The organism is Burkholderia metallica, from assembly GCF_902832845.1.
GTDB lineage: Bacteria > Pseudomonadota > Gammaproteobacteria > Burkholderiales > Burkholderiaceae > Burkholderia > Burkholderia metallica.
The window spans coordinates 230,687-285,785 of record NZ_CADFDB010000009.1 but is presented as its reverse complement, the minus strand read 5'-3'; the positions used below and the strand labels follow the sequence as shown (position 1 = coordinate 285,785).

Genomic DNA, 55,099 nt, shown 5'->3' with positions numbered 1-55,099 from the left:
TCAGACGCGCTGCGATCGCGCTCGCGGCGTTGGGCGCAGGGTCGCTCGCCAGCGCGGCCGAGCCGACGATTCCGCTGCGAGTCAGTCTCACCATTCCCGAAATCTGCGCGATCGGCGTAGGCGTGACGCGGGCTGCGGATGCCGACATGCCGAGCGTCAGTTGCGCGCACGGTACGCCGTTCGTGGTCAGCCACGCGCCGCCGCCCGATGCGCGGTCGGCGCCGCGCAGCATCGGCGCGGGCGCGCTGCCCACGTGGACCGTCACGTTCTGAGCAGCGCGCGGCACGTGCGCCCGCGTCCGTAGCCCGCCGCCCGTCGCCCGCCGCCGGACCGAACGCTAGAAACTGATCGTCGCGGTGATCGTGTCGCTGTAGTTGCCGGGCGCGGGCGTCGCCTGCACCGGCACCGCGCCGTACACGGTCACGACCTGCGACGTGCCCGTGCCTACCCCCGTGACCGTTGCGCTGCCGCCCGTGCCGTCGCCCCACGTGACCGCGTGCGTGGCGTCCGTATAGAGCCCGTAGCCGATCGTGCCGCCCCCGCCGCTGCGCTGCATCTGTCGCGCGGTCACGCTGCCGGTGCTGCCGCCGTTCAGCGCAATTTTCCACGCGTCGCCGTTCGTGCACTGCGCGGTGATCGAGCCGGTCGCCGCGAGTGCGCCCGACAGCACGCTCGCGGTGCCGAAGCTGACGTTGGTCGCACTGATGTTGCAGTTGTTGACCACATTGGCGGTCGCGCTGAACGGGAAGGCGCCGTTCGACGTTGTCAGCGACGCGCAGGTCGGCGCACCGAGCAGGTAGAACCCCGCGTTGAGCGACGTCATGTTGCCGCCGAAGTTTTGCGAGTAGGTCGTCGTGTTGTTGCCGTTCGTCGGCACGGTCGGCTGGTTCGACGTGATCTGTCCGTAGATCGTGACCGTGGCGCTCGCGCTCGTGCCGAGCGCGGGTTTCGTGAGCGTCACCGACGCGGGCGTCGTGCCGGAGGAAATGGAGCCCCACGCGACCGAATGCGCGGCATCGAGATAGAGGTCATACCGCATCTCGTTGGGGCCGTTCGCGAGGCTGCGCGGGCTCGTGCCGCCGAGATTCAGGCACACGAGCACGTTCGGCGTCAGCGTGACGGCCGACCACGTGCACGTGATGCTGACGGTGCCGGTGGTGGCGACCGACGCGCGCGAGATCGGGCTGACCGAGCCGAAGCTCACGGTCGACGCGGTGGCCGAGCACGTGTCGGCCTGCGCGTGTCGCGGCACGCCGCACCACGCGACGAGCGCAACGACGAGCAGCAGGACGATCCTCATGGCGCCGCCCGGCAGGTGAGCGGGCCGACCGTCGGCAGCGTGCCGTTGCCGGGCGCGGTGAAAGCGAATTCCGCGGCGCAGCGCTGCGTGCCGTAGTCGATCACGAGATGGTTGTCGTCCTTCAGCCCGTCGATGAACGTGAGGCCGTCGTAGCCGACGATCGTGTTTGCGCCGCTTTCGGCGTGATGCACGTGCGCGCCGGCCGGCAGCGGCTTCCCCGCGGCGTCGCGCAGGATCACCGACGCCGCGCGATAGCGCGATACGCCGAAATGCGCGACGACGCCCGACTGCGCCTGCGGCACGACCGTCATCGACGTGCGGGCGATCCGCGCATCGGCGGGCAGCTTCATCGCGTCGATCGCGATCTGGTTGTTCTGGTACGCATTCAGGTCGGGCACGAGCAGGTGGCCTGCGCGATCGGTCGTGCCGATCACGCGGTTCTCGTGCAGCACCGGAATGCCCGCGACGCCGTCGGTCGACACGAGCGCGAAGCCGTCGTCGATGCGGCGCGACACCTGCAGGCTGCGGTCCATGAACACAAGCGCGCCGCTGACGTCGAGTGACGCGCCGCTCTGGCGGTCGATGTTCTGCGCGGCCGCGATGACTTCGCCCGCATGCCCGAGATAGCGCAGTTGCGCCTGCCGGTAGGGCGCAGCGCCCGTGCCGCCGGTCTGTACGCCCCAGCCCCAGCCGCCGTCGTAGTCGGGCGGGCGGCTCGCATCGACGGTGTAGTTCGACTGGCCGCGCTGGCGGCCCACGGTCGCATTGATCGACGTGTTGCGGCCGAGCCCGATGTTCAGCGACACGAACGCGCCGTTCGCCCCCTGCTGCGCGAAATCGCGGTACGCGCTCACGCTCAGCGACGCGAGATCGCCGAAGCTCAGCGTGTACGACACCGTGCCGATCCGCGCGCTCGGGCCTTGCGGCAGCCGGAAGCCGATATAGCTGAGCGACAGCGTCTGGCGATGCATGAACGGCAGCGCGAGCGTCGCCTGGTCGGTCGCCGACGGCACCGGCGCGCCGTCGCGCGACGCCAGGTCGCCGTAGCGGCCGAACGCGCGGATCGTCTGCGCGTTGATCGAGAAGCGCGGTTCGATCAACTGGTAGCCGACGCTCGCCTGCGTGCCCGGATAGCGGCCGACGCTGCCCGCCACCGCGCCGCTCACGACGCCCGCATAGCCCAGCCGCACCAGCGCGCCGACGCCCGCGTTGAATACGCCGCCGGTCGCCTCCGCATGCCCCTCGACGGTCAGCGCCTGCGTGACGCCGCGCCGCATCGAGCCGCTGACGGCCGGCCGCGCGTCGTAGTCGAACGACTGCAGCGCGTAGTTGCGGCGCAGGAAGCCGGCCTCGAACGAATAGCTCGACAGCCCGGCGGACAGCATGCGCGTGTCGACGTAGAGCGGCACGGACGTCGCGACGGTGCGCCCGAGCGCGTCGCGCGTGATGACGGTCGCCTGGCCGGCGCCGGTGATGCCCGGCACGTCGTGAATGATGAACGGTCCGCTCGGCACGTTGCCGGTGTACTGGCGCACGTTGTTGATGTACAGGTCGACCGCCGACGGCACCGCGGCGGAGCCCGAGAGCGACGGAATCGGAAACGTCACGAGGTCGGGCCGCAGCGCGAAGTTGCTGCGCCACTGGACGCCGCCGAAGCGCACCGAGCGCGTCCAGGCGAGCGATCCGGAGATCGCGTCGCCGATCTGCGTGGTGCTCGGCCGCGCCGGGTCCGAGCGACTCCACGACGTATCGAAGCGCGTATAGCGGCGCTGGCCGTTGTAGAAATACGCGGTGCCGGTGGTGTTGAACACGCCGTACGGATCGAAGTAGCGCACGTCGGTGTAGAGCGAGACCTGCCGGTCGCCGATCGTCTGCGCGTACGCCTCGTAGTTGATCGCGACGCCGCGCGACGCGCTGGCCGCCTGCGTGGCCGGCAACGCGCGGCTGTCGACCGCGTACGGGCGGCGCAGCGGGTCGGCCATCTGCAGGTCGACGCTCTGGCGCGCCGCGTCGTAGCGGTAGCGCAGGCCGGCAATCGTGTCGAGGTCGACGCTCGCCGCGTCGGCGATCCCGAGCCGGTCGGTTGCGACGCCGATCGTGCGCAGGTCGGCGCCGCTTGCCGACAGGTGGCCGTCGCGCTCGCGGAAGTGCGCGAGCAGCGCAGTGCTTTCGCCGTTGATGCTCACTTCGAGGATCACGTCGTGCACGCTGTCGGTCATCACGAGCGCCGCCGGTTCGTCCGCGCGAGCCGCGCCGTGCACGAGCAGGCGGCCGGCCACGACGGCCGCGAGCACGATGCGCCGGGCGTGCCGCGACGTTCTCCGTCCGTCGGTCGGAACCGTGCCGGCGCGTGGCGAAGGGGGCGAGGCCGGGCGGCGCACCGGCGGTCTAGCCCGGCGGCTCCACCACGACGACCGCGCTGGCCGGCTGCGAATTGACGGCCGCCCGCACCGTGACCTTGCCGCCGAGCGCGACGCCGGCCGGCAGCGGCACGCTCCACTGGCCCGTGCGGCCCGCGAGCGCGTAGCCGAGCAGCCCGCGCGTGAGCGGATACGCATGGCCGTCGCCGGTCACGAGCTCGACCGAGGCCAGTTGCGCGCGGCGCGCGCCGCCGTTGCGCACCCGCAGCATCCAGCCGCCGTTGCTGCGCAGCAGCGTCCAGTCGAGTTGCGGCGCGCCCTGGGCGGCGGGTTCGACGAACACCGGAATCGAATAGCGCAACCGGATCGACACGCCGTTGGTCGGCGCCTCGCCGGGCGGCGACAGCTCGTCGATCAGCAGCCGGTAGCTCTGCTCGATGCCGGCGGGCGTGCGCGCCGCGCGCACGACGCGGATCAGTTGCTCCGATTGCGTGCCGACCTCGATCAGCGGCGGGCTCGCGACGAGATCCTGCGTGGGCGTCAGCGTGTCCTGCCCGTCGGCCTGGTCCCAGCGGAACACGCGTACCTGGCCGTACACCGGGCGCTCGCCCGGATTGCGCAGCGTGATGCCGGTGGCCGTGTCGTCGGCGCCGAGTTCGATCGTGACGGGGGAAATCTGCAGCGACGCGGCGTGCGCGGCGCCGGCCGCGCACAGCAGCGCGGCGAGCGTTCGACGGAATGCGGTCATGCGTGGCGGCGCCGGTCAGAAGTAGACGGTGGCGGTGACGGTCGTCTGATAGGTGTCCGGCTTCGGCGTCGCCTGCGCGGGCACCTGGCCGTAGACGGTCAACGCCTGCGCGGCGCCCGTGCCGGTGCCGGCCACGGTGTTCGTGCCTTGCGTGTTGCCCCAGATCGTCGTGCGCCCGGCGTCCTGATAGAGCTGGAAACCGACGGTCGTCGTCGTGTTGCCGGTCGACGTGCCGGCCATCAGGCGGCTCGCGACGCTCGAGCCCGTGACCGTGCCCGCGTCGAGGCCGACGTTGTACGGCGTCGTGTTGGTACACGTGACGCTGACGGTCGTCTGCTGGTTGATCGCGGTGGCCAGCACGCCGTTGGTGCCGAACGCCAGCGGGTTCGCGGCGATCGTGCAGTTCGGCTGCAGCGTCAGCGTGACGTTGAAGGTGGCGGTCGCGGTGCCGTTCGAATAGGTGGCCGCGTCGGCTGCAGGTGTCGACAGGCCGATCGACAGCGCGAGTGACAATGTCGTGGAAGCGATGGCGACTTTCACACGGATCCCTCATCGAGCGGTTTTTCATTGGATTTATGCCGCGCTTCGCGTGCCACGGCATGCCAGATGCTGATATGAATTAAAGGGTCTTTCAATTGCTAAATCCGCGCTGTTTCATTTTGTTACATTTGAATTGACCGTTGCGTGAATAAACCCGGAAAACATTGCGATTTTCGATTTTTTCCCGAACCGCCCAGTCGAAAGATTTTTCTGCGTCCCGGCAATCTTTTCACGGTTACTGTACGGTGCGGCACGATTTTTCCGATTGGCATAATGGATAAACCGGATCGTATCTAATGAAGGCATCGATTTCGATCATTCCAGATTGAATTGGATATGATTCGCGGCGGCACGCGCCGATATTCCGAATCATTTCCCACGCGAGGATTCACGGAATCGGAATCGACGGCTGAAAGCGAAAACGGCCGCATTGCGCGGCCGTGAGCATGGGGCGGTACGGCGCGGCGGCCGGTACGTCCGGCCGGCGCGTCGCGCGCCGCGATTACGAATTCGCGGCGGCCGGTGCGCGGCGCTGCTGCGCGACCTGCAGGAAGACGAGCGCGAGGCCGGCCGCGGCGATCAGCCCGCCGACGAGCGGCACGGCCGCATAACCGAAGCCCGCCGAGAGCGCCGCGCCGCCGGCCGCCGCGCCGAGCGCGTTGCCGAGGTTGAACGCGCCGATGTTGACGGCCGACGCGAGGCCCGGCGCTTCGTGGGCCGCCCGCATCACGCGCATCTGCAGCGGCGGCACGACCGCGAACGTCGCGATGCCCCACACGAGCAGCGTGACGGCCGCGCCGGCATGCGTGCGGGCAAGGATCGGGAACGCGGCCATCGTCGCGATCAGCAGCAGCAGGAAACCGATCAGCGTACCGTCGAGCGAGCGGTCGGCCAGGCGTCCGCCCGCGATGTTGCCGATCGAGAAGCCGACGCCGATCAGCACCAGCATCGCGGTCACGAAGCCCGGCGTCGCGCCGCTCAGGTGTTCGAGCGTCGGCGCGACATACGTGTAGAGCGTGAACATCGCGCCGGCGCCGAGCACGGTCGTCCCGAGCGCGCCGAGCACGACGGGGCGCGTCAGCACCGAGAGTTCGGCGCGCAGGTCGGGCATCTTGCCGGCTGCGCCCTTCGGCAGTGCGGCGAACAGCCCGGCGATCGCGATCAGGCCGAGGCCCGCGGTCGCCGCGAACGACATGCGCCAGCCGATGATCTGGCCGAGCCAGGTCGCGGCCGGCACGCCCCCGACGTTCGCGATCGTGAGGCCCATGAACATCGTCGCCACCGCGCTGGCCTGCTTTTCGCGCGGCACGAGGCTGGCCGCGACCACCGAGCCGAGCCCGAAGAACGCGCCATGATTGAGGCTCGTCACGAGGCGCGCGAGCAGCAGCGTCGTATAGCCCGGCGCGAACGCCGACAGCAGGTTGCCGATCGTGAAGATCGACATCAGGGCGATCAGTGCCGAGCGGCGCGACCAGCGCGCGAGCAGCAGCGTCATCAGCGGCGCGCCGACCATCACGCCGATCGCATACGCGCTGATCAGCATGCCGGCTTGCGGAATCGACACGTGCACGCCGTCGGCGATCACGGGCAGCAGGCCCATCGGCGAGAACTCGGTCGTGCCGATGCCGAACGCACCGGCGGCGAGCGCCAGCAGCGGCAGCGCGGCGCCGCGGCCCGCGCGGGAAGAAGAGGAAGTCGTGGGGTTCACGCGATGAGCTCCAGGAATCGAGAGGCAACGGCATGCAGCCGTCGGGACAGGAGGAAGTGTGCCTGCAAGACTTTTGCGGAAAAAGCCGTGTACGGGCGAAATTATCTTGATTTCATTTCAACAATGCGGTGGGGCGCGCAAGCGGTTCTTTTCGAAAGCTTTTTGTCATGAGCGACGCACGGCGCCTGGCCGGGAGATAGCGATGCGCGGGTGTATCGAGGCGGGCTGACGGTCGGCCCGTCCGGTCGTCCGGCCTCCGTCCGGCCGGCGCACGGCGATGCGCGGCCGCGTCGCGTATCGGGCTGGCCGTTCGGACGACTGGCGGGACCCGCGCGAGCGTTGCATCATCGCCGAAAACCCTTGGCAGGCAAGGGTTCGGGCAAAAAAAGCCCCGATCACAGGGGGACCGTGACCGGGGCGGAAACGCATCCTCTCTTTGGCACGAGGGTTGGATGCGCGCGAAGTATATTTCGGCGCATGACAATTCGAATCGCCGTTAAACGGCCGTTTTGGGTGCCAATTTGAAGAGACCGGCGCCGCGGCGCCGATCGTCGGTGTTTTGAAAGATTTTGCGCGGTGACGATGCCGGTGTTTAGCGCGCCAGGGCAGCCAGACCGCCGCGTTGACGGAGAGGCGGCAACGGCCTGTCGACCGATGGTGCGAACCGCGACGCTCGATCGGGTGCCGGGATGCGCCGGATGGAGTGCGTCTGCTCAGTTCGCGTCGCCGGCCGCATCGCGCACCGCTTCGAGAAACCGCGCGACGACCGGCGACGGCGGCACGGCCGCCCCGTCGAACACGAACTCGATGTCGAAGCGGCTCGCGAGTTCGTCGAGCGCGACGAGCCGGACCGTGCGCGGGCAGGTCTGCGACGCGCTTTCCGGCACGAACGCACAGCCCATCCCGGCCGCGACGAGGCCGATCAGCGTCGGAATGTCGCTGCCGACCTGCGCGATGCGCGGCGTGAAGCCGGCCTGCTCGCACTGCGCCATCAGGAACCGGTGGTGCGCGGCGGAGCGCTGCGCGTCGAACCAGACGAACGGCTCGTTCGCGACGTCGGCCAGCGTGCGCGGTGCGGCGGTGCGGCCGCCCGGCGGCGCGGGCATCGCGAGCACGAAGCGGTCGCTCAGCAGCCGCACGCCCGACAGGTGCGGCGCTTCGTCGCGACGCCACGCCATGATGCCGCCGTCGATCTGGCCGCGCACGAGCGCGCTCGCCTGCTCGGCCGACAGCATCGGCGCGATCGACAGCTTCACGTCCGGGCACGCGTCGCGAAACGCCTTGAGGACGTTCGCGACCACGGGCAGCGGCAGGCAGTTCGGCAATGCGCCCAGCCGCAGCTCGCCCAGCTGGCCGGCCGCGCTGCGCAATGCGCGCTCGCGGCTGTCCTGCAGCGTCGCGAGCAGGGCGGTCGCGTCCTGCAGGAAGCTCGTGCCGGCCGGCGTGAGCGTGACGCCCGTCGCGCGGCGCACCAGTAGCGGCGTGCCGATCGCGTCCTCGAGTTCGCGAATCTGTCGCGACAGCGCGGGCTGGACGATGCCGGCCGCACGGGCGCCAGCCATCACGCTGCCCGCCTGCGCGACGGCGACGAAGTAGCGCAGGTGACGCAGTTCGATCTTGCGCATGCGGGATGTACTCCGGTCCGTTGATATACCTGGAAAGCATAGCAAACGCCATTCGATGGTATTGGAAAGCATGAGCGCCGTGCCGTACGATGACCGTCACGCACCGCCCGCGCCGGCGAGTCGCGCGCTTTCTTCGTTTTCTCCATTCCTTTCGATCCCGTCGCCATGCCGCTTCATATCCCGACCCCTTATATCCGCTCGCAAATCGCGTCCCGCCGGCTCGGCAGGACCATCCGGCTGAAGCTCGATGCGCTGCAGCCGTCAGGCTCGTTCAAGCTGCGCGGCATCGGCGCCGTGTGCGAAGCGCGACATGCGGCCGGCGCGCGGCGCTTCGTGTCGTCGTCGGGTGGCAATGCCGGTATCGCGGTCGCGTATTGCGGCCGCGAACTCGGCGTGCCGGTGCGCGTCGTCGTGCCGGAAAGCGCGTCGGCGCGCGCCCGCGAGCTGATTCGCGTCGAGGGCGCGGAACTCGTCGTGCACGGCGCGAGCTGGGCCGAGGCGAATGCGTTCGCGCAGTCGGCGCTCGGCGAGCACGACGCGTTCGTGCATCCGTTCGACGACCGCATGCTGTGGCAGGGCCACGCGACGATGATCGACGAGATGGCGGCGGTCGGCCCGAAGCCCGACGCGGTCGTGCTCGCGGTCGGCGGCGGCGGGTTGCTGTGCGGCGTGCTCGAAGGGCTCGTGCGCAACGGCTGGCACGACGTGCCGGTAATCGCGGCCGAAACGGAAGGCGCCGACTGCTATGCGCGCTCGCTCGCGCAGGGGCGCGCGGTCGAATTGCCGGCGATCACGAGCATCGCGACGTCGCTCGGCGCGAAGCGGCCGTGCGATGCGGCGCTCGAATGGGCCGCGCGGCACGCGATTCATCCGGTCGTCGTGTCCGATGCCGACGCGGTGGCCGCGTCGCTGCGATTCCTCGACGAGCACCGGATCGTCGTCGAGCCGGCATGCGGTGCGGCGCTGGCCGCGCTCGAGCGGCCGGTGCCCGTGCTCGAGTCGGCGGCGGATATCGCGGTGATCGTCTGCGGCGGCGTGACGGCGACCGTCGAGCAGATGCAGACGCTGCGCGCCGAATTGCGCTAGTTGGGGCGAGCGGGTCAAGCAGGCATGCGGTGTGACGGCCGGGCGGCCGTCGATCATCGCAAACGGCGAAATCGGGCGCGCAGGTGCGCCGCGAAGCGCCGACGCCGTGTCCGCGACACGACGTGCAGGCAGCCGACCGCGCGGAATTTCCGGTAACGAATGACGGGGAAGGGTGCGTATCGTCGCGCGATGCCGGCTGCGGCCGGGGCGCGACGATACGGGCGGCCGGTCAGTTTGCGGCCGGTGCGCTCGCGCCGGACGGCGCGGACGATGCGACTGGATGGGCAGCAGCCGGCGCGGGCGATGTGCTCGACGGTGCGGATGCCGGTACGGGGGCCGATGCGGCAGATGCGGGCGCAGGCGCGGTCGGCGCGGGTGCCGGTGCCGGCGTCACAGCGGCCGGTGTTGAAGCGGTCGGCGCTGAAGCGGCCGGTGTCGATGCCGCTACGGCAGGCGGCGATGCCGGGCCGGAGGCCGATGTCGGCGCGGGAACCGACGCCGGTGTCGATCCCGGTCCCGAGGTCGTTGCATGCGCGCCAGCGGATGCAGGTGCCACGGCCGGCACAGACGCCGACGATGCTCCCGAAGCCGGCACAGCAGCCCCTGAACCCGACGTGGCCGCCGGTACGACAGCACGCATCCCGACGGGCGCCCCCACGGCCGGCACCGCGTTCACACCCGACTCAGGCGTGACGGCCGGCAGCGAAAGCGGCACCGGCGCCGCGGGTGGCGTCGGCACGACCGGCGTCGTCATCTTCATCGGCTCACCCTGCGGCGTCGGCGCGGGCTCGGGCAGCGGCGTGACGGGTTCCTTCTCGGCGGCCTTGACGGTCGCGCGGTCGCGGCGGGCCGGATCGATCTTCAGGAAATGCTCGACGAGATTGAAGAAGCGCTCGTAAAACACGCCGGCGGGAATCGTCTCGCTGGCGGTTTTCACGAGCGCGTCGTCGCTCGACCCGATCGGCAGCGACAGCGAGCCGAACACGCTGAGGCCGACGCTGGCCGACGTATTCGACTTCTTCAGTGTGTAGCGATCCTGCACCGCGTTCACGTACGCGATGCTCGACGAGCCGTCCGCGGTCGCGTCCGCACACACGACGTGAAACTCGATCACGACGTGCATGTCGTTGTTCGGCTGGAAATTCTTGCTGCCGTCGACCGCATCGTTGCGCGACGACGACACCACGTAGCCCTGGCTCAGCAGCGCGCGCCGCGCGGCCTCGCAGGCCGCGTCGGATTTCGAATGGAACGTGTGCGCATACGGGCTGGTCGTCGCGTCGAACTGTTCCTGCTGATAGATCGGCTTGGGCGGCGACGAACACGCCGCCAGCACGGTCGCGGCCGCGAGCGCGCACGAAACGGAAAACAGGCGAAATCGGTTGTGCATGGCGTCTTTCAGAAGGCTTGGCGAGCGCGCGCGCAACGGCGGTGCGTGGATGAAGCGCGCGGCAATCTCGTAAGGCCGGGGCGTCATTATAGTTTCGTTTGATGTCGCGCTCGCTTCAGTCGGCCGGCGCGCCGCGTGCGGCGGCCAGCAATTGCGACGTCAGCGGATGGTGCTCGCCGCGCCGCGAGCGGATCGCGTGGATCTCCTCGGTCACGTCGCCCGCGCGCCCGAGCCGCCTGAGCCCGCGCAGCAGCGACGCGTCGTTCGCGCCGAGTTCGCTCAGCGGAAACACGCCGAGGCCGCGCGCTGCGAACACGGCCATCAGCGCGCTGTCCTCGAATTCCCCGGCCACGCGCGGCACGATCCGTTCGCCTTCCAGCCACAGGTCGAGGCGCGCGCGCAGCGCGGAATGGGCGGTCGGCAGCAGCACGGGCAGGTCGGCGAGGCACTGCGGAAACTCCTGCCGCGCGGCCGGCGTGACGAGCGTCGCGGGGCCATACCAGTCGACCGGCGACGCGACGAGCCGCTCGCTCGTCACGCGCAGATTTGACCCCGACGGCGCACCCTGGCCGGCCAGCACCAGATCGAGGTGATGCAGCGCAAGCTCCGCGAGCAGCGCATCGTGCTCGCCCTCGTGGCACAGCAGCCGCAGCGTCGGCGTATCCAGCACGGGCGCGAGGATCGCGTGCGCGGCGAGCTTGGAGATCCCGTCGGCGAGCCCGACCGCGAGCCGGACAGTCGGCCGGCTGGCCGCCGCGCGCACTTCGTCGGGAATCAGCCGCCCGAGCTCGAAGATCGCTTCCGCGCGCGCAAACGCGGCCTGGCCGGCGTCGGTCATCGTAACGCCGCGCCCGGCGGGGCGCAGCAACTGGTGCCCGAGCGCCTTCTCGAGCTCGCGCACCTGCGCGCTGATCGTCTGCACGGCCATGTCGAGCCGCGCGGCCGCGCGCGCGAAGCCGCCTTCCTTCACGACGACCCAGAAATAGTACAGATGTCGGAAATTGAGCATCGGATCGTAATTTCGGAAAAACCGAACCAAAACTCAGATTCTCGCTGATTTTTACGAAGTTCGCGGCGGCATATCATCTGGCTTTCCACTTTCGCATCGGCCCATTCATGGACTACCTGCTGACGCTTGCCGCCGACCCCGCCGTCTGGGCCGCGCTCCTCACGCTCGTCGTGATGGAAGTCGTGCTCGGCATCGACAACCTGATCTTCATCTCGATCCTCAGCAACAAGCTGCCCGAAGCGCAGCGCGCCCGCACGCAGCGCCTCGGTATCGCGCTCGCGCTGGTGATGCGCCTCGCGCTGCTCGGCAGCGTCGCGTGGATCGCGAGCCTCACCGAACCGGTGTTCACGCTGTTCGACCATGCGTTCTCGTGGCGCGACATGATCCTGCTGTCGGGCGGCCTGTTCCTCGTGTGGAAGGCGACCACCGAGATCCATCACCACGTGTCGCACGACGGTGACGGCGCGGGCGGTGCCGGCGGCGCGGTCGGCCTGACGATGTGGGCCGCGATCGGCCAGATCGTGATGCTCGACATCGTGTTCTCGATCGACAGCATCGTGACCGCGATCGGCATGACCGAACACGTGCCGATCATGTTCGTCGCGGTGATCGTCGCCGTCGCCGTGATGCTGTTCGCCGCGCAGCCGCTCGCACGCTTCATCGACCGCAACCCGACCATCGTGATGCTCGCGCTGTCGTTCCTGGTCGTGATCGGGATGACGCTGATCGCCGAAGGGTTCGGTTCGCACGTGCCGAAGGGTTACATCTACGCGGCGATGGCGTTCTCGGCCTTCGTCGAAGGGATGAACATGCTGGCGCGGCGTGCGAAGGCGAAGCGCGCGGCACGCACGCAAGGCCACTGAATTACCGCGCGTGACGTCGGCCGCGGCCGGCGCACGCGCATCGTACGGAATCCGGACGACATTCGCCCGGAAAGGAGAGATGCGATGAAATGCCCTGTCTGCAAGACGCCCGACCTGCTGATGGCCGAGCGCCAGTCGATCGAGATCGACTACTGTCCGACCTGCCGCGGCGTGTGGCTCGATCGCGGCGAACTCGACAAGCTGATCGCCCGCGAAACCGATGACGCGCCGGCACGTCGTGACGCCGCACCGGCGCCGCCCGAGGCGTCCGCGCAGCGCGGCCGCGACGACGGCTGGGGGCGCGACGGCCGCGCGCACGACGACCGTTACCGGCACGACGGCCGGCGTCGCAAGAAGTCGGTGTTCGACCTGTTCGATTTCGATTGAAGCCACCGGCGCCGCCGCGTGCCGCGTGTCGTGAAACAAGCCCCGCACAGGCGTTGCCTGGCGGGGCTTGTTCATCGTCGGTACGGCATCGGGCCGTACCGCAGCGAGACGCTCATGCGTCGCCGGCTTTCACGTCGATACGGCGCGGGCGGGTTTCTTCGCGACGCGGAATCGTCAGCGTGAGCACGCCATCGCGCAGGTTCGCGTCGATCCGCGACGTGTCGAGGTCCGCGCTCAGCGCGAACGTGCGCTCGAAGCGCGGCGCGCGAACTTCCGCATGCCGCACGCGCAACTCGGCCGGCGTGTCGATGCGCGCTTCGGCTTCGATCGTCAGCGTACTGTCGTGCACCTTCACGTCGAGGTTTTCCCGCGGCACGCCGGGCAGGTCGGCGCGCAGCGTCACGCACTGCGAATCTTCGACGATGTCGACGGCCGGCACGATCGCGGGCCGACGCGCTGCGTCGTCTGCGGTGGCGGTGGCGGTAGCGCCAGCGGCCGCGGACGGGGTGCCGGACTGGCGTTCGGTCAGGGTCTGGCTCGTATTCATGTCGTTCTCCTGAAGGTGATGCCGAGGTTACTGGACGGTGATGGCGCGCGGCTTCGATTCTTCGCGACGCCCGACGCGAATCAGCAGGCAGCCGTTTTCGTAGCGGGCGCTGACGTTGTCGGGATCGGCGTTCTGCGGCAGCTCGACCACGCGGCGGAACTTGCCGTGAAAGCGCTCCTGCGCATACGTGCGCACGTCGTCGCCGGCTGGCTGCGGCACGGGCTTGCGCTCGCCGCTGATCGTCAGCAGATCCTTGTCGATCGATACGTCGAAGTCCGCCGCGGCCATGCCGGGCGCGAACGCGACGATCTCGATCGTGTCGTCGGTCGCGCCGATGTTCAGCGCGGGGAATGCGCTCGGCCGGCCCGCGCGGATGCCGGTCGGAAGTCCGCCGAACAGGCCCGCCATCTGGCGCTGGATGCGGGCGAATTCGTCGAACAGGTCGTTGCCGAAATAGAGATCGCTCATGATGGTCCTCCTGCACGTGAAGCGCGGAATACGCGACGGGCGCCGACGGCACGGTGCCGCGCGGGGTTCCGCTGGATCGAAGCGGGGCGGTGCCCCGGCACCGCGTAATTAGAGGTCGCCGAAACGGATTTCAAGAGGGGAAATCGCACGCCGCATCGCCGCGGCGCGACGCTGCGAATCGATGCCAATCGATGCGACAATCCCCGCGCATCCACTGACCACGGAGACCGGACGCACATGGACATTCAACGTATCGCGATCGTCGGCACCGGCGTGATCGGCGCGAGCTGGGCCGCCTTCTATCTGACGCAGGGTTTCGACGTCGTCGCGACCGACCCGGCGCCGCAGGCCGACGCGCGGCTGCGCGACGCGCTCGCCGCGTTTCTCGGCGACCGGGCTGCCGAACTGTCGGCGCGGCTGTCGTTCGACGCCGATCTCGTGCGTGCGCTGGACGGTGTCGACTTCGTGCAGGAGAACGGCCCCGAGCGGCTCGACGTGAAGCGTGCGCTGTACCGGCAGATGGACGACGTGCTGCCCGCGCACGTGCCGATCGCGTCGAGCTCGTCGGGCCTGAAGATGTCCGAAATCCAGACCGCGTGCGCGAAGCATCCGGAGCGCTGCCTGATCGCGCACCCGTTCAATCCGCCGCACCTGATCCCGCTCGTCGAGCTGGTCGGCGGCGATGCGACCGGCCCGGACGTGATCGCGCGCGTGAAGGCGTTCTACGATGGGCTCGGCAAGCAGACCATCGTGCTGAACAAGGAGATGACCGGCCACGTCGCGAACCGGCTCGCGGCCGCGCTGTTCCGCGAGGTGTATCACCTCGTCGGCGAAGGCGTCGTGAGCGTGGCCGATGCGGACAAGGCCGTCGCGTGGGGCCCCGGGCTGCGCTGGGGGCTGATGGGGCAGTGCCTGACCTATCACCTCGGCGGCGGCGCGGGCGGGATCGCGCACTTCCTCGAGCACCTGTCGGGGCCGATCACGAGCTGGTGGGACGACCTCGGCACGCCGTCGTTCGATCCGGCAGTCGATCGCAAGCTGAACGACGAGTTGCGCGCAATTCAGGGCGAACGCTCGATACAGGAACTGGCGGCGGAGCGCGACCGGCTGCTCGTCGAACTGATCGACGCGCGGCGCCGCAGCTTCCTGCCGTGATCCGCACCCGCCGGCGCGGCTGGGCCGGCTATTGCTGCGACATCGCCTCGTGGGCGGGCGGCGTCTGGGCCAGCCACGCGGGGTTCGTGGCCTGCACGAGTTCGCGGTTGCGCGCGCGCGTCGCCGCGTTCGGCGGGTAGTTGCCGTCGTTCGTCGGCAGTTCGCCGTCGAGATAGGCCTGCTTGAGCTGGTCGATGACTTCTGCGCGCGTCAGCCCCGGTGCGGGGGCCGACGTGTCGGTCTGCGCAAAGGCGGGGGACAGCACGGCGGCTGCGGCGGTCGCGACGGCGAATCGCAGGATGTTCTTCATGGTGGGCTCCGATCAAGGGGAGGGGGTATCGGAGGCACGCAGCGAGATGCGATGCGTTCCGATGGGAGCCCATTGTCGCGAGCGGGCGCTGCGCGGACGATGACGCGTTCCGGGCAAAGCTGTCAGGTGCGACTGATGCGCCCGGGCGCCCGATACCGTTACAACTCGGCCGCCGCCGTGATCAGCGTGGCTTCGAGCGCGAGCGTCGAGCGCGACGCGGCCGCCGGCCGGTCGATCACGTATTCGAGTTCGCCGAGTTCGGGCAGCCCCGCGTCGAGCCGCGCGAGCCCGGCCGGGATCACGTAGCCGGCGAACGCGCTGACGCCGAGCCCCGCGCTCGCGGCGGCGCGCAGCACCGCGACGCTGCTGCTCACCACGGCGATCCGGTACGGCCGCCCGATGGCCTCCAGCGATTCGAGCACGCGGCGGCGCGACACGCTCGGCTCCGGATGCATCGCGAGCGGCAGCACGGCTTCGTGGCCGGTGATCCGCGAATCGGGGCCGGTGCACCAGTACAGCGGCTCGCTGCGGATCACGCGGCCGCGCCGGCTGCCGGCGATGCGTTTCGCGAACACCAGGTCGTGCCGCCCTTCGTCGAGCGCGTCGAACAGGTCGCCCGACAGCCCGGTCGAGATCGCGAGCTCGACATCCGGATTGCGCTGCACGAAGCTCGCGAGCGCGGCCGTCAGGTGCGCGGACGCGAAATCCTCCGACATCGCGAGCCGCACCTTGCCCGACAGCGGCGGCCCGCACACCGACGTGACGGCTTCGTCCATCAGTTCGAGGATGCGCACCGCGTAGCGGAACAGCGCGTCGCCGTGCTGCGACAGGTGCACGTTGCGCGTGTCGCGTTCGAACAGCGGCCGGTCGAGCAGCTCCTCGAGGCGGCGGATGTGCTGGCTGACGGTCGACTGCGACAGGCTCACGCGCTCGGACGCGGCGGTGAAGCTGCCGGACTGGGCGACGGCGACGAAGCTGCGCAGCAGCTCGGGCGGTAACGGGCGCATTGCTAAATCCACTGAATCGGTTTCGACAACTTCATAAATGGCCGGATGGCGCGGCGCTAGTATCGGATCACGCGCCGGTGCAGCCTCTGCGAACGGGAGCTGCCGGACGCGTAGCCCGTGTCGCGCCGCCGGCTGTATCGGTCAGTCTAAGCCATCCGGCGTCCGGCCCGAAACCGCATCATCCCATCGACCCCGAGAACGTGCTCGCACGACGAGCCGCCGGGCCGCGGCGCACCGCCGCAGGAGACGAGTCCGCGCACCGGATCGGCGTGCGGCGCCGGCTTCCGCACGCGTTCGGCGCCCGTCACGAAGAGACTGGAGACGACTCATGATCATCTACGGAACCGCGCTGCTGGCGTTCTGCCATCTGGCCGGACTGTTCCTCGGCGACCTGCTCGGCAGCGCGATCGGCGTGAAGACCAACGTCGGCGGCGTCGGCATCGCGATGCTGCTGCTGATCTGCCTGCGCCTGTGGCTGCACCGCCGCGGCTGGCTGCCGAAGGAGACCGAGGCCGGCGTCGGTTTCTGGGGCGCGATGTACATCCCGGTGGTCGTCGCGATGGCCGCGAACCAGAACGTCGTCGCCGCGCTCAAGGGCGGCCCCGTCGCGCTGCTGGCCGCGGTCGGCGCGGTCGCGATCTGCGCATGCTGCATCGCGGTACTCGTGCGCACCGGGCGCGACGACACGGCCTTCGCGGGCGTGCCGCAATTCGAAGAACAGTGACGGAGGCCGCCATGCTGCAGATGCTCGAAAAAACCGTCGCCCACAACGGGCTCGTCGCGTCGTTCGCGCTGGTCGGCCTGATCATGTGGATCTCGTCGCTCGCGTCGCGCAAGCTCACGTTCGGCCGCGTGCACGGCTCCGCGATCGCGATCGTGATCGGCCTCGCGCTGGCTTACGTCGGCGGCGCGTTCACCGGCGGCGAGAAGGGCCTCGCCGACGTGCCGCTGTTCGCGGGCGTCGGCCTGATGGGCGGCGCGATGCTGCGCGATTTCGCGATCGTCGCGACCGCATTCGAAGTGCAGCCGGCCGAGGCGCGCAAGGCCGGGCTCGTCGGCGTCGTGTCGCTGCTGCTCGGCACCGTGCTGCCGTTCATCGTCGGCGCGTGCATCGCACGCGCGTTCGGCTATACCGACGCGGTCAGCATGACGACGATCGGCGCGGGCGCCGTCACCTATATCGTCGGGCCCGTCACGGGCGCGGCGATCGGTGCGAGCTCCGACGTGATCGCGCTCAGCATCGCGACGGGGCTCGTGAAGGCGATCATCGTGATGGTCGGCACGCCGGTCGCGGCCGGCTTCATGGGCCTGAAGACGCCGCGCTCCGCGATGATCTTCGGCGGCCTGGCCGGCACCGTGAGCGGCGTGAGCGCGGGGCTCGCCGCGACCGACCGCCGGCTCGTGCCGTACGGCGCGCTGGTCGCGACGTTCCATACGGGCGTCGGCTGCCTGCTCGGCCCGTCGCTGCTGTTCTTCACGACGCGCGCACTGGTCGGCGCATAGACCCGGACGATGTACGGCCCGCGTGCGGGCCGCATCCATCGCGGCGTCCTCTGAGTCGCATTCGTCAACATCATCAATCGGCGGCGGCGCCAGGCTTAGAATGCCGCTAAACCATCGAAGCGGGAGAACTGTTCATGACGGGATGGAATCACGCGCGGCAGGCGCGCGATGCACGCCTCGCGGCCGGCGCGGCCTTCGCGCGGGGCAAGCGGGTCGATGCGCGCGACACCGTCGCGTTGCTCGAAGCGGTGCTGCGCCCCGGCGACCGCGTGTGCCTCGAAGGCGACAACCAGAAGCAGGCCGACCTGCTCGCGACGGCGCTCGCCGACGTCGACAGCGCGAAGATCCACGACCTTCACATGGTGCAGTCGGGCGTCGTGCTGCCCGAGCATCTCGACGTGTTCGAGCGCGGCATCGCGAAGCGTCTGGACTTCGCGTACTCCGGCCCGCAGTCGCAGCGCATCGCGAAGCTGCTGTTCGGCGGCAAGATCGCGCTCGGCGCGGTGCACACGTATCTCGAACTGTTCGCCCGCTACTTCATCGATCTCACGCCGCAGGTCGCGCTGATCGCCGCGGTCAGCGCCGACGCAGACGGCAACCTGTACACCGGCCCGAACACCGAAGACACGCCGACCGTCGTCGAGGCCACCGCGTTCAAGGACGGCATCGTGATCGCGCAGGTCGACCGCATCGTCGACAAGGTACCGCGCGTCGACATCCCGGGCGACCGCGTGCATTTCGTCGTCGAGGCCGGCCGGCCGTTCTACGTCGAGCCGCTGTTCACGCGCGACCCGGCCGCGATCACCGAAACGCAGATCCTCACCGCGATGCTCGCGATCAAGGGCATCTACGAGCCGTACGGGATCAAGCGCCTGAACCACGGGATCGGCTTCAACACGGCCGCGATCGAGCTGCTGCTGCCGACCTACGGCGAGAAGCTCGGGCTGAAGGGCAAGGTCTGTTCGCACTGGGCGCTCAATCCGCACCCGACGCTGATCCCCGCGATCGAGTCGGGCTGGGTCGAGCAGATCCACTGCTTCGGCTCGGAAGTCGGGATGGACGACTACATCCGCGCGCGCTCCGACATCTGGTTCACGGGCCCCGACGGGTCGCTGCGCTCGAACCGCGCGTTCTGCCAGACGGCCGGCCTCTATGCGTGCGACATGTTCATCGGCTCGACGCTGCAGATCGACCTGTCCGGCCATTCGTCGACGGTCACGGCCGAGCGCATCGCCGGCTTCGGCGGCGCGCCGAACATGGGCAGCGACGCGCGCGGCCGGCGCCATCCGAGCGAGCCGTGGCTGAAGGCCGGCGCGCAGGCCGACCCCGACACGCCGGCGGCGCTCCGGCGCGGCCGCAAGCTGGTCGTGCAGATCGGCGAGACGTTCGGCGACAAGAACGTGCCGATGTTCGTCGAGAAGCTCGACGCGCTGAAGCTCGCCGACAAGCTGCAGCTCGACCTCGCGCCGATCATGGTCTACGGCGACGACGTCACGCACATCGTCACCGAGGAAGGGATCGCGAACCTGCTGATGTGCCGCGACAAGGACGAGCGCGAGCAAGCGATCCGCGGCGTGGCCGGCTATACGGAAATCGGCCGCGGCCGCGATCGCCGCATGGTCGAGCGGTTGCGCGAGCGCGGCGTGATCCGTCGCCCGGAGGATCTCGGCATCGATCCGCTCGACGCCGACCGCCGCTGGCTCGCCGCGCGTTCGATCAAGGATCTCGTGCACTGGTCGGGCGGCCTCTATGCGCCGCCGGCGCGGTTCCGCAACTGGTGAGGAAGAGGGCATGGAACAGTTGAACTATCGCTTCACCGCGCGCGAACGCGCGAAGGGCGACGAGGCCGCCGCGCTCGTCGGCGTGGTGGCCTCCGGCAATCTCGAGGTGCTTGTCGAGCGCGTGCTGCCGGGCAACGCATGCGAGATCGACATCCGTACCGCGGCGGTCGGTTTCGGCGCGGTATGGGAGGCCGTCGTCACGGATTTCGTCGAGCGGCGCGCGCCGGGCGGCCTGAAGCTGTCGATCAACGACGGCGGCGCGCGGCCCGACATGGTGTCGCTGCGGCTCGCGCAGGCCGTGCGCGCGATCGAGGGGGAATCGGCATGAGCGACGTCAACGTCAGTCGCGACGCACCGGCGTTCGTCGCGAATGCGGCGAGCTGGTACGAAGCATCGGCGCGGCAGCGCATCGACGGGCTGCTCGATGCGGGCAGTTTCGGCGAATTCCTCGGCCCGGCCGAGCGCGTGACGAGCCCGCACCTGCCGCTGTTCGACCTGCCGCAGCAGTTCGACGACGGGATGGTGGTCGGCCACGGCCGGCTCGACGGCCGGCCGGTGTTCGTCGCCGCGCAGGAAGGCCGCTTCATGGGCGGCGCGTTCGGCGAAGTGCACGGCGCGAAGCTCACCGGGCTGCTGCGTGCCGCGCGCGAAACCGGCACGCCGGTGCTGATCCTGTTCGATACGGGCGGCGTGCGGCTGCAGGAAGCGAATGCGGGCGAGCTCGCGATCGCCGAGATCATGCGCGCACTCGTCGAAGCCCGCGCGGCCGGCGTGCCGGTGATCGGGCTGATCGGCGGGCGCGCGGGCTGCTACGGCGGCGGCGGGCTGCTCGCCGCGTGCTGTTCGGCGCTCGCGGTGTCGGAGCAGGGGCGCATCAGCGTGTCGGGCCCCGAGGTGATCGAGACGAATCGCGGCGTCGAGGAATTCGACTCGAAGGATCGCGCGCTGATCTGGCGCACGATGGGCGGCAAGCATCGGCGGCTGATCGGCGCTGCGGACCGATATGTCGCCGATACCCCGGATGCGTTCCGCGCGGCGGCGCTCGACCTGATCGGCCGCGCGCCGGCGTTCGACGCGGCGATGCTGCGTGCCGAACAGGCGCGCCTCGAAGCCCGTGTCGAGCGGTTCGGCGCATGCAAGGATGCGCTCGACGTGTGGCGCGCGCTCGGGGCCGACAAGCCGGAAGCGATTCCCGGGATGCCCGACGATGAATTCGCGAAACTCGCTGACCAGTTACAGGAGCCGAAATGAATCGCCCCCTACGCTCACGTTGTTCGCTACGCGTCGACTGCGCGGCTGACTCTTGCGGCCGGCTGTGCGGGTGCGCAGCGATGCGCCGCGCATTCCCCGTGACGCCCGTTGCGGCAGCCCGGCAGGAGGCCGCATGACGCTCGATGAAATCCTGAACGCGCTGTTTCCGAAAGGCCATTCGATCGCACGCGCCGGCGGCCTGCTGACGGGCCATGCGGAACTGGCCGGCACGCGTGTCGACGTGATCGGCGTGGCCGACCGTTCGCCGTTCGGCATCGACGAGGCGCTGACGCTTGCGGCGCGCGTGCTCGACACGGTCGCGCGCGGCGGCGACACGCCGATCCTCGTCCTCGTCGACAGCGACAGCCAGCGGATGAGCAAGCGCGACGAACTGCTCGGCCTGAACGAGGGGTTGTCGCATCTCGCGAAGTGCCTGATGCATGCGGATCTCGCCGGGCACCGGACGATCGGCGTGCTGTACGGCCACACGGCCGCGGGCGCATTCATCGCGACCGCGCTCGCGACGCGCACGCTGCTCACGGTGCCGGGCGCCGAGCCGGAGGTGATGGACCTGCCGTCGATGTCGCGCGTGACCAAGCTGCCGATCGACGTGCTGAAGGAGATGTCGCGCTCGACGCCGGTGTTCGCGCCGGGGCTCGACAACCTCGTGAAGATGGGCGCCGTCGACGCCGTGCTCGATCCGGCCCGCGCGCTCGACGCGCAGGTCGGCGAATGGCTGGCCAAGCCGGTCGACCGTATCGACCGGCGCGCCGCGCGCGGCCGGCCGGTCGCCGCGGATGTCGCCCGGCGCGTCGAGGCGCTCGCGCGTGCCGCACGCTGAGCTGCCGCTGCGCCGCCACACGCTCGTCACGCTGACGGCGGCGGGGTGGGGCGCGGCATTCGCGCGCGATCCCGCGCTGGCGGGCGATCCGCTCGTGCGCGCATGGGCCGGGCGCGGCTGGCCGCTGATCGTGCGTCGCGCATCGCCTGACGAGGTCGATGCCGGCCGCGTGCCGCTCGGCCTGTCGCTGCCGCCTTCGGCGGGCAAGCGGCGCATCGCATTGAACGCGGCCGCCGACGCGCTCGCCACGGTCCGCCCGTTGCCCGCATTGCCTGACGTGCTTGCAGCCGCGCCCGACGCGTGGCGCGCGCCGCTGCGCGAACTCGACGCGCTCGGCGCGCGCTGCGGCGTGCAGGGCCGCGTGTTCGGCAGCCTCGCATGGCAGGCGCTGACGGGCGAGCGCTACCTGAGCGAGTCGTCCGATCTCGACCTCGTGTTTCCGCTGCCGGATGCCGGATCGATCGCACCGCTGCTCGACGGCCTCGCGGCGCTCGACGCGCGCGCGCCGATGCGCATCGACGGCGAACTGCTGCGCGACGACGGCGCGGGTGTGAACTGGCGCGAACTGCATGCGCCGCAGTCGGAAGTCGCGGTCAAGACCGCGATGGCCGTCGAACTGATGCGGGCCGACGCATTCACCGGAGGCGCGCGATGAGCGCGTGGGCCGCCTGCCGCGTCGCGGCGCCGCTCGAAGCCGAGCGCCTCGCCGAACTGGCCGAGCGCAGCCTCGTGCTCGAAATCGAGACCTATCCGAAGCCGGGGCTCGTCAGTCATGTCGATACCGGCAGTCATGCGGATATGGATGCCGCGACGTTCGCCCGCAGCGCCGCGGTGCTGCGCCCTTACTTCGCCGAGTTGGCCGACGCGGGCGCGCGCGATGCGGACATGGCCGTGCTGCGCAAGATCGGCCTGCGCGCCGAGCACGCGATGCTCGCGGCGACGGGCGGCGTCAATACGCATCGCGGCGCGATCTTCGGGCTCGGGCTGCTGTGCGCGGCCGCGGGCCGGCGCGCGGTGCCGGGCGCCGTGCCGGACGGGATGACGCTCGGCGCGTTCGTGTCCCGCCGCTGGGGGGCCGACATCCTCGGCGGCCCGCGCCTGCCCGACAGCCACGGCGAACGCGCGAGCCGCCGCTACGGCGTCGGCGGCGCGCGGCGCGAGGCGGCCGACGGTTTCACGACCGTTTATGCGGTCGGACTGCCCGCGCTGCGTCGCGCGCGGCGCGACCTGCCCGGCGACCCGGAAGCCGCGCGCGTCGACGCGTGCTTCGCGCTGATCGCCGCGCTCGACGATACGAACCTGCTGCACCGGGGCGGCCAGGCCGGCCTCGACTTCGCGCAGGCGACCGCACGCGCGTTCGTCGCGCGCGGCGGCGTGCGTGCGCGCGACTGGCGGCTGCGCGCGGCCGCCGCGCATCGTGCGTTCGTCGCGCGCCGGCTGAGCCCGGGCGGCGCGGCCGACCTGCTCGCGATGAGCGTCTTCGTCGATGCGCTCGAAATCGACGAGGGCGCGCGATGACGCTCGCCATCCTCTGTTCGGGGCAAGGCGCGCAGCGCGCCGACATGTTCGATCTGACCGGCGCCGCGCCGCAGGCCGACGCGCTGTTCGCGCATGCCGGCCGGCTGCTCGGCGACGATCCGCGCGCGTGGGTCCGGCAGGCCGGCCCGGACGCGCTGCGCGAGAACCGCGCCGCGCAGATCCTCTGCACGGTCCAGGCGCTCGCGGCCGCCGCGCTGCTCGATGCGGTGTGGCCGCGCCGGCGCTGCGTGGCCGGCTACAGCGTCGGCGAAGTCGCGTCGTGGAGCGTCGCGGGGATGATCGAGCCGCGCGCCGCGCTCGACCTCGCCGATGCGCGTGCGCGTGCGATGGACGCCGCGAGCGGCGGCGACGAGCGCATGGTGTTCGTGCGCGGCCTGACGCGCGCGCAGCTTGCGCGGTTGTGCGACGGCCGCGATGCGGCGATCGCGATCGCGAACCCCGGCGACGCGTTCGTGGTCGCCGGGCGGCAGGCCGATGTCGATGCGGTAGCCGACGCCGCGTCGCGCGACGGCGCGCTGCGCGTCGCGCCCGTGTGCGTGCGGATCGCGTCGCACACGCGCCGGCTCGCCGCGGCGGTGCCGAAGTTCCGCGCGTCGCTCGCCGCGACGCCCGTGCGGCGACCGCTGCCCGGCACGCGGCTCGTTTCGGGGATCGACGGCGCGTCGGTGCTCGACGTCGACGCGGGCCTCGACAAGCTGGCGCGGCAGATCGCGGAGCCGGTCGAGTGGGCGGCCTGTCTTGCCGCGTGCGTGGAGGCCGGCGCGACCGCGTTCCTCGAACTCGGCCCCGGCCGCGCGCTGGCCGAGATGGCCGCCGGCGCGTATCCGGCGCTGCCGGCGCGCAGCCTCGCGGATTTCCGTTCCGTCGACGGTGTGGCGAGCTGGCTCGCGCGCGTCGCGGCGGGCTGATCGACGGCGTGAAAAACGGGCTGTAGTCCGCTTACCGCGCACCGGTTTTGCGCTGTGTGTTGCGCCGGCGCAGCAGCGTCGCAGCCGATGCTTGTCACGCGAATTGGCATCGCTACAATGGCGCCCGCCATGAGACCCGCCGCCTTCCTTCTCGCTGCGCTCTGCTGCGCGGCGAGCGCCCACGCCAGCCATATTCCGTCCGACGCCGCGTCGGTCGGAACGTACTTTTCGTATGACAACGCGGCGGCCGACACGACCGTCGATCTGATCGACCACGCGCAGCGCCGCGTGCTGCTGGCCGGCTATACGCACCTGCCGCTGGCGGTCGCGAGCGCGCTGCGTGCGGCCCGCGCGCGCGGGGTCGAGGTGCGTGTCGTGCTCGTGCGCTCGCCGCGCGCGGGCCGTTACAGCGGCGCCGGCTATCTGAAATCGTCGGGTGTCGACGTGGCGATCGATTCGCGGCACGGCGATCCCGCGCGGCGCTTCGTGATCGTCGACGACAGCGTCGCGCTGACCACGCTGTCCGACGGCGCGGCCGCGCATGCGGAAACGGTGAACGTGTTCCAGCGCGCGCCCGAGCTTGCGCAATCCTATGCGCAGTCGTTCTGGCGGCTGTATCGGCAGGCCGCCGGCCTCTGACCCTTTCCCGCGGCGCCGTGCGCGCCGGTGTGACCCTGCTTGCATCGGCACGGCCGATGAACCATGCTCGTCGACAGGCGCCGGCGCGGTGTTCGCGCATCCGGCGCAACGGCAGGGAGCCGATCGTGTTCGAGTGTTTCGTCGATCGCGCCGATGCCGGCCGCCAGCTGGCCGGCGCGTTGCGCGACTACGCGGGGCGTGGCAACGTCGTCGTGCTTGCGTTGCCGCGCGGCGGCGTGCCCGTCGCGTATCCGGTCGCTCGCGCGCTGCACGCGCCGCTCGACGTGCTGGTCGTGCGCAAGCTCGGCGTGCCGCACGATCCCGAGCTCGCGATGGGGGCGATCGCGACGGGCGGCGCGATGCATCTGCAGCGTTCGGTGCTCCGCGCGATGAACGTGACCGATGCGCAGCTTGCCGACGTGATCGCGCGCGAGACGGTCGAACTGCAGCGCCGCGAAGCGCTGTATCGCGGCGCCGCGCCGCCGCTGCCGGTCGACGGGCGCATCGCGATCGTCGTCGACGACGGCGTCGCGACCGGCGCGTCGATGCGCGTCGCGCTGCAGGCGTTGCGCGAGCGTCGCCCCGCGCGGATCGTGGCGGCCGCGCCGGTCGCGCCGGCAGGCGCGCGGCATGCGTTCGACGATCTGGCCGACGCGTTCGTTACGGTGTCGCTGCCGCTGCCGTTTCTCGGGATCAGCCAGTTCTACGCGCACTTCGAGCAGACGAGCGACGACGAGGTGCGCGCGTTGCTCGACGCAGCGCGCCCCTGATGCGGGATCACGTCCGCCGGCTGCGGCGCGGGCGAGGGCGTCGACTTTCGGCCCGTGCGAACACGTGCTGCAGCATCGGATGCACATTGCCTCGCCAGCGCGCCCCGGTAAACAACCCGTAGTGATCGCAGTCGTCGACGTCGAAGCGGTAGCGCTCGTCGTCGGCGAGGCCGCGGCACAGGTCGAGCGCCGCATGCGTCTGGCCGGCGCCCGTGACCGCGTCGCATGCGCCTTCGACGGTCAGCAGCGTGGCGCCGCGCAGCGCGCCCGGCTCGACGCGCCGGCCGCCCACGTCCCACGTGCCGAGCGGCAGGCTCGTGCGCTGGAACACGATGTCGACCGTATCGAGGAAATATTCGGCCGGCATGTCGAGCAGCGCCGTGTATTCGAGCAGCGCACGCCGTGCACCGGCGACGCCGGTCGTGTCGAAGCGGGACGCGGCCAGCGCGTACGCCTCGATCAGCGACAGGAAGCGCTGCGGGTACATGAGCGCGATCTCGCCCTGCTGCAGATAGGTCGGGAACACGTAGCGGCCGTGCCCCGCGAAGCCGGGCGGCACGATGTCGATCAGGTGGCGGCGGCACCAGCCGAGCGAATGCGTCGCGGCGGCGGTGCCGAGCGCGCTCGGATTGCGGCGCGCGTCGAGCGGGCCGCCGATCAGCGTGACGCTGGCGGGCGGCGCGAGGCCGCGCGCGGCGCGCAGCGCGAGCGCACCGAGCGCCGGCACGGTCGCCTGGCACACGGCGACGACGTGCAGCGGCCGGTCGTCGTGCGCGAGCCCGTCGATGAAGCCGTCGAGCGTCGCGACGTAGTCGTCGAGCCCGAAGCGGCCCGACGCGAGCGGGACGTCGCGCGCATTGCGCCAGTCGGTCACGCAGACGTCGCCGTCCGCAAGCAGCGTCTCGACGGTTTCCCGCATCATCACGGCCGCATGCCCGGCGAGCGGCGCGCACAGCAGCACCGTGCGCCGCGCGTCGGCATGCGCGAAGCGCCGCAGGTCGCAGAACGGCGTGCGCGCGACGACGTGCTCGCCGACGTCCGGCCAGCCGATGTCGAAGCGCGGCGGCTCGTTCCGAGGCCCGAGCAGCGGCTCGAACAGGTCGTCGTAGCACGACGATGCGGTACGCGGCAGCGTGGCCGCGGGCCACGCGTCGAACGCGTGCCGCGTCGCCGCGCGCCACGCGCGCATCCATTGCCGCTGCTGCTCGACGAGGGCATACCACATGGCGGACCTTGGGGCGTAAGGGGCGTGAACTTGCATTATGGTCACTGTGGCCGCACAACGTTAGCGTCGCGGGCGGCCGGCGCGATGCGCATCGCGCGCACCGTCGCGAAAGCCGGCCGCGCACGCTCCGCCACGTCGCCACGCGGTCGCGTGGCCGGCGCAATTCGCCGTAGCCCGCCGCCGTCGGGAGCCGGCGCTAGGCGATGCCGCGCGGCGCTGCTACAGTCGTCGGTCCCAGTCCCACAAGCGGAGCGTTTGCAATGAAACTGATCGGCATGCTGGATTCCCCGTTCGTGCGCCGCGTCGCCATCTCGGCGAAGCTGCTCGACCTCCCGTTCGAACACGAGTCGATCTCGGTGTTTCGTCATTTCGACCAGTTCAAAGCGAGCAACCCGGTCGTCAAGGCGCCGACGCTCGTCACCGACGACGGCGCGATGCTGATCGATTCGTCGCTGATCGTCGACTATCTCGACCACCGGGTCGCGCCCGAGCGGCGCCTGCTGCCCGACGCCGTCGATGCGCGGCTGCGCGCGCTCGTGCCGGTCGGCTTCGCGCTGGCGGCCGCCGAGAAGACCGTGCAGATCGTCTACGAGCAGGCGCTGCGTCCGGCCGACAAGCAGCACGCGCCGTGGATCGAACGCGTGCTGAGCCAGCTCGAGGGCGCATACGGCGCGCTGGAGCCGCTCGTCGCGGCCGCAAACGGCTGGCTCGGCGGGGCGCGCCTGCTGCAGTCCGACGTGACGGTCGCGGTCGCGTGGCGCTTCACGCAGTTCATGGCGGCCGATTACCCGGTGCTCGCGCGGATCGATCCGGCCCGTTATCCGGCACTGGCCGCGCATTCGGCGCGGGCCGAAGCGCTGCCGGCGTTCGTCGCGACGCCGCTCGCCTAGGCGCAGGCAGGGGCGAGGGCACTCCGCGCGCCGCGCGCCGTCGGTCGCCGCGCGTGGTCCGGCAAGCCGCCGCCGATTGTTCGCGGCGGCCGACAAGTGACTTCGCATTCGCGCTGTTTATCCGCAAGCGCCCGGTCCCTAGAATCCACTCCATCGAATCATGCATTGCCTGATGGAGCCGATGATGAAAGACCTGATCGAATCGAGCCTGTACCACCCGTCCGTCGTGTTGCCGCTTGCCGCGCTGACGCAGTTGATGGTCGAGCGCGATTTCAATCTCGGTCAGATCGGGCTGATCGTCGCGGCGCGCGGTGCGCAGGCCGCCGTGTCGCGCTCGCGGGCGCTGATTTTCTGCCGTCACTGCGAAGCGCAGGCATGAAGCGGCTCGCGGCGCATGGATAAAAAAATGCCCGGCCGGCGCAAGCCGGTCGGGCGGATCGGGTTCGATCGGGCCCCGGCTTCGGCCGGGGCTTTTTCTTTGGCGACGCTCAGGCGCGCGCCGGCGTTGCGACGCCGTACACGTCGGAATCGTCGTCCTGTTCGCGCAACTGGCGCACGAGCTGATGGGCTTCGCGGCGCGTCGCGACGGCCGGCGGCGAGCCCTTCAGCGGCTGGCGCGCGGTTTCCGCGAGCGCGACGACCGACACGATGCCGATCACGGCGGCGCCCATCATGTAGTACGCGGGCATCATCAGGTTGTGCGTGACGTCGACGAGCCACGCGGTCACGAGCGGCGTCGTGCCGCCGAACAGCGACACCGACACGTTGAAGCCGATCGCTAGCGCGCCGTAGCGGATTTCGGTCGGGAACAGCGCCGGCAGTGCCGACGGCATCACGCCGGTGAAGCACGACAGCAGCACGCCGAGGATCAGCAGGCCGCCGAACACCGAGGCCGTGGTGCCCGTATGGATCAGCAGCAGCGACGGGATCGACAGCACGAGCAGGCCGACGCAGCCCGCGAGCATCACCGGCTTGCGGCCGACCTTGTCCGACAGGCGGCCGGCGGCGAGCGTCAGCGGCATCATCAGCACCATCACGATCAGCACGAGCACGAGGCTGTGCGATTCGTCGAAGTGCAGCGTCGACGACATGAAGCTCGGCAGGTACGACAGCACCATGTAGTCGGTTACGTTGAAGATCAGCACGAGGCCGACGCACAGCAGCAGCGCACGCCAGTTGCGCATCAGCGTGTCGCGAAAGCGCGCCTTCGGCACGGCCTTGTCCTGCGCTTCGCGCTCTTCGGCCTGGCGCTTGAACGCGGGCGTTTCTTCCAGCTTCATCCGGATGTACAGACCGATCAGGCCGAGCGGGCCCGCGATCAGGAACGGCACGCGCCAGCCCCACGACAGCAGCGCTTCCTGCGACAGCGACGCGGTGAGCAGCGCGACGACGCCTGCGCCCATCACGTAGCCGATCAGCGTGCCGAACTCGAGGAAGCTGCCCATGAAGCCGCGGCGCTTGTCGGTCGAGAATTCGGCGATGAAGGTGGCCGCGCCGCCGTATTCGCCGCCGGTCGAGAAGCCCTGCACGAGGCGGGCGACGAGCAGCAGCACGGGCGCCATGATGCCGATCGACGCGTAGCTCGGGATCAGGCCGATCGCAAAGGTGCCGGCGGCCATCATGATCATCGTGGCGGCGAGCACGCGCTGGCGGCCGATGCGGTCGCCGAGCGGGCCGAACACCATGCCGCCGAGCGGGCGCACGAGGAACGCGGCCGCGAACGTGCCGAAGGTGGCGAGCAACTGCGCGGACGGGCTGCTGGACGGGAAGAACACCTTGCCGAGCGTGACGGCGATGTAGCTGTAGACGCCGAAGTCGAACCATTCCATCGCATTGCCGATGGCCATGGCGCTGACGGCGCGCTTGAGGAGGCTCTGGTCGACGACAGTGATGTCGTCCGCGGCGAGCGGGGCTTTGCCGGACGGCGAAGCGGTGGAAGAGGCAGCGGTCGGGCTGACGTGTGTTGCGGTCAAGGTCATGCACTCCTTTGACTGCGCCGAACGGGCGAGCCGTCCGACACGGTTTGCCGGCGAGCGCGGTGTCGTGTGCGGCGCGTCGGGGCAGACCATCGAGCACCTACTGCACAAACGGCGGTAAAGGGCCACAAGGGGCTGCTTCGACGCGGGCCCGATGGGCCGGCGCGACAGTGCGCTCAAGAAGAATGGGCCGCGTGATGCTGGCGGCAGATGCCGGTGCGGACGATGGGTCCGGCGTTCCGGCAACGCCCCGGAGGGGCAACGAAACGAGAAAAGCGGGCCTGTCGGGCGGGCTTTCCTGTGGGTGCGATTTCGGTGGAACGGCCGGCCCGCAACGCGCGGACGGACTTTCGTCGAAATCGAATAGACAGAGATTGAATGTTGAAACAGGCAACATGATAGCACGATGACTGACGATCGTGCAAATTGCCGGGAGTCGCCCGTCTGGCGGGGCGTCCGGCGCAGCCGGCTCGGGTATGATCGGCCGCGCGCGGCGGGGCCGTGCGGCCCCCGGCGACCGGGGCGAATCGACGAGGAACCGGATGACCGAACTGATCAGGATCGCGGCGCTGTTCGCCGCTACCGCGCTGGCCGAAATCGTCGGCTGTTACCTGCCGTGGCTCGTGCTGAAGGAGGGCCGGCCGGTGTGGCTGCTGGTACCGGCCGCGCTGTCGCTCGCGCTGTTCGCGTGGCTGCTGACGCTGCACCCGAGCGCGGCGGGGCGCACCTATGCCGCGTACGGCGGCGTGTACATCGCGGTGGCGCTGGTGTGGCTGCGGGTGGTCGACGGCGTCGCGCTGACCCGCTGGGATGTGGCCGGCGCGGTGCTCGCGCTCGGCGGAATGGCGGTCATCGCGCTGCAGCCGCGCGGGTAGGCGCGGCCGCGGCGCATCAGGCCGCTTCGGCGGCGTCCTGCTCGGCCGACTGGCGCCACACGCAGGTGCCCTTGACCGACTTGTCGAGCTCGTCGAGCTGCGCCTGGTGCGCGGCGAGTTCGTCGTCGCTCGGGGCCAGCACGATCAGGTCGAGCGCCGTGAGCGACACGCGCTGGCCGTTCCCCGCGCCGCCGTCGGCGCCCGCGTCGTCGAGCATGTCGATCACGAGGCTGTCCTGGCCGCGCGTCATCGCCAGATACACCTCGGCGAGCAGCTCCGAGTCGAGCAGTGCGCCGTGCAGCGTGCGGTGCGCGTTGCTGATGCCGAAGCGGTCGCACAGCGCGTCGAGCGAGTTGCGCTTGCCGGGGAACATCTGCTTGGCCTGCACCAGCGTGTCGATCACGCCGCCGCAATGTTCGGTGAACGGCGGCATGCCGAGCCGCGCGAATTCGGCGTCGAGAAAGCCCAGGTCGAACGGCGCGTTGTGGATGATCAGCTCGGCGCCCTTCACGAAGTCGAGGATCTGGTTGGCGACTTCCGCGAATTTCGGCTTGTCGCTGAGGAATTCGGTCGTGAGGCCGTGCACTGCCAGCGCGCCCGGATCGCTGTCGCGCTCGGGGTTAACGTAGAAGTGCAGGTTGTTGCCGGTGAGCCGCCGGTTCAGCAGCTCGACGCAGCCGATTTCGATGAGGCGGTCGCCCGTGCGGGCGTTCAGGCCGGTGGTTTCGGTATCGAGAATGATCTGGCGCATGTCGGGAAATACGTAGGAAACAGGGGAGCGGCCCGCGTTCAGGCCGTGAGCGATTCGACGCCGCGATTCGCGAGCGCGTCCGCGCGCTCGTTTTCCGGATGGCCGGCGTGGCCCTTGACCCAGCGCCACTCGACCTCGTGCTGCGCGACGAGCGCGTCGAGCCGCTTCCACAGGTCGGCGTTCTTCACCGGCGTCTTCGCGGCGGTGACCCAGCCTTTCTTCTTCCAGCCGTGGATCCACTCGCTGATGCCTTTCTGCACGTATTGCGAGTCGGTATGCACGACGACCTGGCACGGCCGCTTCAGCGCTTCGAGCGCGGCGATCACGCCCATCAGCTCCATGCGGTTGTTGGTGGTGTTCGGCTCGCCGCCGAACAGTTCCTTCTCCTTGTCGCCGTAGCGCATCAGTGCGCCCCAGCCGCCGGGGCCGGGGTTGCCCTTGCAGGCGCCGTCGGTATAGATGTCGATGGTGTCGATTGTCATGAATGTTCTTGATGGGTGGTCGGGGAGGCCGCCGGCGTCAGGCCCGGAGCGAGCACGGGCTTCTTCATCCGGATCTGGCCGACGAGGCGCATGCCGCGCACGCGCTTGACGGCCGTCACCATGTAGACGGCGCCGAAGATCGGCCACCAGCGGTCGCCGGCGGCTTCCATGAAGCCGTAGCGGGCCAGCCACTGGTCGGTGGCGAGCGGCGGGCGGTAGCAGCCGAAACGGCCGCGTTCGAGGTCGAAGCCGAGCAGCTTGATCCAGTCCTTCAGCCGGATGAACGCGATCTGGTCGCGCGTGGCCGGCACGAACGGGCGGTTCGCCATGCGCCCGAACGATTGCCGCATGCCCCACAGGCTGAGCGAATTGAAGCCGGTGATCACGAGCTGGCCTTCCGGCATCAGCACGCGCTCGGCCTCGCGCAGCAGGCGGTGCGGATCGGACGTGAATTCGAGCGTGTGCGGCATCACGATCAGGTCGACGCTCTGCGACTCGAACGGCAGGTCGAGCAGGTCGCACCAGGTCGTGCTGCGGCCGTCCGGCGCGTGCTCGGGCGCATGCGCGTCGCGCGCCCACGGATACTGGTACGGCGCGCTCGCGCCGCTCGCCGGATCGAGCACGAGGCCGCGATACGGCATGCGGTTCTCGCGCAGCGCGTCGAGCTGCGGCAGGCCGAGCTGCAGCGCGTGGAACCCGAAGACGTCGGACACGATCCGGTCGAGCTGCGCCTGTTCCCAGCCCAGCACGTAGCGGCCGGGCGGCGAGTCGGTCCAGGCGGGCCAGTCTATAATTTGACGGTCAGACATAACGATGATTGCGCGCCTATGAACGAGCTGGAATACGTGCCGGTTCCGGCATTCGATGACAACTATATCTGGCTCGTCTCGGACGGCCGCGATGCGATCGCCGTCGATCCGGGTGAAGCCGCGCCGGTGCGCCGGGTTCTTGCGGAACGCGGCTGGCGGTTGACCGCTATTTTACTCACGCACCATCACGCCGACCACGTCGGCGGTGTCGCGGCACTGCGCGATACCCAACCGGACGAGGCGCCGCTCGCCGTTTACGGCCCCGCGGCCGAGGCGATCGGCGTGGTCACGCAGCCGCTGGCCGGCGGTGCGCGCGTGACGCTCGACGCGCCCGACGTCGCCTTCGACGTGCTCGACGTGCCCGGTCACACCCGCGGCCACATCGCCTATTTCCAGGCGGCCGGCCAGCGCAACGCGGTGCCGCACGTGTTCTGCGGCGATACGCTGTTCTCGTGCGGCTGCGGCCGCCTGTTCGAAGGCACGCCCGCGCAGATGCTCGCGTCGCTCGACGCGCTCGCGGCGCTGCCGGGCGACACGCGCGTGCATTGCGCACACGAATACACGCTGTCCAACATCCGCTTCGCGCTGGCCTGCGACCCCGGCAATGCGGCGCTCGCCGCGTGGCGCGACGACGCGCAGGCGCTGCGCGCGCGCGGCGTGCCGACGCTGCCCACTACGATTGCGCATGAGCGTGCCGTTAACCCGTTCATGCGGGCCGACAGCGACGCGATCCGCGCGACGCTCGAGGCCGAGCTGCACGAAACGGTGCCGGATCGTCTGACGGCGTTCACGCTGATGCGCGAGTGGAAAAACCGGTTCCGATGATGATTTCCGGAGGACTCCAAAGCTCAAGCGGTGTCTGTAAAAATTGCTCCAAATGTAGGATTTCGCTGAGTTTTCGGTGTTTTTATTGACGTGAAGCACGCACTTCCGTAGTATCGCCTGCAATTTCCAGCCGTCGGAAGCCGAGATTTTCATGCGACTTATATTGAGTGCGATGGTGGTGCTGTTGCTCGCCGCTTGTGCGAGCCAGCCGCCTGTCGCCAACAACGCCGCCGATTCGCAGGCGACGTCCAACTACCTCCGTAAATCAGCCACCGCCAAAGAAACTGTCGACGTCGACAAGCAATCCGTCGGCGACCTGACCAGTGCCGACTCCGATCTCTGGGGGCGCATCCGCCGCGGTTTCCAGATGCCCGACCTGCAGAGCGACCTCGTCGACATGCAGACGACCTGGTACACGCAGCGGCCCGATTACGTGCAGCGCATGACCGAGCGCTCGCAGAAGTACCTGTACCACATCGTCGAGGAGCTCGAGGCGCGTCACATGCCGACCGAGCTCGCGCTGCTGCCGTTCATCGAGTCCGCGTACAACCCGCAGGCGCTGTCGGTCGCGAAGGCGGCCGGCATGTGGCAGTTCATGCCCGGCACGGGCCGCACGTACAACCTGAAGCGCAACATGTGGCAGGACGAGCGCCGCGACGTGCTCGCGTCGACGAGCGCCGCGCTCGACTACCTGTCGCGCCTGCATGACATGTTCGGCGACTGGTACCTGGCGCTCGCCGCGTACAACTGGGGCGAGGGCAACGTGCAGCGCGCGATCGCGCGCAACCAGGCGGCCGGCCTGCCGACCGACTACCAGAGCCTGCGGATGCCGAACGAGACGCGCAACTACGTGCCGAAGCTGCAGGCGGTGAAGAACATCATCGCGAGCCCGCAGCAGTATGGGCTGACGCTGCCGGACATCCCGAACCACCCGTATTTCGTGACGGTCACGACGTCGCGCGACATCGACGTGGCGGTCGCCGCGAAGCTCGCGAACCTGTCGCTCGACGAATTCCGCTCGCTGAACCCGTCGTTCTCGAAGCCGGTGATCCTCGGCGCGACCGAGCCGCAGATCCTGCTGCCGTTCGACAACGCGTCGGCGTTCGAGAAGAACCTGAAGGCGTACAACGGCCAGCTGTCGTCGTGGACCACCTATACGGTCAGCGAGCGCGCACGGCCGGCCGCGATCGCCGAGAAGATCGGCGTGGACGCCGATACGCTGATGTCGATCAACAAGATTCCGGCCGGCATGCGCCTGAAGCCGGGCTCGACGATCGTCGTGCCGCGCGGCGATGACGACGACGAGGACATCAGCGCCGACGTCGCCGAAAACGGCGCGCTCGCGATGGAACCCGACGTCCCCGACACGCGCAAGATGCTGATCCGCGTGCGCCGCAAGCAGTCGATGGCGGCGATCGCCGGCCGCTACGGCGTGTCGGTCGGCCAGCTCAAGGCGTGGAACCGCACGCACCGCGATCTCGCGATGCCGGGCCAGGCGCTCGTGCTGCACGTGCCGGTCGGCCGTTCGGTGCCGGCGGAGCCCGGCCCGGAGCGGATCGCGACGTCGGCCGGCGGCGCGCGCATCGAGCGCGCGAGCCTGACGGTGGGCGGCAAGTCGCACGGCGCGAAGCGCGGCGCGGCGAAACCGGCGGCCAAATCGGCGAAGGCGGCGCCCGCGAAAGCGGCACCGGCCAAGGCCGCCGCGCACAAGGGCAAGAAGAAGTAATACGGTCGCGAACGCATCGTGCGGCCGGACCGGTTCGCGCGATTGCGCTATCATCCGACGAAATGCGACGAACGCCGTCACCGAGGTGACGGCGTTTTTGTTTGCGCGCGGCGCGGGGGCGCCGCTTCGCATGTCTTCAAATAACGAGGGGGAGCGATGTCGTCGGTGCAGCTGAGGGTGCTCGCGCTGTTTTCGGTCGGGTATTTCGTGTCGTATGTGTTTCGCGGCGTCAATCTGGGCTTCGCGCCGTTCGTCACGCACGAGCTCGGGTTGTCGGCCGCCGATCTCGGCCTGCTCACCAGTCTCTATTTCCTCGGCTTCGCGGGCGCGCAGATCCCGGCCGGCGTGATGCTCGACCACTTCGGCCCGCGCCGCGTGACGGCCGGCATGCTGCTGTTCGCGGCCGCCGGCGCGGCCGTGTTCGGCGCCGCGCACAGCCTCGGCACGATGATGGTCGGCCGGCTGCTGATCGGCGTCGGCGTATCGGTGTGTCTCGGCGCGGCGTTCAAGGCGCTCGCGCAGCATTTCCCGGTCGGCCGGCTGCCGCTCGTCAACGGCCTCGTGATGGCCGTGGGCGGCCTGGGCGGCGTGATGGTCGGCTCGCCGCTGACCTGGCTGCTCGGCTGGACGAACTGGCGCGCGATCTGTTTCGGCCTCGCGCTGCTGACGGTGGCCGTCGCGGCGTCGATCGGCCTCGGCGCGCCGGAAGCGCCGCAGGTGCGCCATCAGGGCGGGCTCGTCAGCCAGTTCAAGGGCACGTGGCACATCCTGAGCAGCCGCGCGTTCTGGAAGATCTCGTCGTTTTCCGTCGTCACGCAGGGCGTGTTCTACGCGATGCAGTCGCTGTGGGTCGGGCCGTACCTGCGCGACGTCGCGGGGTTCGACGCGGCGCATGCCGCACGCCTCGTGTCGGTGCTCGGCTTCGCGATGATGGCCGGCTGCGTCGGCTTCGGCGCCGCCGCGCGCGTGCTCGAGCGGCGCGGCGTGTCCGTGTACGCGTTCTGCGGCGTCGGCATGGCGCTGTTCGTCGCGACGCAGGCCGCGATCGTCGCGCGCGTGCCGTTGCCGCCGGCCGTGCTGTGGGCTGCATACGGCATGTTCGGCGGCGTCGGCATCCTGACCTACGCGGTGATGGCCGGGCATTTCCCCGCGCACCTGATCGGCCGCGCGAACACGACGCTCACGCTCGTGATCTTCCTGCTGATCTTCGCGTTCCAGATCGGGGTCGGCGCGGTGCTGTCGCACTGGCCGGCGGTCGACGGCCGCTATCCGGCCGTCGCGCACTTCACCGCATGGGGCGTGCTGCTCGCGCTGCAGCTCGCGAGTGCGGTCTGGTACGTCTGGCCGGCGCGCGGTGCTGGCCAGACAGACTGATCCGGCGGTACGCTGGCGGGTAGGGCGGCCGCGGAAACGGGGCCGTAGCAGCGCGTGCCGCGTCGCCGGGCGCGGCGCGCACACGATCGGGCGGCCATATCCATTGAAGATAGGGCCATTTTCAGGCTATAATTTGAAAGTTTGTGCTGATCAACCTCGCACCCTAGCGCCTACCTCATTCATCCCGTTCATCCGCCGCACGCCGCCTGCCGGGCGATGCCGCGAAGCCTCGTGCGCCACGCGCCGGTTTCGCGTCTCGACAACGCAGGCCGCGTCCAGCAAGCGACCACGCGCGCCCACGCAGCGCGGCGCTCGCGCGGCAGGGTAAACAGGTCGGCAGCAGGGTGTTCCCCAAGGAGCCTCCCGTGTTGCCGTCTTTTACTCCCGCCTTGCTTGCACTCGCCGACGGCACGGTCTTTCGTGGTTATTCGATCGGGGCCGAAGGCCACACGATCGGCGAAGTCGTGTTCAATACCGCGATCACCGGCTATCAGGAAATCCTGACTGATCCGAGCTACTCGCGCCAGATCGTCACGCTCACCTACCCGCATATCGGCAACGTCGGCGTCAACGCCGAAGACGTCGAAGCCACGAAAGTCCATGCCGCCGGCCTGATCATCCGCGATCTGCCCACGCTCGCATCGAACTTCCGCATGGACCGCACGCTCGGCGACTACCTGCGCGACGAAGGCGTCGTCGCGATCGCCGGCATCGACACCCGCAAGCTGACCCGCATCCTGCGCGACAAGGGCGCGCAGAACGGCTGCATCTTGACGGGCTCGGACGACGCAGCGAAGGCGATCGAGCTCGCGCGCTCGTTCCCGGGCCTCGCGGGCATGGATCTCGCGAAGGTCGTGTCGACCACGAAGCCGTTCGAGTGGAAGCAGACCGAATGGCGCCTCGAAGGCGGCTACGGCATGCAGGAAGCGCCGAAGTACCGCGTCGTCGCGTACGATTTCGGCGTCAAGTACAACATCCTGCGCATGCTCGCGGAGCGCGGCTGCCACGTGACGGTGCTGCCGGCCCAGGCGAGCGCGGAAGATGCGCTCGCGCTGAATCCGGACGGCATCTTCCTGTCGAACGGCCCCGGCGATCCGGAACCGTGCGACTACGCGATCGCGGCCACGAAGCAGTTCATCGAGCGCGGCGTGCCGACCTTCGGCATCTGCCTTGGCCACCAGATCATGGGCCTCGCGGTCGGCGCGAAGACGCTGAAGATGAAGACCGGCCACCACGGCGCGAACCACCCGGTGAAGGATCTCGGCGACGGCCGTGTCGTGATCACGTCGCAGAACCACGGCTTCGCGGTCGATGCCGATTCGCTGCCGGCCAACGCGCGCGTGACGCACGTGTCGCTGTTCGACGGCACGCTGCAGGGCTTCGAGCTGACCGACAAGCCGGCGTTCTGCTTCCAGGGCCACCCGGAAGCGTCGCCCGGCCCGCACGACATCGGCTACCTGTTCGACCGTTTCACCGCGCTGATGGACGCGGCGAAGCAGCGCAACGCCTGAGTCACTGACGCAACCGAAGGACGGGAGATTCACATCATGTTCGGCCACGCACTCGGCATCACGGATATCTGGACCTACGTGTTCGGCGTGATCTTCATCATCCTGCTGCCGGGGCCGAACTCGATGTACGTGCTGTCGCTCGCCGCGCAGCGCGGCGTGAAGGCCGGTTATCGCGCGGCGTGCGGCGTGTTCGTCGGCGATACGGTGCTGATGGTGCTGTCCGCCGCCGGCGTCGCGTCGCTGCTGAAGGCGAACCCGCTGCTGTTCTCCGTCGTCAAGTACGGCGGCGCCGCGTATCTGCTGTACATCGGCACCGGGATGCTGCGCAGCGCGTGGAGCAAGCTGCGCGCGCGCGGCGATGCGCCGGTCGATGCGCCGCCGGCCGTCGACGGCGAGCGGCCGTTCCGGAAAGCGCTGATCGTGAGCCTGCTGAATCCGAAGGCGATCCTGTTCTTCATCTCGTTCTTCATCCAGTTCGTCGACCCGGCATTCCCGCATCCCGCGCTGTCGTTCGTCGTGCTCGGGGCGATCGCGCAGTGCGCGAGCTTCCTGTACCTGAGCACGCTGATCTTCGCGGGTGCGCGGCTCGCCGAGCACTTCCGCCGCCGCCGCAAGCTCGCGGCGGGCGCGGCGAGCAGCGTGGGCGGCCTGTTCATCGGTTTCTCGGTGAAGCTCGCGCTCGCCACGATGAGCTGAGCGCAGCCGGCCGACCCACGACAACGATTACTTACTGAATTCACAAGCCATGCCAAAACGCACAGACATCAAGAGCATCCTCATCATCGGCGCCGGCCCGATCATCATCGGCCAGGCGTGCGAGTTCGACTATTCGGGCGCGCAGGCTTGCAAGGCGCTGCGTGAGGAGGGCTACAAGGTCGTTCTCGTCAACAGCAACCCGGCGACGATCATGACCGACCCGAACACGGCCGACGTGACCTACATCGAGCCGATCACGTGGGAAGTCGTCGCACGCATCATCGAGAAGGAGCGCCCGGACGCGATCCTGCCGACGATGGGCGGCCAGACCGCGCTGAACTGCGCGCTCGACCTGCACCACCACGGCGTGCTCGAGAAGTTCGGCGTCGAGCTGATCGGCGCGTCGCCGGAAGCGATCGACAAGGCGGAAGACCGCCAGAAGTTCAAGGAAGCGATGACCAAGATCGGTCTCGGTTCCGCGAAGTCGGGCATCGCGCACTCGATGGAAGAGGCGACCCAGGTGCACGCCGAAATCATGGCGCTCACCGGCGGCAGCGGCTATCCGGTCGTGATCCGTCCGTCGTTCACGCTCGGCGGCTCGGGCGGCGGCATCGCGTACAACCGCGAAGAATTCGAAGAGATCTGCAAGCGCGGCCTGGATCTGTCGCCCACGCGCGAGCTGCTGATCGAAGAGTCGCTGCTCGGCTGGAAGGAATACGAGATGGAAGTCGTGCGCGACCGCGCCGACAACTGCATCATCGTCTGCTCGATCGAAAACCTCGACCCGATGGGCGTGCACACCGGCGACTCGATCACGGTCGCGCCGGCGCAGACGCTCACCGACAAGGAATACCAGATCCTGCGCAACGCATCGCTCGCGGTGCTGCGCGAGATCGGCGTCGACACGGGCGGCTCGAACGTGCAGTTCTCGATCAACCCGAAGGACGGCCGCATGGTCGTCATCGAGATGAACCCGCGCGTGTCGCGTTCGTCGGCGCTCGCATCGAAGGCAACGGGCTTCCCGATCGCGAAGGTCGCGGCGAAGCTGGCGGTCGGCTACACGCTCGACGAGCTGAAGAACGAAATCACCGGCGGCCAGACCCCGGCGTCGTTCGAGCCGACGATCGACTACGTCGTCACGAAGATCCCGCGCTTCGCGTTCGAGAAGTTCCGCGAAGCCGATTCGCGCCTGACCACGCAGATGAAGTCGGTCGGCGAAGTGATGGCGATCGGCCGCACGTTCCAGGAATCGTTCCAGAAGGCGCTGCGCGGCCTCGAAGTCGGTGTCGACGGTCTCGACGAGAAGTCGACCAACCGCGACGAGATCGCGATCGAGATCCACGAGCCGGGCCCGGACCGCATCTGGTACGTCGGCGATGCATTCCGCATCGGCATGACGGCCCAGGAAATCTACGCGGAAACCGCGATCGATCCGTGGTTCCTCGAGCAGATCGAGCAGATCATCCTGAAGGAAAAGGCGCTCGCGGGCCGCACGCTCGCGTCGCTGACGTTCGACGAGCTGCGCTACCTGAAGCAGAGCGGCTTCTCCGACCGCCGCCTCGCGAAGCTGCTCGGCGCGACGCCGGAAGACGTGCGCAAGCGTCGCGTCGAACTGAACGTGCGCCCGGTCTACAAGCGCGTCGACACGTGCGCGGCCGAGTTCGCGACCAAGACCGCCTACATGTACTCGACCTACGAGGAAGAGTGCGAGGCGCAGCCGACCACCAACAAGAAGATCATGGTGCTGGGCGGCGGCCCGAACCGGATCGGCCAGGGTATCGAGTTCGACTACTGCTGCGTGCACGCGGCGCTCGCGATGCGCGAGGACGGTTACGAAACGATCATGGTCAACTGCAACCCGGAAACGGTGTCGACCGACTACGACACGTCCGACCGCCTGTACTTCGAGCCGCTGACGCTCGAAGACGTGCTCGAGATCGTCGACAAGGAAAAGCCGGTCGGCGTGATCGTCCAGTACGGCGGCCAGACGCCGCTGAAGCTCGCGCTCGACCTCGAGGCGCATGGTGTGCCGATCGTCGGCACGTCGCCGGACATGATCGACGCGGCCGAAGACCGCGAACGCTTCCAGAAGCTGCTGCAGGACCTCGGCCTGCGCCAGCCGCCGAACCGCACCGCCCGCGCCGAAGACGAAGCGCTCGCGCTCGCGGACGAAATCGGCTACCCGCTCGTCGTGCGCCCGTCGTACGTGCTGGGCGGCCGCGCAATGGAAATCGTCCACGAGCCGCGCGACCTCGAGCGCTACATGCGCGAGGCCGTGAAGGTGTCGAACGATTCGCCGGTGCTGCTCGACCGCTTCCTGAACGATGCGATCGAATGCGACGTCGACTGCATCTGCGACGGCGAGGCCGTGTTCATCGGCGGCGTGATGGAGCACATCGAGCAGGCGGGCGTCCACTCGGGCGACTCGGCATGCTCGCTGCCGCCGTATTCGCTGTCGAAGGAAACCGTGGCCGAGCTGAAGCGCCAGACGGGCGCGATGGCGAAGGCGCTGAACGTGGTCGGCCTGATGAACGTGCAGTTCGCGATCCAGCAGGTGCCGCAGGCGGACGGTTCGAAGCAGGACATCATCTACGTGCTGGAAGTGAACCCGCGCGCGTCGCGCACGGTGCCGTACGTGTCGAAGGCGACCAGCCTGCCGCTCGCGAAGATCGCGGCGCGCGCGATGGTCGGCCAGAAGCTCGCGCAGCAGGGCGTGACGAAGGAAGTCGAGCCGCCGTACTTCAGCGTGAAGGAAGCGGTGTTCCCGTTCGTCAAGTTCCCGGCCGTCGATCCGGTCCTCGGGCCTGAAATGCGTTCGACCGGCGAAGTGATGGGTGTCGGCCGGACGTTCGGCGAAGCGCTGTTCAAGTCGCAGCTCGCGGCCGGTTCGCGCCTGCCGGAGTCGGGCACGGTGCTGCTGACCGTGATGGACGCGGACAAGCCGAAGGCCGTCGAAGTCGCGCGCATGCTGCACGACCTCGGCTACCCGATCGTCGCGACGAAGGGGACGGCTGCCGCGATCGAAGCGGCCGGCGTGCCGGTGAAGGTCGTGAACAAGGTGAAGGACGGCCGTCCGCACATCGTCGACATGATCAAGAACGGCGAGATCGCCCTCGTGTTCACGACGGTCGACGAGACGCGCCAGGCGATCGCCGATTCGCGTTCGATCCGCATGAGCGCGCAGGCGCACAAGGTCACGTACTACACGACGATGTCGGGCGCGCGCGCGGCCGTCGAAGGCTTGCGCTACCTGAAGGATCTGGAAGTCTATGATTTACAAGGTCTTCACGCTCGCCTAAACTAAGCAGTCAGTTACCTGTCGAAGCAACACGTGCCGCGATTAGGCGGTGTTTCCAGTGCATCGGAAGCGCGCTTAATCGCGGTGATTTTTTTTATAGCCGTTTTTAGCGATTGAGCCGTTTATGAGCACCATTCCGTTGACAAAGCGTGGCGCAGAACTTCTGCGCGATGAATTGCAGCGCCTCAAGTCCGTCGAGCGGCCGGCCGTGATCAACGCGATCGCGGAGGCACGCGCACAGGGCGACCTGTCCGAAAACGCCGAATACGATGCGGCGAAGGAAAAGCAGGGCTTCATCGAGGGTCGTATCGCGGAACTCGAATCGAAGCTGTCGGCCGCGCAGGTCATCGATCCCACCGTGCTCGACGCGGAAGGCCGCGTGGTTTTCGCGTCGACCGTCGAACTCGAGGATCTCGAGTCGGGCGACACCGTCAAGTACCAGATCGTCGGAGACGACGAAGCCGACATCGATCACGGCCTGATCTCGGTCAGCTCGCCGATCGCGCGCGCACTGATCGGCAAGTCCGAAGGCGACGTCGCGGCCGTGCAGGCGCCGAGCGGCGTGCGCGAGTACGAAATCATCTCGGTCAGCTACATCTGAAGCGGGGCGACGTGATGCCGCATCGCGTGTTCCGTCTGCTGTCGGCCGTATGGGTCGGCAGCCTGCTGACGATCGGGTATGCGGTCGCGCCCGTGCTGTTCAAGACGCTGGAGCGGATGACGGCCGGGACGGTCGCCGCCCAGTTGTTCCGGATCGAGGCGATCCTCGGTGTCGTGTGCGGCGTGCTGCTGCTCGCGTTGTCGAACCAGCAGGTGCGGCGCGGCAGCAGCGAATACCGGCGCGTGCGCTGGATCGTTGCCGCGATGGTGGTCTGCGTGCTGGTCGGGTATTTTGCGCTGCAGCCGTTCATGAACGCACTGCGGGTGGCCGCGATGGACGCGGGCACCGATATCGCGAACTCGCCGTATGCGAGCCGCTTCGGGATGCTGCACGGCGTCTCGAGCGTGTTCTATCTGGTCGAGAGCGTGCTGGGGCTGATGCTGATCTGGCGTTTGCCCGCGCGCGACGCGTGAGCGCCGCGGGGGCCGGCCGAGGCCGGGCCCGCGGGCAGGGCGGCGGCACGGATCGTGCGCGCCGCCCCGATGCTTACTTGTCCTGGAACGGACGCTTCGTGCTGGCCTGGCGCTTCTTGGCGCGCTTCACGTTGCCGCCTGCCGTCACGCGCTCGTTGCCGCGCACGACGACCTTCGTCGGCTTCGGGCGACGCACGGGGCTCGCGTTCGGCGACACCTTGACGACCTTGACGGTGCGCGGTGCACGGCCTTTCTTGTCGTCGGCGGCTTCGGCCGCGCTCGGCAGCGCGCCGGCGCGACGGCCGCGGGCGGGTGCCGCTGCGGCGGCTTCGGGCTTCCAGATCACCAGCAGCTTGCCGATGTGCTGGATCGGCGCCGCGCTCAGGCGATCGCAGATCTCGTCGTAGATCGCGACGCGCGCGTCGCGCTCGTCGCCGAACACGCGGATCTTGATCAGCTGGTGCGCGGCCAGGTGGACCTTGATTTCCTTCAGCACGGCGTCGGTCAGCCCTTCGGCGCCGATCAGCACGACGGGCTTGAGCGCATGGGCCTGGGAGCGCAGCGCGGAGCGCTCGGCGGGAGAAAGCGAAAGGGCGGGCATGGAAATGTCGAAATCTTAATAAGGGCGCGCTGACTGAAAAGCGTTCGCGGGACGTTGCCGCGTCAGCCGTGCGCCGAAACCACGTAAAATCGCGGCTTGGGCCTGAAAAGGGGCCTCAGCCGCGCGAAGAAGACGCGTATTATCCGCTAAAAGCGCGGCTTCACGAAGCAATTGGCAGCAATCTCTCTTTCGAATGGCAAAAAACCGCTTCAACCAGCACTGGCTGCACGACCACATCAACGATCCGTACGTCAAAATGGCGCAGCGGGAGGGCTATCGCGCGCGTGCCGCGTACAAGCTGAAGGAAATCGACGAGCAGGACAAGCTGATCCGTCCGGGCCAGGTGATCGTCGACCTCGGCGCAACGCCGGGCAGCTGGAGCCAGTATGCCCGCAACAAGCTCGCGCAGGGCAGGAAGCGCGATGCGGAACGCGAGGGCGGTATCGACGGCACGATCGTTGCGCTCGACATCCTGCCGATGGAGCCGATCGCCGACGTCCATTTCCTGCAGGGCGACTTCCGCGAGGACGACGTCCTTCATCAGCTCGAAGAAGTGCTGGAAGGGCGTGCGGTGGACCTTGTTATTTCCGACATGGCCCCCAACCTCTCCGGCGTGGCCTCGGCGGACGCGGCGCGCATCGAGCATCTGTGCGATCTGGCGCTCGAATTCGCGCAGAATCATCTGAAACCGGACGGAGCGCTGCTCGTGAAGTGTTTTCACGGCAGCGGCTACAGCCAGATCGTCGAGAAATTCAAACAGCAGTTTAAGACCGTCGCGCCGCGCAAGCCGAAGGCGTCCCGCGACAAATCGTCCGAAACGTTCATTTTGGGTCGGCATCTGAAACGCCCGCGCTAATGCGCGGCGGGGGTGCCGCAAACGGCTCCGGCCCTTGCCAGACAAGCGAAGCGCTATCGCGGCGGTTGTCAATGCTTATGGCGAGGGTGGTCGGACTGGATTAGAATGACCGAGGGGCGCCGCAAGGAAAATGTAGGCGCTCGTCTACGAGTGAAGGAGTGGTGCTTTGAACAACAATATGTTTTCGAAGGCAGCAGTGTGGCTGGTGATTGCACTGGTGCTGTTTACGGTGTTCAAGCAGTTCGACAAGCCCCGCGTCCAGGAAGGCGTGTCCTATTCGCAGTTCATGGACGACGCCAAGAACGGCAAGGTCAAGAACGTCATCGTTCAGGGGCGCAACCTCACCGTCACTCCGGCTGATGGCCAGAAATACCAGATCGTGTCGCCCGGCGACATCTGGATGGTCGGCGATCTGATGAAGTACGGCGTGCAGGTCAGCGGCAAGGCCGACGACGAACCGAACGCGCTGATGTCCGCGCTGTACTACCTCGGGCCGACGATCCTGATCATCGTGTTCTGGTTCTACATGATGAGGCAGATGCAGGGGGGCGGCAAAGGCGGCGCATTCTCGTTCGGGAAATCGCGCGCGCGGCTGATCGACGAGAACAACAACGCGGTGAACTTCTCCGACGTCGCGGGCTGTGACGAAGCGAAGGAAGAAGTGTCCGAGCTCGTCGACTTCCTGCGCGACCCGCAGAAATTCCAGAAGCTGGGCGGCCGCATTCCACGCGGCGTGCTGCTCGTCGGCCCCCCGGGTACCGGCAAGACGCTGCTGGCCCGCGCGATCGCGGGTGAAGCGAAGGTGCCGTTCTTCAGCATCTCGGGTTCGGACTTCGTCGAAATGTTCGTCGGCGTCGGCGCGGCCCGTGTGCGCGACATGTTCGAGCAGGCGAAGAAGCACGCGCCGTGCATCGTGTTCATCGACGAAATCGACGCGGTCGGCCGTCATCGCGGCGCCGGCATGGGCGGCGGTAACGACGAGCGCGAGCAGACGCTGAACCAGATGCTCGTCGAGATGGACGGCTTCGAAGCGAACTCGGGCGTGATCGTGATCGCCGCCACCAACCGTTCCGACGTGCTCGACAAGGCGCTGCTGCGTCCGGGCCGTTTCGATCGCCAGGTCTACGTCGGTCTGCCGGATATCCGCGGTCGCGAACAGATCATGCGCGTGCATCTGCGCAAGGTGCCGATCGCGAACGACGTCGACGCGGCCGTCATCGCGCGCGGCACGCCGGGCTTCTCGGGCGCCGATCTCGCGAACCTCGTGAACGAGGCTGCGCTGTTCGCCGCCCGTCGCGGCAAGCGCATCGTCGAGATGCAGGATTTCGAAGACGCGAAGGACAAGATCTTCATGGGTCCGGAGCGCAAGTCGGCCGTGATCCGCGAGGAAGCGAAGCGTGCGACCGCGTATCACGAGTCGGGCCATGCGGTGATCGCGAAGCTGTTGCCGAAGGCCGACCCGGTGCACAAGGTCACGATCATTCCGCGCGGTCGCGCGCTGGGTGTCACGTGGCAGCTGCCGGAGCATGACAACGAGACGTACTCGAAGGACTACCTGATGGATCGCCTCGCGATCCTGTTCGGCGGCCGGGTGGCGGAAGAGCTGTTCCTGAATCTCATCAGCACCGGCGCATCGGACGACTTCAACAAGGCAACGCAGACGGCGCGTGCGATGGTGGCCCGCTTCGGCATGACCGACGCGCTCGGGCCGATGGTCTACGTCGACGACGAGAACGATGCGTCGCCGTTCGGCCGTGGCTTCACGCGCACGATTTCGGAAGCGACGCAGCAGAAGGTCGATTCGGAAATCCGCCGCGTGCTCGACGAGCAATACGGCCTTGCACGCCGCCTGCTCGAAGAGAACCGCGACAAGGTCGAAGCGATGACGGCCGCGCTGATGGAGTGGGAGACGATCGATGCCGATCAGATCAACGACATCATGGAAGGCCGTCCGCCGCGCTCCCCGAAGAGCTCGCCGGCAGTCGGCGGCGATTCGTCGGGTGGCGGCACCAGCGCCGAGGTGAAGCCCGGCAGCGCGCCGGCGCCGGCTTCGCCGGCGGCATAATCTCCGCTTTAACGCCGTTCACGGGCTGGTGTGGCTTCACACCGGCCCGTTTTGCATTCATTCACGCCAGTTGCTCGTGTCCGATTCCTCAGTTTCCCCGCTCCTTCCCGCGCCGCTCCAGTGCGGCCGCTTCGAACTGACGTTCGAACGCCCGCTCGTGATGGGCATCCTCAACGCTACGCCCGATTCGTTCTCCGACGGCGGCCGCTTCCTCGCGCGCGACGACGCGCTGCGCCAGGCCGAGCGGATGATTGCCGAAGGCGTCGACCTCCTCGATATCGGCGGCGAATCGACGCGCCCCGGCGCGCCGCCCGTGCCGCTCGACGAGGAGCTTGCGCGCGTGATCCCGCTCGTCGAGGCGCTGCGGCCGCTGAACGTGCCGCTGTCGATCGACACTTACAAGCCGGCCGTAATGCGCGCGGCGCTCGCCGCAGGCGCCGACCTGATCAACGACATCTGGGGGTTCCGCCAGCCGGGCGCGATCGACGCGGTGCGCGACGGCAACTGCGGGCTGTGCGCGATGCACATGCTCGGCGAACCGCAGACGATGCAGGTCGGCGAACCCGATTACGGCGACGTCGTGACCGACGTACGCGATTTCCTCGCCGCGCGCGCGCAGGCGCTGCGCGAAGCGGGGGTGGCGGCCGAGCGGATCTGCGTCGATCCCGGCTTCGGGTTCGGCAAGGCGGTCGTCGACGACAACTATGCGCTGCTGGCCGCGTTGCCGGACACGGCGCCCGCGCGGCCCGACGGGCGCGCGTATCCGATACTCGCGGGCATGTCGCGCAAGTCGATGCTCGGCGCGGTGATCGGCGGCAAGCCGCCGATGGAGCGCGTCGCGGCGAGCGTGGCGGCCGCATTGTGCGCGGTCGAGCGCGGCGCGGCGATCGTGCGCGTGCACGACGTCGCGGCGACGGTCGATGCGCTGAAAATCTGGAATGCCGTGCGCGAAGCCGCGCGGCAACGATAAGTCAGAAGACGAAGGAGGAAGGTTCACCATGGGACGTCGATATTTCGGCACGGACGGCATTCGCGGCACGGTGGGCGAGGCGCCCATCACGCCGGATTTCGTGTTGCGTCTCGGCTATGCGGCCGGCAAGGTACTGGCCAGCTCGGCCGACGTCGCGGCAGGCTCGCGCCCGACCGTGCTGATCGGCAAGGACACGCGCGTGTCGGGCTACATGCTCGAGGCCGCGCTTGAGGCCGGTTTCTCGGCGGCCGGTGTCGACGTGATGCTGGCCGGCCCGATGCCGACGCCGGGCGTCGCGTACCTGACGCGCGCATTGCGCCTGTCGGCGGGCGTCGTGATCAGCGCGTCGCACAACCCGTATCACGACAACGGGATCAAGTTCTTCTCCGCCGACGGCAACAAGCTGCCGGACGACACCGAGGCCGCGATCGAAGCGTGGCTCGACAAGCCGCTCGAATGCGCGTCGTCCGACGGTCTCGGCAAGGCGCGCCGCCTCGACGACGCGGCCGGCCGCTACATCGAGTTCTGCAAGAGCACGTTCCCGGCCGCGTTCGACCTGCGCGGGCTGAAGCTCGTGGTCGACTGCGCGCACGGCGCCGCGTACCAGATCGCGCCGCACGTGTTCCACGAACTCGGCGCGGACGTCATTCCGATCGGTGTCGCGCCGAACGGCTTCAACATCAACGACGGGGTCGGCGCGACCGCGCCGGACGCGCTGGTGCGCGCGGTGCGCGCGAACCATGCCGATCTCGGCATCGCGCTCGACGGCGATGCGGACCGCCTGCAGGTCGTCGACGCAACCGGTCGCCTGTACAACGGCGACGAGCTGCTCTACGTGCTCGTGAAGGACCGGATCGCGACCGACGGCAAGGTCGACGGCGCGGTCGGCACGCTGATGACGAACCTCGCCGTCGAAGTCGCGCTGCAGCGCGAGGGCGTGAAGTTCGTCCGTGCGGCGGTCGGCGACCGCTACGTGCTCGAACAGTTGCGCGAGCATGGCTGGCAGCTCGGCGCGGAGGGCTCGGGGCACATCCTGTCGCTCGACCGGCACTCGACCGGCGACGGCATCGTGTCGGCGCTGCTCGTGCTGGCCGCGCTCAAGCGCAGCGGCCGGACCCTCGCGCAGATGCTCGACGGCGTCACGCTGTTCCCGCAGAAGCTGATCAACGTGCGGATGAAGCCGGGTGCCGACTGGAAGGGCAGCGCGTCGATTCGCGCCGCGATCGATGCGGCCGAAGCCGCACTCGCCGGCAGCGGCCGCGTGCTGATCCGCGCGTCGGGCACGGAGCCCGTGCTGCGCGTGATGGTCGAAGCGCAGCAGGCGACGGACGCGGTCCGCCATGCGGAGGCGATCGCCGACGCGGTGCGCGCGGCGACGGCCTGACGCGCGAGCCGGCGCGGGGCGGTCGAACGCCTGCACGCCGGTGCCCGGATGAACCGGCATGCGGCGCCTTCGCGGCGCCGCGATTTCGTCAGGCGCAAAGGTTTGCGATATCTAAGAAGCGGTCTTCGACCGTTCGGTTCAGGACTCGTTAAATCATCCGACCCCGAATGTCGAGCCGATTCCAGCGGTGGCGATCCGCAGCGCTGACACTGGGCCAGGATCCGCCCGCACCCATGTGAACGGGCAGTCGCCCCGACCCTTCCAGGCAGGACGTTCGTGCCGCCCCCGCTGTTCCGGCGCCGTCAGGACACCACATCCGCCGCACCCGATACTCCCTTTCAACCAGTCATGTTACTGTCACGCCAGTTTCATCGATTGTCACATTACCGTCATGAGGAGCCCCTAACCTTCGCGGTGCCGTAGTCATCCGCTCACACACTGGAGGTCTCATGAAATTGATGCAAACCGCGATTGCCGGCCTGGCTGGCGCGCTTTTCGCCGTCGCCGCTCACGCTGCCGACATCACGGGCGCAGGCAGCACGTTCGCCATGCCGATCTACACGAAATGGGCTGCCGACTACCAGCAGTCCGGCGGCGCGAAGGTCAACTATCAAGGCATCGGTTCGTCGGGCGGCCTGAAGCAGATCGTCGCGAAGACGGTCGATTTCGCCGGTTCGGACGCTCCGCTGAAGGATGACGAACTCGCGAAGGAAGGCCTGTTCCAGTTCCCGACGGTGGTCGGCGGCGTGGTGCCGGTCGTCAACGTGCCGGGCGTGAAGCCGGGCGAACTGACGCTGTCGGGCCCGGTGCTCGGCGACATCTACCTCGGCAAGATCAAGAAGTGGAACGACCCGGCGATCGCCGCGCTGAACCCGAAGGTCAAGCTGCCGGATACGGACATCGCCGTGGTGCGCCGCGCCGACGGTTCGGGCACGAGCTTCATCTGGACGAACTATCTGTCGAAGGTCAACGACGAGTGGAAGTCGAAGGTCGGCGAAGGCACGACGGTCAACTGGCCGACGGGCACGGGCGGCAAGGGCAACGACGGCGTCGCGGCATTCGTGCAGCGTCTGCCGGGCGCAGTCGGCTACGTCGAATGGGCGTACGCGAAGAAGAACAACATGGTCTACACGGCCCTGAAGAACTCGACGGGCACGGTGGTCGAGCCGAAGACGGAAACGTTCAAGGCCGCTGCCGCCGGCGCGAACTGGTCGAAGTCGTTCTATCAGATCCTGACGAACCAGCCGGGCAAGGAAGCATGGCCGGTCGTCGGCGCGACGTTCGTGCTGCTGCACGCGAAGCAGGACAAGCCGGAGCAGGGCGTCGAAACGCTGAAGTTCTTCAGCTGGGCGTTCAAGAACGGCGAGAAGGCAGCCGACAGCCTCGACTACATCTCGCTGCCGCCGGCAGTCGAAGCGGAAATCCGCAAGCAGTGGAAGGTCAAGGTGACGGACGCATCGGGCAAGCCGGTCGCCGCCGAGTAAGCATTGCAGCGGTTCGCTGCCCGGCCGTGCCGGTCGGGCAGTGTGTGCGGTAAAGCCGGGCGTTACGGCGCCCGGCAATCAAAAGCAGGCACCCATGTCTGATATTTCCTATACGTCCTCACGGTCCCCCGACGTTGCGCAGCAACGCGCGCCGGGCCGCCTCGGGGATGTCGTATTCGGCGGTCTTGCGCGGCTGGCCGCCATTGTGACCCTGCTGCTGCTCGGCGGGATCATCGTTTCCCTGATCATTGCGTCGATGCCGACCATCCAGAAGTTCGGCCTCGGCTTCCTGTTTCAATCCGAGTGGGATCCCAACTCGGACATCTACGGCGCGCTCGTGCCGATCTACGGCACGATCGTGACGTCGATCATCGCGCTCGTCATCGCGGTGCCGGTCAGCTTCGGCATCGCGCTGTTCCTCACTGAGCTGTCGCCCGTGTGGCTGCGCCGCCCGCTCGGCATCGCGATCGAGCTGCTCGCCGCGATTCCGTCGATCGTGTACGGCATGTGGGGCCTGCTCGTGTTCGCGCCGATCTTCGCGGAGTATTTCCAGAAGCCGCTCGGCCACCTGTTCAAGGACGTGTGGATTCTCGGCCCGCTCACCGCCGGCCCGCCGATCGGTATCGGCATCCTGGCCGCCGGCGTGATTCTCGCGATCATGATCATCCCGTACATCGCCTCGGTGATGCGTGACGTGTTCGAAGTCACGCCGGTGCTGCTGAAGGAATCGGCATACGGGATCGGCTGCACGACCTGGGAAGTGATGTGGAAGGTCGTGCTGCCCTATACGAAGACCGGCGTGATCGGCGGCGTGATGCTCGGCCTCGGCCGCGCGCTCGGCGAGACGATGGCCGTGACCTTCGTGATCGGCAACACGAACCTGCTCGACAGCGTGTCGCTGTTCGCGCCGGGCAACAGCATCACGTCGGCGCTGGCGAACGAATTCGCGGAAGCGCAACCGGGCCTGCATACGTCCGCGCTGATGGAGCTGGGCCTGATCCTGTTCGTGATCACGTTCATCGTGCTGTCCATCTCCAAACTGCTGCTGCTTCGTCTCGAGAAGGGAGAGGGCAAGAAATGAGCGAGCCCATCATGAATTTCCCGGGGCCGGACGGCGCTGTGCTCGACGCGATGCGCAACCGCCTGCAGCGCAAGCGCAAGGCCGTCAACGCGATCGCCCTGGCCGCGTCGCTCGGCGCGATGGCCTTCGGCCTGCTGTGGCTCGTGTGGATTCTCTACACGACGGTGCATCTCGGCGTCAGCGGCCTGTCGCTGCAACTGTTCACGGAATCGACGCCGGCACCGAACACGGAAGGCGGCGGTCTCGCGAACGCGATCGTCGGCAGCCTGCTGCTGTGCGGTTTCGGCACGCTGGTCGGCACGCCGATCGGCATCCTCGCGGGCGTCTATCTCGCCGAATACGGCCAGAAGAACCTGCTGGCGGGCACGATCCGCTTCATCAACGACATCCTGCTGTCCGCGCCGTCGATCGTGATCGGCCTGTTCGTGTATGCGATCGTCGTCGCGAAGTCCGGGCGTTTCTCGGGCTGGGCCGGCGTGATCGCGCTCGCGTTGCTGCAGATTCCGATCGTGATCCGCACGACCGAGAACATGCTGAAGCTCGTGCCGAACGCGCTGCGTGAAGCAGCCTTCGCGCTCGGCACGCCGAAGTGGCGCATGGTGCTGAAGATCACGCTGCGCGCGTCGGTCGGCGGGATCGTGACGGGCGTCCTGCTCGCGGTCGCGCGGATCGCCGGCGAAACGGCGCCGCTGCTGTTCACCGCGCTGTCGAACCAGTTCTTCTCGTGGGACATGAGCCAGCCGATGGCGAACCTGCCCGTCACGATCTACAAGTTCGCGATGAGCCCGTTCGCGGAATGGCAGTCGCTCGCATGGGCGGGCGTGTTCCTGATTACGCTCGGGGTGCTCGGACTCAACGTCCTGGCGCGCTCGATCTTCTCGAAAAAGTAACGGCGGAGCGATCCGATGAATATGGCAGAAAGCCACCTGAATCCTGTCGAGCGCACCGCTGCGCCGGCCGGCACGCACGACGCGGCGCACGGCCGCCCGCTCGCGCCGCTGAACGCGAAGATCGAGGTCAACAACCTCAACTTCTTCTACAACAAGTTCCACGCGCTGAAGAACATCAACCTGAGCATTCCCGAAGGGAAGGTGACGGCGTTCATCGGCCCGTCGGGCTGCGGCAAGTCGACGCTGCTGCGCACGTTCAACAAGATGTTCGCGCTCTATCCGGAGCAGCGCGCCGAAGGCGAGATCCTGATGGACGGCGAGAACCTGCTGACGACGAAGCGCGACATCTCGCTGCTGCGCGCGCGTATCGGCATGGTGTTCCAGAAGCCGACCCCGTTCCCGATGTCGATCTACGACAACATCGCGTTCGGCGTGAAGATGTTCGAAAAGCTCACGCGCTCGGAAATGGACGACCGCGTCGAGTGGGCGCTCACGAAGGCCGCGCTGTGGAACGAAGTGAAGGACAAGCTGAGCCAGAGCGGCTACGGCCTCTCGGGCGGCCAGCAGCAGCGTCTGTGCATCGCGCGCGGCATCGCGATTCGTCCGGAAGTGCTGCTGCTCGACGAACCGTGCTCGGCGCTCGACCCGATCTCGACGGGGCGCATCGAAGAGCTGATCGCGGAGCTGAAGAGCGACTACACGGTCGTGATCGTCACGCACAACATGCAGCAGGCCGCGCGCTGCTCGGATTTCACGGCCTACATGTACCTGGGCGAGCTGATCGAATTCGGCGAGACCGAAAAGATCTTCATCAAGCCGGTACGCAAGGAAACGGAAGACTACATCACCGGCCGCTTCGGCTGATGACGGAGAACAACAGCCATGTCGGATAAACATCTGTCGAGCCAGTTCGATGCGGACCTGAACGCCGTGTCGTCGAAAGTGCTGGAAATGGGCGGGCTCGTCGAGTCGCAGATCGTCGGCGCGATGCACGCGCTGAACGAGTTCGATCGCGACGCGGCCGAGAAGGTCATCACGGCGGAAGAAACGCTGAACGCGATGGAAGTCGACATCGACCAGGAGTGCGGCAACATCATCGCGCGGAGGCAGCCTGCCGCGCGCGACCTGCGCCTTTTGATGTCGATTTCGAAAACGATTACGAACCTCGAGCGCGCGGGCGACGAGGCCGAGAAGATCGCGAAGCGCGTGCGCCGCCTGGTCGACGAACCGGCCGCGCGCACGGTCAACATCGCCGAGATCAAGGTGTCGGGCGAGATGGCCGTGACGATCCTGCGCCGCGCGCTCGACGCGTTCGCGCGTCTCGACACGGTGGCCGCCGCGCAGATCGTCAAGGACGACAAGGAGATCGACCAGGAATTCCGTGCGTTCGTGCGCAAGCTCGTGTCGTACATGCAGGAAGATCCGCGCACGATCTCGGTCGGCCTCGAATACCTGTTCATCGCGAAGGCGATCGAGCGGATCGGCGACCACGCGAAGAACATCGCCGAATTCATCATCTACATCGTGAAGGGCACCGACGTGCGGCACCAGCCGCGCGACACGCTCGATCGCGAAGCCAATAGTTAATCGACTCCGTACAGGAAAAAAAGAGGTGCCGATGCCCAGCAACATTCTCGTCGTTGAAGATGAGCCCGCGATTTCCGAACTGATCTCGGTGAATCTCCAGCACGCCGGTCACTGCCCGATCCGCGCGTACAACGCCGAACAGGCGCAGAACCTGATCAGCGACGTGCTGCCCGATCTCGTGCTGCTCGACTGGATGCTGCCGGGCAAGTCCGGTATCGCGTTCGCGCGCGACCTGCGCAACAACGAACGGACCAAGCACATCCCGATCATCATGCTGACTGCGCGCGGTGACGAGCAGGACAAGGTGCTCGGCCTCGAAATCGGCGCGGACGACTACGTGACGAAGCCGTTCTCGCCGAAGGAGCTGATGGCGCGAATCAAGGCCGTGCTGCGTCGCCGCGCGCCGCAGCTGACCGAGGACGTCGTGTCGATCAACGGGCTGCGTCTCGACCCGGCCACGCATCGCGTCGCCGCGCATGCGGAAGGCAGCGAGATCAAGCTCGATCTCGGCCCGACCGAGTTCCGCCTGCTGCATTTCTTCATGACGCATCCGGAGCGCGTGCACAGCCGCACGCAACTGCTCGACCAGGTGTGGGGCGATCACGTGTTCGTCGAGGAGCGCACCGTCGACGTGCACATCAAACGATTGCGCGCGGCCTTGAAACCGGCCGGCTGCGATGCGATGATCGAGACCGTGCGCGGCAGCGGCTACCGGCTCGCCAAGCACGCGTAACGTATTCACGCATGCCGTGTGCCACGGCGTGCCGTTCATTCTTTCGGGCGCTGAATCATGAACATCATCTGGGCGCGCTTTCTGGTGTCGCTCGTGCTGCTCGTGCTGATCGGCGTATTGGTCGGCGTGTTCGCCGGCCCGATCTCGGGCCTCGTGTTCCTGGTCGTGATGCTGGTCGCGCAGGGTTTTTTCAGCACCTTTCAT

At 68.4% G+C, this 55,099-nt stretch carries 56 protein-coding genes (2 of these 56 cut by a window edge); 38 read left to right on the top strand and 18 right to left on the bottom strand.

The features are described from left to right. A protein-coding gene (locus HWX08_RS24630; protein WP_157126722.1) for a hypothetical protein crosses the window boundary here: on the top strand, positions 1–272 show its 3' portion. The gene continues 16 nt to the left of window position 1, outside the view; only the last 272 of its 288 coding nucleotides appear in the window; its start codon lies beyond the left edge, outside the window; its stop codon occupies positions 270–272. Positions 273–337: 65 nt separating this feature from the next. Here the strand turns inward: HWX08_RS24630 and HWX08_RS24625 are convergent, their stop codons facing one another. The 6 genes from HWX08_RS24625 to HWX08_RS24600 all read right to left on the bottom strand — a co-directional run bounded on the left by HWX08_RS24625 (position 338) and on the right by HWX08_RS24600 (position 8,281). Continuing rightward, the gene (locus HWX08_RS24625; protein WP_174921353.1) at positions 338–1,300 is read right to left on the bottom strand and encodes a Csu type fimbrial protein; all 963 of its coding nucleotides are present in this window, start codon (positions 1,298–1,300) and stop codon (positions 338–340) included. Further along, complete coding sequence (locus tag HWX08_RS24620; RefSeq protein ID WP_244122767.1) at positions 1,297–3,594, bottom strand: fimbria/pilus outer membrane usher protein; 2,298 nt, start codon at positions 3,592–3,594, stop codon at positions 1,297–1,299. Before HWX08_RS24620 ends, HWX08_RS24625 begins: the two co-directional genes overlap by 4 nt. A 94-nt stretch (positions 3,595–3,688) precedes the next feature. Continuing rightward, complete coding sequence (locus HWX08_RS24615) at positions 3,689–4,408, bottom strand: fimbrial biogenesis chaperone (protein WP_174921351.1); 720 nt, start codon at positions 4,406–4,408, stop codon at positions 3,689–3,691. 15 nt (positions 4,409–4,423) lie between these two features. Further along, the gene (locus tag HWX08_RS24610; RefSeq protein WP_404822586.1) at positions 4,424–4,909 is read right to left on the bottom strand and encodes a Csu type fimbrial protein; all 486 of its coding nucleotides are present in this window, start codon (positions 4,907–4,909) and stop codon (positions 4,424–4,426) included. 541 nt (positions 4,910–5,450) lie between these two features. Next, entirely contained in the window at positions 5,451–6,656 is a 1,206-nt protein-coding gene (locus HWX08_RS24605) for an MFS transporter (protein ID WP_174921350.1), read from the bottom strand. Positions 6,657–7,369: 713 nt separating this feature from the next. After that, a complete protein-coding gene (locus HWX08_RS24600) occupies positions 7,370–8,281 on the bottom strand; it encodes a LysR family transcriptional regulator (protein WP_174921349.1) in 912 nt (303 codons plus the stop codon). Positions 8,282–8,446: 165 nt separating this feature from the next. Between HWX08_RS24600 and HWX08_RS24595 the strand changes: the two genes are divergently transcribed. Next, the gene (locus HWX08_RS24595; RefSeq protein ID WP_174921348.1) at positions 8,447–9,367 is read left to right on the top strand and encodes a pyridoxal-phosphate dependent enzyme; all 921 of its coding nucleotides are present in this window, start codon (positions 8,447–8,449) and stop codon (positions 9,365–9,367) included. A gap of 229 nt (positions 9,368–9,596) precedes the next feature. Here the strand turns inward: HWX08_RS24595 and HWX08_RS24590 are convergent, their stop codons facing one another. Together HWX08_RS24590 and HWX08_RS24585 are read right to left on the bottom strand one after the other, a co-directional pair. Then, complete coding sequence (locus HWX08_RS24590) at positions 9,597–10,754, bottom strand: DUF2242 domain-containing protein (RefSeq protein ID WP_174921347.1); 1,158 nt, start codon at positions 10,752–10,754, stop codon at positions 9,597–9,599. Between the two features lie 115 nt (positions 10,755–10,869). Further along, positions 10,870–11,763, bottom strand: coding sequence for a LysR family transcriptional regulator (locus HWX08_RS24585; RefSeq protein ID WP_174921346.1), 894 nt, complete (start codon positions 11,761–11,763; stop codon positions 10,870–10,872). Between the two features lie 107 nt (positions 11,764–11,870). On the opposite strand from HWX08_RS24585, the gene HWX08_RS24580 reads away from it, so the two are divergent. Beyond that, positions 11,871–12,626, top strand: coding sequence for a TerC family protein (locus tag HWX08_RS24580; protein WP_107310071.1), 756 nt, complete (start codon positions 11,871–11,873; stop codon positions 12,624–12,626). Between the two features lie 84 nt (positions 12,627–12,710). Next, the gene (locus HWX08_RS24575; protein ID WP_174921345.1) at positions 12,711–13,013 is read left to right on the top strand and encodes a TFIIB-type zinc ribbon-containing protein; all 303 of its coding nucleotides are present in this window, start codon (positions 12,711–12,713) and stop codon (positions 13,011–13,013) included. Positions 13,014–13,125: 112 nt separating this feature from the next. On the opposite strand, the gene HWX08_RS24570 is transcribed toward HWX08_RS24575, so the two are convergent. Together HWX08_RS24570 and HWX08_RS24565 are read right to left on the bottom strand one after the other, a co-directional pair. Next, entirely contained in the window at positions 13,126–13,560 is a 435-nt protein-coding gene (locus tag HWX08_RS24570) for an Hsp20/alpha crystallin family protein (protein ID WP_069256271.1), read from the bottom strand. A 27-nt stretch (positions 13,561–13,587) separates the two neighbouring features. Continuing rightward, entirely contained in the window at positions 13,588–14,028 is a 441-nt protein-coding gene (locus HWX08_RS24565; RefSeq protein ID WP_069256272.1) for an Hsp20/alpha crystallin family protein, read from the bottom strand. A gap of 237 nt (positions 14,029–14,265) precedes the next feature. On the opposite strand from HWX08_RS24565, the gene HWX08_RS24560 reads away from it, so the two are divergent. Beyond that, positions 14,266–15,183, top strand: a complete 918-nt coding sequence (locus tag HWX08_RS24560) for a 3-hydroxyacyl-CoA dehydrogenase NAD-binding domain-containing protein (RefSeq protein ID WP_174921344.1) — start codon at positions 14,266–14,268, stop codon at positions 15,181–15,183. 28 nt (positions 15,184–15,211) lie between these two features. On the opposite strand, the gene HWX08_RS24555 is transcribed toward HWX08_RS24560, so the two are convergent. Continuing rightward, positions 15,212–15,493 carry a DUF4148 domain-containing protein gene (locus HWX08_RS24555; RefSeq protein WP_069256274.1) on the bottom strand — a complete coding sequence of 94 codons (282 nt, stop codon included), beginning with the start codon at positions 15,491–15,493 and terminating at the stop codon, positions 15,212–15,214. A gap of 158 nt (positions 15,494–15,651) precedes the next feature. Further along, complete coding sequence (locus HWX08_RS24550) at positions 15,652–16,500, bottom strand: LysR substrate-binding domain-containing protein (RefSeq protein ID WP_107310076.1); 849 nt, start codon at positions 16,498–16,500, stop codon at positions 15,652–15,654. Positions 16,501–16,828: 328 nt separating this feature from the next. On the opposite strand from HWX08_RS24550, the gene madL reads away from it, so the two are divergent. The 11 genes from madL (at position 16,829) to HWX08_RS24495 (ending at position 25,732) form a co-directional block, all read left to right on the top strand. Beyond that, a complete protein-coding gene (gene madL, locus HWX08_RS24545; protein WP_034186756.1) occupies positions 16,829–17,224 on the top strand; it encodes a malonate transporter subunit MadL in 396 nt (131 codons plus the stop codon). Positions 17,225–17,235: 11 nt separating this feature from the next. Next, positions 17,236–18,003 (top strand): malonate transporter subunit MadM, encoded by a 768-nt coding sequence (gene madM / locus HWX08_RS24540; protein ID WP_069256276.1) that lies wholly within the window; start codon positions 17,236–17,238, stop codon positions 18,001–18,003. A gap of 134 nt (positions 18,004–18,137) precedes the next feature. Then, positions 18,138–19,784 (top strand): malonate decarboxylase subunit alpha, encoded by a 1,647-nt coding sequence (gene mdcA / locus HWX08_RS24535; RefSeq protein WP_069256277.1) that lies wholly within the window; start codon positions 18,138–18,140, stop codon positions 19,782–19,784. 10 nt (positions 19,785–19,794) lie between these two features. Further along, positions 19,795–20,112, top strand: a complete 318-nt coding sequence (mdcC, locus tag HWX08_RS24530; protein ID WP_069256278.1) for a malonate decarboxylase acyl carrier protein — start codon at positions 19,795–19,797, stop codon at positions 20,110–20,112. Continuing rightward, complete coding sequence (locus tag HWX08_RS24525; RefSeq protein WP_174921343.1) at positions 20,109–21,035, top strand: biotin-independent malonate decarboxylase subunit beta; 927 nt, start codon at positions 20,109–20,111, stop codon at positions 21,033–21,035. The genes mdcC and HWX08_RS24525 overlap by 4 nt, the downstream gene beginning before the upstream one ends. Before the next feature lie 133 nt (positions 21,036–21,168). Further along, positions 21,169–21,876: a biotin-independent malonate decarboxylase subunit gamma gene (gene mdcE / locus HWX08_RS24520; protein WP_174921342.1), complete on the top strand. Its 708-nt coding sequence runs from the start codon at positions 21,169–21,171 to the stop codon at positions 21,874–21,876. Beyond that, complete coding sequence (gene mdcG, locus HWX08_RS24515; protein WP_174921341.1) at positions 21,863–22,531, top strand: malonate decarboxylase holo-[acyl-carrier-protein] synthase; 669 nt, start codon at positions 21,863–21,865, stop codon at positions 22,529–22,531. Before mdcE ends, mdcG begins: the two co-directional genes overlap by 14 nt. Beyond that, positions 22,528–23,394 (top strand): triphosphoribosyl-dephospho-CoA synthase MdcB, encoded by an 867-nt coding sequence (gene mdcB / locus HWX08_RS24510; RefSeq protein ID WP_174921340.1) that lies wholly within the window; start codon positions 22,528–22,530, stop codon positions 23,392–23,394. The genes mdcG and mdcB overlap by 4 nt, the downstream gene beginning before the upstream one ends. Further along, the gene (gene mdcH, locus HWX08_RS24505) at positions 23,391–24,323 is read left to right on the top strand and encodes a malonate decarboxylase subunit epsilon (RefSeq protein ID WP_174921339.1); all 933 of its coding nucleotides are present in this window, start codon (positions 23,391–23,393) and stop codon (positions 24,321–24,323) included. The genes mdcB and mdcH overlap by 4 nt, the downstream gene beginning before the upstream one ends. Before the next feature lie 117 nt (positions 24,324–24,440). Next, positions 24,441–24,962: a phospholipase D-like domain-containing protein gene (locus HWX08_RS24500; RefSeq protein WP_174921338.1), complete on the top strand. Its 522-nt coding sequence runs from the start codon at positions 24,441–24,443 to the stop codon at positions 24,960–24,962. A 125-nt stretch (positions 24,963–25,087) separates the two neighbouring features. Then, a complete protein-coding gene (locus tag HWX08_RS24495) occupies positions 25,088–25,732 on the top strand; it encodes a phosphoribosyltransferase (protein ID WP_069256284.1) in 645 nt (214 codons plus the stop codon). Between the two features lie 7 nt (positions 25,733–25,739). On the opposite strand, the gene HWX08_RS24490 is transcribed toward HWX08_RS24495, so the two are convergent. Then, complete coding sequence (locus HWX08_RS24490; protein WP_174921337.1) at positions 25,740–26,957, bottom strand: polyhydroxyalkanoate depolymerase; 1,218 nt, start codon at positions 26,955–26,957, stop codon at positions 25,740–25,742. A 260-nt stretch (positions 26,958–27,217) separates the two neighbouring features. On the opposite strand from HWX08_RS24490, the gene HWX08_RS24485 reads away from it, so the two are divergent. Continuing rightward, positions 27,218–27,847 carry a glutathione S-transferase family protein gene (locus HWX08_RS24485; RefSeq protein WP_174921336.1) on the top strand — a complete coding sequence of 210 codons (630 nt, stop codon included), beginning with the start codon at positions 27,218–27,220 and terminating at the stop codon, positions 27,845–27,847. Positions 27,848–28,019: 172 nt separating this feature from the next. After that, positions 28,020–28,226: a hypothetical protein gene (locus tag HWX08_RS24480; RefSeq protein WP_069256287.1), complete on the top strand. Its 207-nt coding sequence runs from the start codon at positions 28,020–28,022 to the stop codon at positions 28,224–28,226. 109 nt (positions 28,227–28,335) lie between these two features. Here the strand turns inward: HWX08_RS24480 and proP are convergent, their stop codons facing one another. Beyond that, positions 28,336–29,826 carry a glycine betaine/L-proline transporter ProP gene (proP, locus tag HWX08_RS24475; RefSeq protein WP_174921335.1) on the bottom strand — a complete coding sequence of 497 codons (1,491 nt, stop codon included), beginning with the start codon at positions 29,824–29,826 and terminating at the stop codon, positions 28,336–28,338. 539 nt (positions 29,827–30,365) lie between these two features. Here proP and HWX08_RS24470 point away from each other — a divergent pair. Beyond that, positions 30,366–30,698, top strand: a complete 333-nt coding sequence (locus HWX08_RS24470) for a YnfA family protein (protein WP_069256289.1) — start codon at positions 30,366–30,368, stop codon at positions 30,696–30,698. A gap of 16 nt (positions 30,699–30,714) precedes the next feature. On the opposite strand, the gene dnaQ is transcribed toward HWX08_RS24470, so the two are convergent. The 3 genes from dnaQ to HWX08_RS24455 are packed head-to-tail and all read right to left on the bottom strand — an operon-like array spanning position 30,715 to position 32,740. Beyond that, positions 30,715–31,449 (bottom strand): DNA polymerase III subunit epsilon, encoded by a 735-nt coding sequence (gene dnaQ, locus HWX08_RS24465; RefSeq protein WP_174921334.1) that lies wholly within the window; start codon positions 31,447–31,449, stop codon positions 30,715–30,717. Between the two features lie 38 nt (positions 31,450–31,487). Next, positions 31,488–31,931, bottom strand: a complete 444-nt coding sequence (gene rnhA, locus HWX08_RS24460) for a ribonuclease HI (protein ID WP_069256291.1) — start codon at positions 31,929–31,931, stop codon at positions 31,488–31,490. Next, positions 31,928–32,740, bottom strand: coding sequence for a class I SAM-dependent methyltransferase (locus tag HWX08_RS24455; protein WP_069256292.1), 813 nt, complete (start codon positions 32,738–32,740; stop codon positions 31,928–31,930). The genes rnhA and HWX08_RS24455 overlap by 4 nt, the downstream gene beginning before the upstream one ends. Positions 32,741–32,758: 18 nt before the next feature. Between HWX08_RS24455 and gloB the strand changes: the two genes are divergently transcribed. The 8 genes from gloB to HWX08_RS24415 all read left to right on the top strand — a co-directional run bounded on the left by gloB (position 32,759) and on the right by HWX08_RS24415 (position 43,244). Continuing rightward, positions 32,759–33,565 (top strand): hydroxyacylglutathione hydrolase, encoded by an 807-nt coding sequence (gene gloB, locus HWX08_RS24450; protein WP_174921333.1) that lies wholly within the window; start codon positions 32,759–32,761, stop codon positions 33,563–33,565. Between the two features lie 151 nt (positions 33,566–33,716). Next, the gene (locus HWX08_RS24445; RefSeq protein WP_069256294.1) at positions 33,717–35,291 is read left to right on the top strand and encodes a transglycosylase SLT domain-containing protein; all 1,575 of its coding nucleotides are present in this window, start codon (positions 33,717–33,719) and stop codon (positions 35,289–35,291) included. 156 nt (positions 35,292–35,447) lie between these two features. Next, positions 35,448–36,665, top strand: coding sequence for an MFS transporter (locus tag HWX08_RS24440; RefSeq protein ID WP_174921332.1), 1,218 nt, complete (start codon positions 35,448–35,450; stop codon positions 36,663–36,665). A gap of 365 nt (positions 36,666–37,030) precedes the next feature. Beyond that, a complete protein-coding gene (gene carA, locus HWX08_RS24435) occupies positions 37,031–38,176 on the top strand; it encodes a glutamine-hydrolyzing carbamoyl-phosphate synthase small subunit (protein ID WP_069256296.1) in 1,146 nt (381 codons plus the stop codon). 36 nt (positions 38,177–38,212) lie between these two features. After that, positions 38,213–38,872, top strand: coding sequence for a leucine efflux protein LeuE (gene leuE, locus HWX08_RS24430; protein ID WP_069256297.1), 660 nt, complete (start codon positions 38,213–38,215; stop codon positions 38,870–38,872). Between the two features lie 49 nt (positions 38,873–38,921). After that, positions 38,922–42,176, top strand: a complete 3,255-nt coding sequence (carB, locus tag HWX08_RS24425; protein WP_174921331.1) for a carbamoyl-phosphate synthase large subunit — start codon at positions 38,922–38,924, stop codon at positions 42,174–42,176. A gap of 118 nt (positions 42,177–42,294) precedes the next feature. Next, on the top strand, positions 42,295–42,771 hold the full coding sequence (gene greA / locus HWX08_RS24420) for a transcription elongation factor GreA (RefSeq protein WP_057927897.1): 477 nt from the start codon (positions 42,295–42,297) through the stop codon (positions 42,769–42,771). 14 nt (positions 42,772–42,785) lie between these two features. After that, the gene (locus HWX08_RS24415) at positions 42,786–43,244 is read left to right on the top strand and encodes a DUF4149 domain-containing protein (protein ID WP_069256299.1); all 459 of its coding nucleotides are present in this window, start codon (positions 42,786–42,788) and stop codon (positions 43,242–43,244) included. Between the two features lie 73 nt (positions 43,245–43,317). Here HWX08_RS24415 and HWX08_RS24410 read toward each other — a convergent pair whose 3' ends face one another. Beyond that, positions 43,318–43,845 carry a YhbY family RNA-binding protein gene (locus HWX08_RS24410; RefSeq protein ID WP_069256300.1) on the bottom strand — a complete coding sequence of 176 codons (528 nt, stop codon included), beginning with the start codon at positions 43,843–43,845 and terminating at the stop codon, positions 43,318–43,320. Positions 43,846–44,038: 193 nt separating this feature from the next. Here HWX08_RS24410 and HWX08_RS24405 point away from each other — a divergent pair, with 193 nt between their 5' ends. The 11 genes from HWX08_RS24405 to phoR form a co-directional block, all read left to right on the top strand. Further along, on the top strand, positions 44,039–44,701 hold the full coding sequence (locus tag HWX08_RS24405) for an RlmE family RNA methyltransferase (protein WP_069256301.1): 663 nt from the start codon (positions 44,039–44,041) through the stop codon (positions 44,699–44,701). 166 nt (positions 44,702–44,867) lie between these two features. Then, a complete protein-coding gene (ftsH, locus tag HWX08_RS24400; protein ID WP_069256302.1) occupies positions 44,868–46,766 on the top strand; it encodes an ATP-dependent zinc metalloprotease FtsH in 1,899 nt (632 codons plus the stop codon). Between the two features lie 76 nt (positions 46,767–46,842). After that, positions 46,843–47,736 (top strand): dihydropteroate synthase, encoded by an 894-nt coding sequence (gene folP, locus HWX08_RS24395; RefSeq protein WP_436406866.1) that lies wholly within the window; start codon positions 46,843–46,845, stop codon positions 47,734–47,736. A gap of 28 nt (positions 47,737–47,764) precedes the next feature. After that, the gene (gene glmM / locus HWX08_RS24390) at positions 47,765–49,120 is read left to right on the top strand and encodes a phosphoglucosamine mutase (RefSeq protein WP_174921329.1); all 1,356 of its coding nucleotides are present in this window, start codon (positions 47,765–47,767) and stop codon (positions 49,118–49,120) included. Positions 49,121–49,569: 449 nt separating this feature from the next. Next, complete coding sequence (gene pstS, locus HWX08_RS24385) at positions 49,570–50,604, top strand: phosphate ABC transporter substrate-binding protein PstS (RefSeq protein WP_069256305.1); 1,035 nt, start codon at positions 49,570–49,572, stop codon at positions 50,602–50,604. Between the two features lie 94 nt (positions 50,605–50,698). Further along, positions 50,699–51,685: a phosphate ABC transporter permease PstC gene (gene pstC, locus HWX08_RS24380; protein WP_069256306.1), complete on the top strand. Its 987-nt coding sequence runs from the start codon at positions 50,699–50,701 to the stop codon at positions 51,683–51,685. Then, positions 51,682–52,575: a phosphate ABC transporter permease PstA gene (pstA, locus tag HWX08_RS24375; protein WP_069256307.1), complete on the top strand. Its 894-nt coding sequence runs from the start codon at positions 51,682–51,684 to the stop codon at positions 52,573–52,575. Before pstC ends, pstA begins: the two co-directional genes overlap by 4 nt. A gap of 15 nt (positions 52,576–52,590) precedes the next feature. Further along, positions 52,591–53,439, top strand: coding sequence for a phosphate ABC transporter ATP-binding protein PstB (pstB, locus tag HWX08_RS24370; protein WP_107310450.1), 849 nt, complete (start codon positions 52,591–52,593; stop codon positions 53,437–53,439). A gap of 18 nt (positions 53,440–53,457) precedes the next feature. Then, complete coding sequence (phoU, locus tag HWX08_RS24365; protein ID WP_039347650.1) at positions 53,458–54,162, top strand: phosphate signaling complex protein PhoU; 705 nt, start codon at positions 53,458–53,460, stop codon at positions 54,160–54,162. Between the two features lie 31 nt (positions 54,163–54,193). Next, on the top strand, positions 54,194–54,895 hold the full coding sequence (phoB, locus tag HWX08_RS24360) for a phosphate regulon transcriptional regulator PhoB (RefSeq protein WP_027787869.1): 702 nt from the start codon (positions 54,194–54,196) through the stop codon (positions 54,893–54,895). A 57-nt stretch (positions 54,896–54,952) separates the two neighbouring features. Further along, positions 54,953–55,099, top strand: partial view of a phosphate regulon sensor histidine kinase PhoR gene (phoR, locus tag HWX08_RS24355; RefSeq protein ID WP_174921328.1) — the start only. It continues 1,173 nt past the right edge of the window; the window shows 147 of its 1,320 coding nt (coding positions 1–147); it begins with the start codon at positions 54,953–54,955; its stop codon lies off the right edge, out of view.

Excerpts from the sequence above, each read along its gene's own strand:
- HWX08_RS24625 (WP_174921353.1), bottom strand. The coding sequence starts at position 1,300 with ATGAGGATCGTCCTGCTGCTCGTCGTTGCGCTCGTCGCGTGGTGCGGC.
- HWX08_RS24615 (WP_174921351.1), bottom strand. The coding sequence starts at position 4,408 with ATGACCGCATTCCGTCGAACGCTCGCCGCGCTGCTGTGCGCGGCCGGC.
- HWX08_RS24600 (WP_174921349.1), bottom strand. The coding sequence starts at position 8,281 with ATGCGCAAGATCGAACTGCGTCACCTGCGCTACTTCGTCGCCGTCGCG.
- HWX08_RS24595 (WP_174921348.1), top strand. The coding sequence starts at position 8,447 with ATGCCGCTTCATATCCCGACCCCTTATATCCGCTCGCAAATCGCGTCC.
- HWX08_RS24590 (WP_174921347.1), bottom strand. The coding sequence starts at position 10,754 with ATGCACAACCGATTTCGCCTGTTTTCCGTTTCGTGCGCGCTCGCGGCC.
- HWX08_RS24585 (WP_174921346.1), bottom strand. The coding sequence starts at position 11,763 with ATGCTCAATTTCCGACATCTGTACTATTTCTGGGTCGTCGTGAAGGAA.
- HWX08_RS24580 (WP_107310071.1), top strand. The coding sequence starts at position 11,871 with ATGGACTACCTGCTGACGCTTGCCGCCGACCCCGCCGTCTGGGCCGCG.
- HWX08_RS24575 (WP_174921345.1), top strand. The coding sequence starts at position 12,711 with ATGAAATGCCCTGTCTGCAAGACGCCCGACCTGCTGATGGCCGAGCGC.
- HWX08_RS24570 (WP_069256271.1), bottom strand. The coding sequence starts at position 13,560 with ATGAATACGAGCCAGACCCTGACCGAACGCCAGTCCGGCACCCCGTCC.
- HWX08_RS24565 (WP_069256272.1), bottom strand. The coding sequence starts at position 14,028 with ATGAGCGATCTCTATTTCGGCAACGACCTGTTCGACGAATTCGCCCGC.
- HWX08_RS24560 (WP_174921344.1), top strand. The coding sequence starts at position 14,266 with ATGGACATTCAACGTATCGCGATCGTCGGCACCGGCGTGATCGGCGCG.
- HWX08_RS24555 (WP_069256274.1), bottom strand. The coding sequence starts at position 15,493 with ATGAAGAACATCCTGCGATTCGCCGTCGCGACCGCCGCAGCCGCCGTG.
- HWX08_RS24550 (WP_107310076.1), bottom strand. The coding sequence starts at position 16,500 with ATGCGCCCGTTACCGCCCGAGCTGCTGCGCAGCTTCGTCGCCGTCGCC.
- madL (WP_034186756.1), top strand. The coding sequence starts at position 16,829 with ATGATCATCTACGGAACCGCGCTGCTGGCGTTCTGCCATCTGGCCGGA.
- madM (WP_069256276.1), top strand. The coding sequence starts at position 17,236 with ATGCTGCAGATGCTCGAAAAAACCGTCGCCCACAACGGGCTCGTCGCG.
- mdcA (WP_069256277.1), top strand. The coding sequence starts at position 18,138 with ATGACGGGATGGAATCACGCGCGGCAGGCGCGCGATGCACGCCTCGCG.
- mdcC (WP_069256278.1), top strand. The coding sequence starts at position 19,795 with ATGGAACAGTTGAACTATCGCTTCACCGCGCGCGAACGCGCGAAGGGC.
- HWX08_RS24525 (WP_174921343.1), top strand. The coding sequence starts at position 20,109 with ATGAGCGACGTCAACGTCAGTCGCGACGCACCGGCGTTCGTCGCGAAT.
- mdcE (WP_174921342.1), top strand. The coding sequence starts at position 21,169 with ATGACGCTCGATGAAATCCTGAACGCGCTGTTTCCGAAAGGCCATTCG.
- mdcB (WP_174921340.1), top strand. The coding sequence starts at position 22,528 with ATGAGCGCGTGGGCCGCCTGCCGCGTCGCGGCGCCGCTCGAAGCCGAG.
- mdcH (WP_174921339.1), top strand. The coding sequence starts at position 23,391 with ATGACGCTCGCCATCCTCTGTTCGGGGCAAGGCGCGCAGCGCGCCGAC.
- HWX08_RS24500 (WP_174921338.1), top strand. The coding sequence starts at position 24,441 with ATGGCGCCCGCCATGAGACCCGCCGCCTTCCTTCTCGCTGCGCTCTGC.
- HWX08_RS24490 (WP_174921337.1), bottom strand. The coding sequence starts at position 26,957 with ATGTGGTATGCCCTCGTCGAGCAGCAGCGGCAATGGATGCGCGCGTGG.
- HWX08_RS24485 (WP_174921336.1), top strand. The coding sequence starts at position 27,218 with ATGAAACTGATCGGCATGCTGGATTCCCCGTTCGTGCGCCGCGTCGCC.
- HWX08_RS24480 (WP_069256287.1), top strand. The coding sequence starts at position 28,020 with ATGGAGCCGATGATGAAAGACCTGATCGAATCGAGCCTGTACCACCCG.
- proP (WP_174921335.1), bottom strand. The coding sequence starts at position 29,826 with ATGACCTTGACCGCAACACACGTCAGCCCGACCGCTGCCTCTTCCACC.
- HWX08_RS24470 (WP_069256289.1), top strand. The coding sequence starts at position 30,366 with ATGACCGAACTGATCAGGATCGCGGCGCTGTTCGCCGCTACCGCGCTG.
- dnaQ (WP_174921334.1), bottom strand. The coding sequence starts at position 31,449 with ATGCGCCAGATCATTCTCGATACCGAAACCACCGGCCTGAACGCCCGC.
- rnhA (WP_069256291.1), bottom strand. The coding sequence starts at position 31,931 with ATGACAATCGACACCATCGACATCTATACCGACGGCGCCTGCAAGGGC.
- HWX08_RS24455 (WP_069256292.1), bottom strand. The coding sequence starts at position 32,740 with ATGTCTGACCGTCAAATTATAGACTGGCCCGCCTGGACCGACTCGCCG.
- gloB (WP_174921333.1), top strand. The coding sequence starts at position 32,759 with ATGAACGAGCTGGAATACGTGCCGGTTCCGGCATTCGATGACAACTAT.
- HWX08_RS24445 (WP_069256294.1), top strand. The coding sequence starts at position 33,717 with ATGCGACTTATATTGAGTGCGATGGTGGTGCTGTTGCTCGCCGCTTGT.
- HWX08_RS24440 (WP_174921332.1), top strand. The coding sequence starts at position 35,448 with ATGTCGTCGGTGCAGCTGAGGGTGCTCGCGCTGTTTTCGGTCGGGTAT.
- leuE (WP_069256297.1), top strand. The coding sequence starts at position 38,213 with ATGTTCGGCCACGCACTCGGCATCACGGATATCTGGACCTACGTGTTC.
- carB (WP_174921331.1), top strand. The coding sequence starts at position 38,922 with ATGCCAAAACGCACAGACATCAAGAGCATCCTCATCATCGGCGCCGGC.
- greA (WP_057927897.1), top strand. The coding sequence starts at position 42,295 with ATGAGCACCATTCCGTTGACAAAGCGTGGCGCAGAACTTCTGCGCGAT.
- HWX08_RS24415 (WP_069256299.1), top strand. The coding sequence starts at position 42,786 with ATGCCGCATCGCGTGTTCCGTCTGCTGTCGGCCGTATGGGTCGGCAGC.
- HWX08_RS24410 (WP_069256300.1), bottom strand. The coding sequence starts at position 43,845 with ATGCCCGCCCTTTCGCTTTCTCCCGCCGAGCGCTCCGCGCTGCGCTCC.
- HWX08_RS24405 (WP_069256301.1), top strand. The coding sequence starts at position 44,039 with ATGGCAAAAAACCGCTTCAACCAGCACTGGCTGCACGACCACATCAAC.
- glmM (WP_174921329.1), top strand. The coding sequence starts at position 47,765 with ATGGGACGTCGATATTTCGGCACGGACGGCATTCGCGGCACGGTGGGC.
- pstS (WP_069256305.1), top strand. The coding sequence starts at position 49,570 with ATGAAATTGATGCAAACCGCGATTGCCGGCCTGGCTGGCGCGCTTTTC.
- pstC (WP_069256306.1), top strand. The coding sequence starts at position 50,699 with ATGTCTGATATTTCCTATACGTCCTCACGGTCCCCCGACGTTGCGCAG.
- pstA (WP_069256307.1), top strand. The coding sequence starts at position 51,682 with ATGAGCGAGCCCATCATGAATTTCCCGGGGCCGGACGGCGCTGTGCTC.
- pstB (WP_107310450.1), top strand. The coding sequence starts at position 52,591 with ATGAATATGGCAGAAAGCCACCTGAATCCTGTCGAGCGCACCGCTGCG.
- phoU (WP_039347650.1), top strand. The coding sequence starts at position 53,458 with ATGTCGGATAAACATCTGTCGAGCCAGTTCGATGCGGACCTGAACGCC.
- phoB (WP_027787869.1), top strand. The coding sequence starts at position 54,194 with ATGCCCAGCAACATTCTCGTCGTTGAAGATGAGCCCGCGATTTCCGAA.